Below are 40,919 nucleotides of genomic sequence, written 5' to 3' on the forward strand. Positions count from 1 at the left end.
GCCGGAAGCGGCGCCGTCCCTCCTCCGTGAGCCGGACGAGCGAGGCGCGCCCGTCGGCGGGGTCGGGGTCGCGGGCGACGAGTCCGAGGTCCTCCAGGACGCGCAGCTGACGGCTCATGGTCGCCTTGCCGACGCCGAAGTAGCCGGCGAGTTCGGTGGCCCGCTGGGGGCCGGCGTCGTCGAGCCGGACGAAGAGCCCGTACGCCGAGGACTCCAGCTCCGGGTGGACCTCGCGGGCCATCTCGCCGGACTGGGCCCGGGCTCGGCGCAGAAAGACCGCCAACTCCCTTTCCAGGGCGAGGAATTCCTGGTCCACACCACTCCCCCCGGTCGCCCCGCCGGTCGGTTCGGCGTCACTCCCCGTACCGCTTCCGTGCACGTCAGCACCCCTCGCGCGCTTTCCGGTCGCTGAAAGTTTCTTTCGGCCGCGGCCATCGCCGCAGCTCTCTCAGTATTTCGCAGGCGTAGACCAACGGCGGCACCCGGGCCCTCTTCCGCCGGGCGGGTCTACGTGCGTAGCGTCATTGGTGACATGTCCACACCAGGACTGTCCGACTCGCTCCCCCACCGAGCCTTTCGGAGGCACGCAATGCCCGTGCACAGATCCGGAAAGACCCTCGCCGGCGCCGCGCTCGCGGCCCTGGCCCTGCTCCTGCCCCTCACCCTCGCCGGCCCGGCCGGCGCCGCCGACTCCGGCGCCGAGGCCGTCCCGCCGCGCGGCTCCGCGCACATGGGCATGGGCGTCCTCGCACACGACGGCTCGGCCGGTACACCGGGTTCACCCCGTGCCGTCCAGACCGAGGGCGTGGACGTCTCCAGCCACCAGGGGAACGTGGCCTGGTCGACGCTGTGGAACAGCGGGGTGAAGTGGGCCTACGTCAAGGCGACGGAAGGCACCTACTACAAGAACCCCTACTTCGCGCAGCAGTACAACGGCTCCTACAACGTGGGCATGATCCGCGGCGCGTACCACTTCGCGACCCCGGACACGACGACGGGCGCGGCCCAGGCCGACTACTTCGTGAACAACGGCGGCGGCTGGTCGAAGGACGGCAGGACACTGCCGGGCGCGCTGGACATCGAGTGGAACCCGTACGGGGCGACCTGCTACGGCAAGTCGCAGTCGGCGATGGTCGCGTGGATCCGCGACTTCCTCAACCGCTACAAGGCGCGGACGGGCCGCGACGCGGTGATCTACACGGCGACGAGCTGGTGGACCCAGTGCACCGGCAACTACGCGGGCTTCGGCTCGACCAACCCGCTCTGGGTCGCGCGGTACGCGTCGGCGGTCGGCGAACTCCCGGCGGGCTGGCCGTACTACACGATGTGGCAGTACACCTCGACCGGCCCGACGGTCGGCGACCACAACCGCTTCAACGGGGACCTCTCGCGGGTGCAGGCGCTGGCCAACGGCTGACGGAGCCTCCCCAGGGACACGGCGGTCTTCCGGGCGCTCGGCGGCGCGCCCGGAGGACCGCTTCCGTCTTTCTGCCCCCACCCCCTTGCCCATTGGTATGGACCAATGCGAACCTCGGACGGGCGCGCACGGCCCTCCCCAACTCCCGTGCGCGATCCGCTCATTGCTCGTCCCGTCCTCCCCCACGCACGAGAGAGAGCCCCGCATGCCGCCGATCCGCCGCACCGCCGCCGCAGCCGCCACCCTGTCCGCCGCCGCCCTGATCCCGCTGACCCCGTCCACCGCCGCCGCGCACGGCGCGGTGTTCAACCCGGTGAGCCGGGTGGCGGCCTGTTACGCGGAGGGCCCGGAGACGCCGAAGTCGCAGGTGTGCAAGGACCTGGTCGCCGACTCCGGCACCCAGCCGCTGTACGACTGGAACGAGGTCAATATCGCCAACGCCGACGGGCAGCACCAGGTGGTGATCCCGGACGGCAAGCTCTGCTCGGCCAACCGCGCGAAGTACCGGGCGCTCGACTGGGCCCGGACGGACTGGCCGTCGACGGCCGTCGCCGCCGGCTCCTTCGACTTCAAGGTCCGGGTGACCGCACCGCACCAGGGCACGATGACGGTCTACATCACCAAGCAGGGCTTCGACCCGACCCAGCCGCTGAAGTGGTCGGACCTGGACGCGACCCCGGTGGCGACCTACGCCACCACCCGGACCGCGACGGACGGCCACTACAACTTCACCGGCAACCTGCCCGCCCGTACCGGCCGCCACATCGTCTACAAGGTCTGGCAGCGCAGCGACAGCCCGGAGGCGTTCTACAGCTGCTCGGACGTCACCTTCGGCGGTGCGGCGACGGCGGCGTCGGCCCCCAGCGAGGCGAAGATCGCCGCGGGCGCCGACCGCTCCACCGTGAGCCACGCGGGCCACGGCGGCGACGAGCACGCCCCGGCGCTCTCCTCCGACACCGCCGGCACCGCCCCGTCCAGCCCGCTGCCCCTGGCCCTCGGCGGCGCGGCGGCCCTCACGGCCTTCGGCGCGGGCAGCCTGCTCCTGACGCGCCGCCGGAACGGGTAGGGCCTACGAGCACCGCTAGGCCCTGATCCGCCGGACAGGCCCTAGACGCTGCGCCCCGTGGTCGAGCCGAAGCCCAGCCAGGTGTGGCGGTTGCCCCACCAGCACCAGCCGACCTTCGGGGCGTCGCGTCGCGCGCGCCCGTCGCGCCCGGTGCCGTTGCTGATCCAGATGGCGGGGGTACGGGCGTCCAGGGTGCCGTTCGCCTTGCGGAGCCGGGAGCCGATCGTCATGAAGCAGCGGTTGCGCTCCAGGGCGGCCGGCTCCTGGAGCACCCAGTGGATGCCCTCGCTGAGCAGCAGCGGGGTGCGGTCCTCCTTGGTGAGCGCGGGCAGCGCCTCCTCCGGGCTCCAGTTGGACATGTGGTCGCCGCGGTCGACTCCGGCGACCAGGTAGAGCGGCGCGTCGGGCACGTCCACGCCGGAGGGCGCGAAGTCGTCGACGTCGGGCATGTCGACCACGACGAAGCCCTCCTTGCCCTCCCTGCGCAGCAGCGGCGCGAGCGCGGAGGCGGGCGCCCGGTCGGGGTGGACGGCGAGCAGCACGTCGGTGCGCTCGCCCCCGGCCTCCCGCGCGAAGGCGCGCAGTTCGTCGGCGGTCAGCCCGGCCCGCTCGTGCACACCGAGCGCGACGAGACGCTCGGCCTGGGCGTCGAGGGAAGGCAGCAGGGGCATGTCGGGTCCTCCGTGGGTGAGGGTCTACTGGTCCGCGGGGTGGGGCACGAAGCGGCTGAGGCGGCGCACGGTCGGCTGCTCCCCGCGCCCGCAGAACGTGTCCACCCGCAGCGAGGACTCGTCGAGTCGCGGCTCCGACGACCGCAGCCGGTGCAGGTGGGCGCGGAACTCCGCCTCGTCCTCGGTCTCGAGGACCACGTCCCAGCCGCCCGCTTCGGGCGCGAACCGCTCGGCGGTGCGCCGCGCCTCGTCCCGCCGTACGCGAGCCGACTTCCGCTTCGCCAACGTCCCCCCTGCGTTCGTGATCATGATACGGACGTGGCTCCCGCCGTGCGGCCCCTTTTCAGGGTCGTGCCACGCGCGGGAACGGGGCGCCCCCACGAAAAAGGGACGCCCCGCTCCACACCGGCACCTACCGGTTCACGCCGCCGCGCTCACCGTCACCGCCGCCGGCGCGAGCGCGATCTCCAGGACCTGGCGGACGTCCGTCACCGGGTGGACCTCCAGCTTCTCCAGGATCTCGGCCGGGACGTCGTCCAGGTCGGCCTCGTTCCGCTTCGGGATCACGACGGTCGTGATGCCCGCCCGGTGCGCCGCGAGCAGCTTCTGCTTCAGGCCGCCGATCGGCAGGACCCGCCCGGTCAGCGAGACCTCACCGGTCATCGCCACGTCCGTCCGGACCAGCCTGCCGGAGAGCAGCGAGGCGAGCGCCGTCGTCATCGTGATGCCCGCGCTCGGACCGTCCTTCGGGACCGCGCCCGCCGGGAAGTGGATGTGCACGCCCCGGTCCTTCAGACCGGTCACGGGCAGCTCCAGCTCCGCGCCGTGCGACCGCAGGAAGGAGAGCGCGATCTGCGCGGACTCCTTCATCACGTCGCCCAGCTGGCCGGTCAGGGTCAGCCCCGCCGCGCCCGTCTCCGGGTCGGCGAGCGACGCCTCCACGAAGAGGACGTCACCGCCCGCGCCCGTGACGGCCAGTCCGGTCGCCACGCCGGGGACGGACGTCCGGCGCTCGGCCGGGTCCTGCGCGGACTCCGGGATGTGGTGCGGCCGCCCGATCAGCCCGCGCAGATCGTCCACGCCGACCGTGAACGGCAGCTCCCGGTCGCCCAGTTCGTGCTGGGCCGCGACCTTCCGCAGCAGCCGCGCGATGGACCGCTCCAGGTTCCGTACGCCCGCCTCCCGGGTGTACTCCCCCGCGAGCTTCCGCAGCGACGCGTCCTCCAGGACCACCTCGCCGGGCTCCAGGCCCGCGCGCTCCAGCTGCCTCGGCAGCAGGTGGTCGCGGGCGATGACGACCTTCTCGTCCTCCGTGTACCCGTCGAGCCTGACCAGCTCCATCCGGTCGAGCAGCGCCTCCGGGATGGCCTCCAGGACGTTCGCCGTCGCCAGGAACACCACGTCGGAGAGGTCGAGTTCGACCTCCAGGTAGTGGTCGCGGAAGGTGTGGTTCTGCGCCGGGTCGAGGACCTCCAGGAGCGCGGCAGCCGGGTCGCCCCGGTAGTCGGAGCCGACCTTGTCGATCTCGTCGAGCAGGACCACCGGGTTCATCGACCCGGCCTCCTTGATCGCGCGTACGATCCGGCCCGGCAGCGCGCCGACGTACGTACGCCGGTGGCCGCGGATCTCCGCCTCGTCCCGCACGCCGCCGAGCGCGACCCGGACGAACTTCCGCCCCATCGCGTGCGCGACGGACTCGCCCAGCGAGGTCTTGCCGACTCCGGGCGGACCGACCAGGGCCAGGACCGCGCCGCCGCGCCGGCCGCCGACCACGCCGAGCCCGCGCTCGGCGCGCCGCTTGCGCACGGCCAGGAACTCGGTGATCCGCTCCTTCACGTCCTCCAGGCCCGCGTGCTCGGCGTCGAGGACGGCCTTGGCGCCCTGGATGTCGTACTGGGTCGCGTCGTCATCGGTTCGCTCGTTCCACGGCAGTTCGAGGACGGTGTCGAGCCAGGTGCGGATCCAGGAGCCCTCAGGGGACTGGTCGCTGGACCGCTCCAGCTTCTCGACCTCCTTGAGGGCCGCCTCGCGCACGTTCTCGGGCAGGTCGGCGGCCTCGACGCGGGCCCGGTAGTCGTCGGACTCGTCGCCGTCCGTCTCGCCGTTGAGGTCGCGCAGCTCCTTGCGTACGGCGTCCAGCTGGCGCCGCAGCAGGAACTCGCGCTGCTGCTTGTCGACGCCCTCCTGGACGTCCTTCGCGATGGACTCGGCCACGTCCTGCTCGGCGAGGTGCTCACGGAGCTGGGCGGTGGCGAGCTTGAGGCGGGCGACCGGGTCGGCCGTCTCCAGGAGTTCGACCTTCTGCTCGACGGTGAGGAAGGGCGAGTAGCCGGAGTTGTCGGCGAGCGCGGAGACGCCGTCGATCTGCTGGACGCGGTCCACGACCTGCCAGGCGCCACGCTTGCGCAGCCAGCTGGTGGCGAGCGCCTTGTACTCCTTGACCAGTTCGGTCACGGAGCCGGGCAGCGGGTCGGGAACGGTCTCCTCGACGACGCTGCCCTCGACCCAGAGGGCGGCGCCGGGGCCGGTCGTACCCGCGCCGATCTTCACGCGGCCGAGGGCCCGGATGAGGGCACCCGGGTCGCCGTCGGACAGCCGGCCGACCTGCTCGACGGTGCCGAGCACACCGGTCGCCGCGTACGTGCCGTCGACCCGGGGCACCAGGAGCACCTTGGGCTTCCCGGTGCCGCTCCCGGGGCGGGCAGCGGCCTGGGCGGCCTCGACCGCGGCGCGTACGTCGTTGTCGGACAGGTCCAGCGGCACCACCATTCCGGGCAGCACGACCTCGTCGTCGAGCGGCAGCACAGGCAGAGTGAGCGGTGAGGACGTCGAAACCATGATCTCCCCTTCGGCAGTCAAGTTGAGCTATGTGGACTCAATGCGCACGGGCTGTCGGATGTTCCCCGGGGACTGTTCGCTCTGAGCGATCACTCTGGCGCGGGGCGGAGCGACGGACTTGTAATACCTCCATGGATACTGCGGCTATTACTTCAGCCTGGGTGGCGGGCTGGACCGTCTCGCGGGGCACCGCCCCCGCCGTCGTCGAGCCCTGGGGCTGGCGGATCGACGTCGGCCTGCCGACGCATGTCTGCCGGCACGTCCTGCCGGCACCGGACGCCGTCTCCGTGGGCAAGCTCTGCGCCGAGATCGACGTGCCGGGCGCGTGGCTGAAGATCATGGCCGGACCGGAGGAGTCGGCCCAGTGGATCACCCCGGGCTGGACCGTCCCGGACGACCCCGGCTACATGATGAGCAAGACCCTGGACCCGGGCGCCCGCCCGCCGGCGCCGGAGGGGTACGCGCGGACGACGGAGACCAGGGACGGGGTGATCCGGGTCCGGATCGTCGCCCCGGACGGCACGCTCGCCGCGCGCGGCCAGATGGCGCCGACCGGGGTGACGGCGGTCGCCGACCAGATCGAGACCCACCCCGACCACCGCCGCAGGGGCCTCGGCGCCAACGTGATGCGCACGCTGGAGGCCGCGGCCGCCCAGACCGGCGCGACCACGGGCGTCCTCTCGGCCACCCGCGACGGCCTGGCGCTCTACGACAGCCTGGACTGGCGCTACGAGTGCCCGCTGACGGGGATCGTGCGGGAGGCGTAGGCCGGGGGGACAGGTCACCGGGCGCGTTGTGCGCCCCCACGTGCGCCGGTGCTCCCCCTACGAGCGGGGAAAAGATGCACGGAATGGCAACCTCCGTACCCCTTGCCCACGTTCAGAGGTCGTGACGACGAGCTTTCCCGGGTGCGAGCAGTGCCCCGAAGACGGAGCCGGCCCGGGAGCGGCCCCCGGAGCCGACTCTCCGACCGACGCCCAGACGGGCGGGGGTCCGGGCCCGACGGGCGAGGGTCCGGGCCCGACGGTCGGGCGACCAGGCCCGACGGTCGGGCGACCGGATCCGGCCGGCTTCCCGGTTCCGGCAGACGACCCGGGCCGAGTCGGTGGCCCAGGTCCGGCCGGAGGTCCGGGCCCCGTCGGCGGCCCGGGCCCGCTCCCCGGTCCGGGCGCCGCCGGCACGGACGACACGGGCGACCCGGGTGACCCGGGCGACGTGCACCTCGTGCGTGCGGTCGCCGGGGGCGACAAGGACGCGTTGTCCCGGCTCTTCGCCCGGCACGCGGGCCCGCTCTTCGCCCATCTCCTCAACCGCGGCTTTCCCGCCCAGACCGTCGAGGACGCCGTTCAGGAGACCTTCCTGACGGTGTGGAAGAGCGCGTCCGGCTTCCACGAGGGCAGCGTCCCCGCCTGGCTGCGGCGGATAGCCCACTGCCGCGCCGTCGACCTCGAACGGGCCGCCGGACGGCAGCGCGCCCTCGCCGACCGCGCCCGCGAGCACACCCCCGCCTCGGCCGGCACGGCTCCCTCCGCCGAGGACTGCCTGCTCGCCTCCTCGCCCCGCTACGCGGCGATAGCCTTCGCGCTCGCCGGGCTGCCCGCCCCGCAGCGCGAGGTCATCGAACTGCGCTACCTCCAGCACTACAGCGTCCGCGAGACCGCCGAGCGCCTCGCCGTCCCCGAGGGCACGGTCAAGGCCCGCGCCGCCCGGGGCTGCGCCCGGCTGCGCGAGTGGATCGTGGCCCAGCACGAGGCCGAGTCCTCGCCCGCCGAAGGAGGTGCCGGTGACCGCGACCGGGTCCCCCGCCCCCGCCCGTGACCCCCGCCCGGCGCCCCCCACGCCCGCCGGCACCGCATCGCCCGCCCCCACCTCCGGTACCGAAGGCAGCCCTCGCATGGCCGAGCTCTCTCCCCCCACCACAGCCGCCCCCACCCGGCACCTCCCCCCGCACTGGGTGGACGCGTACGCCCGCGGGGAGCTCTCCCCCGAACTCCTCGGCCACGCGGAGGCGCATCTCGAACGGTGTCGGCCCTGCGTCGACGCCGTCGACCTGGCGGTACGCGGCGGACCGCACGGCCCCCGCCTCGCCGCCCTGCACACAGCCCTGGTCAACCGGATCGGGTGAGGGCATGCTCGGGACCATGGTGCGCAGGAGAACGGTGCGGGTCACGTCGTCGGCGCTGGTGCTCGTGCTGGTGCCGGTGCTCACGGTGGCCGGCTGCGGTGACCAGGACACCCCGGCGAAGCCGGTCGTGACCCAGGAATCGGTGGCGCCCACCAGCGTGCCCACCACCGCGGCCGCCCCCACGACCGTCCCCGCCCCACCGGTCCCCACCGGCACGGACGGCACCGTGCGGAACGACCACGAGCCGGGCCCCCGCGAGGTCCTCGTCGAGGTGAACGTCAACGGCGGCCTGGCCGGTGTCCGCAACCAGCTGATCGTCCACTACGACGGCACCTACACCACCCGGTCCGGCACGCAGTCCCCGCGCTCCGGCCGCATGACCGCCGCCGAAGTGGCCGAGCTGCGCGCGGCCTTGGAGGACCCGGCGTACGCGAAGGTGCCGACGCGCCCGACGGGACAGCCCGTGGCCGACGGCTTCCAGTACGTCTTCACGCACCGCTACCGCGTCGTGGTCGCCGGCGAGGGCGAACGCCCGCCCGCCCTCCAGCGCGTCTTCGAGGCCCTCCCCGACGGCGGCCCGCCGACCGGCCCCTGAGTTCAGGCGGTCGGCAGACCCTCGCCCGTCGCCGACAGGTCCCTCAACTGGCGGTCCAGGAAGGCCCGTACCCGCGCGGGCATGTCCATCGCCCCCGGGTCGAGGGCCCATTGGAGCTGGAGGCCGTCCATGACGGCGAGCTGCTCCTGGCCGGCAGCCCGGCAGTCGACGCCCTCGCGCAGTTCCCCGCGCCGTACCGCCGCCTCCATCAGCCCGACGATGTGGCTCAGGACGCGCTCGTACCGCTCCTTGAAGTAGTCGTGCGCGGGGTGGCCCACGTTGCCAGACTCCCCCGCCAGGACGTTGAACATCCGCACGATGCCGGGGCGCCGGGTGTTCTCCTCGACGAGGGTGACGACGGTCTCCAGATACGCGGCGTACGAGTCCGGCTCGTGGGCGAAGAGGCGCTCGACGTCGTGCCGCTCGCTCTGCGCGAGGACCGAGAGCAGGAGGTCCTCCTTGCCGCGGAAGTGGTGCAGCAGCCCGCCCTGGGTGATGCCGCAGTCGTTGGCGATCCGGGCGAGCGAGGAGGCGTGGAAGCCCCACCGCCCGAAGTGTTCGACGGCGGTGTCGAGGATCTTCCGGCGGCGCTCGTCCCCCACCGCATAGCTGCCCCTGCCTGCGCTTTTGCGAGGCGTTCGACCCTTGTTCTCCGGCATGGCGCCCAGCTTAGGCGGTGCCCGAAATGAGGCTTTCGTCCTGTGATTCAGGACACAGGAAGAAAACCTAGCACCTACTCGGTTTTCGCACTTAGCCTGAGGCCGCCAAGGCCGACGAAGCGGTGCGTGCTCGGCGCCCTCGCCGTCCAGTTCATCCGCTCGGTCACGTAGGAGACCCGCCATGCCCACGCACCCGGACCCGCTCCCGTACCAGGACGCCACCCGCCCCGTCGACGAGCGCGTCGAGGACCTGCTCGCCCGGATGACCCTGGAGGAGAAGGCCGGCCAGCTCTTCCACTCCATGCTGATGATGAACGCGGACGGCACGCCGGTGACCGAGACCGACGGCTCGATGCTGCCGTACACCGCCCCGGAGCTGATCGAGGGCCGCCACCTCACCCACTTCAACCTGCTCGGCACCTACGGCGCCCGCGAGATGGCCCGCTGGCACAACGCGGTCCAGGAGATGGCCGCGAGCACGCGGCTGGGCATCCCGGTCTCGCTCTCCACCGACCCGCGCCACGCCTTCACCGACAACGTCGGCGCCTCCTTCAACGCCGGCGCCTTCTCCGCCTGGCCCGAGGCACTGGGGCTCGCCGCGATCGCCGACCCGGAGCTGGTCTTCCGTTTCGCCGACACCGTTCGCCGCGAGTACCTCTCCGTCGGCTTCCGTACGGCCCTCCACCCGCAGATCGACCTCGCCACCGAGCCGCGCTGGGCCCGGCAGTCCGGCACCTTCGGCTCGGACGCCAAGCTGACCGGTGAGCTGGTCCAGGCGTACGTCCGCGGCCTCCAGGGCGAGGAGCTCGGCCCGGACTCGGTGGCGGCCATGGTCAAGCACTTCCCCGGCGGCGGCCCGCAGAAGGACGGCGAGGACCCGCACTTCCCGCACGGCAAGGAGCAGATCTACCCGGGCGGCATGCGGGAGCACCACCTGGAGCCCTTCAAGGCCGCCATCGCCGCCGGCTGCTCGCAGATGATGCCCTACTACGGCCAGCCGATCGGCACCGACTGGGAGGCGGTCGGCTTCGGCTTCAACAAGGGCGTGGTGACCGGACTGCTCCGGGAGGAGCTCGGCTTCCAGGGGATCGTCTGCACCGACTGGGGGCTGCTGACGGACTCGGTGATCTTCGGCGAGCCGCACGAGGCGCGCGCGTGGGGCGTGGAGCATCTGAGCGTCGCCGAGCGGACGGCGAAGTCGCTGGACGCGGGCGCGGACCAGTTCGGCGGCGAGCAGTGCCCCGAGGTGATCGTGGAGCTGGTCGAGTCCGGCCGGATCTCCGAGGAGCGCGTCGACGCCTCCGTACGGCGGCTGCTGCGGGAGAAGTTCGTGCTCGGGCTCTTCGACGAGCGCCGGTACGTCGACCCGGAGGAGGCGGCCGAGACGGTCGGCCGCGCCGACTTCAAGGCGGCGGGCGCGGCGGCCCAGCGCCGCTCGCTGACCGTCCTCACCGACGGCCCGCTGCCGCTGACCGGCCGTCCGAGGCTGTACGTCGAGAACGTCGACCCGGCCGTGGCGGCGGCGTACGGGAACGTCGTGGCGGATCCGGCCGGGGCGGACCTGGCGGTCCTGCGGCTGCGCACCCCGTACGAGGAGCGGCCCAACCGCTTCGAGGCCTTCTTCCACTCCGGCTCGCTCGCCTTCCCCGAGCCCGAGCTGTCCCGGATCCTGGCGCTGCTCGCGGCGGTCCCGACGGTCGTCTGCGTCAACCTGGAGCGGCCGGCCGTCCTGCCGGAGATCGCCGAGCACGCGGCGGCGCTGATCGCGGACTACGGGGCGAGCGACGAGGCACTGCTGGACGTGGCCTTCGGCCGGGCGAAGGCGGAGGGGAAGCTTCCGTTCGAGCTGCCCCGCTCGATGGCGGCGGTGGAGGCGGCCCGCCCGGACGTCCCGAACGACACGGTGGATCCGGTCTTCCCGCACGGCCACGGGCTGACCGTCTGAGACCGGCGCCAGGGGATTGGATCCGATGTATTGGATCTTGGATCCAATACATCGGATCCACCATCCAATCCTGCGCCGCGCCCCCCGAATCCCGTTTGTCCCGGCCCTCCCCGCCCCGCGAGGATGGCCGGGACAGCCGTCCACCGAGACCGGGAGTGTGCGCGTACATGTCCAGCCCCGTCACCCTCGACCGCCGCCAGGGCCCGTTCGGAGAGGTCGTGCTCCGCCGCCGGGACGAGCACTTCGAGATCATCGCCAACGGCACGTTCCTGATGGACACCTCCGACGGGCGTTCGGAGCGGCTGCTCGTCGACGCGGCGTACCTCGCGCTCGACCCGCCGCCCGGCGGCCCGCTCCCCTCGGTCCTCATCGGCGGCCTCGGCGTCGGCTTCTCCCTCGCCCACGCGGCCGCGGATCCCCGCTGGGGCCGGATCGCGGTGGTCGAGCGCGAGCAGGCGATCATCGACTGGCACCGCACAGGACCGCTCTCCGCGATCTCGGGCCCGGCGCTCGCGGATCCACGGAACGTGATCCTGCACACGGACCTCGTCGCGTACGTCCACGACTCCTCGGACACGTACGACGCGCTCTGCCTCGACATCGACAACGGACCCGACTGGACCGTCACCGAGGACAACCAAAACCTTTACTCCGCCGAGGGGTTGGCGGCCTGCGCGAGGCGTCTGAACCCCGGCGGGATCCTGGCCGTCTGGTCGGCCCGACCGTCCGCCGATTTCGAAGCGTCCTTGCGGAATGCCGGATTCAGCGGGGTACGGACGGAAGAGATCCAGGTTGCCCGGGGCGTCCCTGACGTGGTGCACCTCGGCGTCCGGCCTGGATAGCCGGGACGCCGCCCGTGCCTCTAGGCTGCTGGCCGACACCAGCGATGCGAGGCGGGGCAATGGAGCAGACACACACCACTCACCACGGTGCGGCGGCCACTCCGGGTGCGCAGCGGCGGGTGCTGGTCGTCGAGGACGACACGACGATCGTGGATGCGATCGCCGCCCGGCTGCGCGCGGAGGGATTCCTCGTCCAGACCGCCACGGACGGACCGGCCGCGGTCGACGCGGCCGAGGCCTGGCAGCCCGACCTGATGGTCCTCGACGTGATGCTGCCCGGTTTCGACGGCCTGGAGGTCTGCCGCCGCGTCCAGGCGCAGCGCCCGGTGCCGGTCCTGATGCTGACCGCGCGGGACGACGAGACGGACATGCTGGTCGGGCTCGGCGTCGGCGCCGACGACTACATGACCAAGCCGTTCTCCATGCGTGAGCTGGCCGCCCGCGTGCACGTCCTGCTGCGCCGGGTGGAGCGGGCCGCGCTGGCGGCCGTCACCCCGCGGAGCGGGATCCTGCGCCTGGGCGAGCTGGAGATCGACCACGCGCAGCGGCGGGTCCGGGTCCGCAACGACGACGTGCACCTGACGCCGACCGAGTTCGACCTGCTGGTCTGCCTGGCGAACACCCCGCGCGCGGTGCTCTCCCGCGAGCAGCTGCTCGCCGAGGTCTGGGACTGGGCGGACGCCTCCGGTACGCGGACGGTGGACAGCCACATCAAGGCCCTGCGCCGGAAGATCGGGGCGGAGCGGATCCGTACGGTCCATGGCGTCGGGTACGCGCTGGAGACGCCGGCGTCATGAGCCGCCGGGGGCAGCGCCCCGAGCGCCCGAGAAGGCGCCGGATCGTGATCTCGATCAAGACCAAGCTGGGCACGCTGGTCGTCGGGGCGGTCCTGCTGACCTCGGGGCTCGCGCTGGTGGCGATCCGGACCTCCACGGAGTTCCGCTACATCACGATCTTCGCGATGATCGCGACGCTCTTGATCACCCAATTCGTGGCGCAGTCCCTGACGGCGCCGCTCGACGAGATGAACACGGTGGCCGGATCGATCTCGCGCGGGGACTTCAGCCGACGGGTGCGCGGCGCGGACCGCCGCGACGAGCTGGGCGACCTGGCCTCGACGATCAATCGCATGGCGGACGACCTGGAGTCCGTCGACCGGCACCGCAAGGAGCTGGTCGCCAACGTCTCGCACGAGCTGCGCACGCCCATCGCGGCGCTCCGCGCGGTCCTGGAGAACGTCGTCGACGGGGTCTCGGAGGCCGACCCGGAGACCATGCGGACGGCCCTGAAGCAGACCGAGCGGCTCGGCCGGCTGGTGGAGACCCTGCTCGACCTGTCACGTCTTGACAACGGTGTCGTCACGCTCAAGGCACGCCGCTTCGAGGTCTGGCCGTACTTGTCGGGTGTGCTCCGGGAGGCCAATCTCGCCGCGTCCCAGCGCGGCCTGTCCTCCACGTCCGGCCTGCACAACCGTACGGACGTCCATCTGCACCTCGACGTCTCGCCGCCCGAGCTGACCGCCCACGCGGACGCGGAGCGGCTGCACCAGGTGATGGCGAACCTGATCGACAACGCGGTGAAGCACTCGCCGCCGCACGGCCGGGTGACCGTACGGGCGCGGCGCGGGGACTGGCCGGACTCGCTGGCCCTGGAGGTCGAGGACGAAGGCCCGGGCATCCCCGAGGCGCTGCGGCACACGGTCTTCGAGCGGTTCAACCGTGGACAGGTGCCGGCTCAGTCCGGTCCCGGCAGCGACGGCGGTACGGGACTGGGGCTCGCGATCGCCCGCTGGGCGGTGGATCTGCACGGCGGCGAGATCGGCGTGGCCGAATCGTCACGTGGCTGCCGAATCCAGGTCACTCTTCCGGGCAGCGTTCCGGCGCGAGGTTGACGTAGGGTCGAACGGGAAGCACGTCTTCTGCGTGGTCTTTTACAGGACACGATCAGGACGTGGTCAGGGATGCATGCTCCAGGGGCCGCACCCCGGCTGTCTCGTACCCGCGAGAGGGCAGAACCACGCTTGTTTCCCGCCAATCCCTGCCCTGAAACGCCGCGTCAAGTGTGACTTGCGCGACGTTGGTAGTGCCCGGCCTGCACCTCTCGGCCAGGGAGGCGTAGCCTTTATTTCCGCTGTCCATCACCTTGTGAAGCGGAAGAGGGCGGTTACCGCCGTGTCGTCTCAGTCCCCCAGTACCCCGAGTACCTCCACCGGCCAGGACGGGCAGGGTCAGAACCCTGCTGCCGCCTTCGGCGCCAATGAGTGGCTCGTCGACGAGATCTACCAGCAGTACCTCCAGGACCCGAATTCAGTCGATCGTGCCTGGTGGGACTTCTTCGCCGACTACAAGCCCGGTGCCACGGAGACCCCGGCCTCCGCGCCGCAGGTGAGCCCCGCACAGGCCGCACCTGCCGCGCCCGCCGCCACTCCGGCCCCGGCCCCGGCCCCGGTCAAGGCCGCCCCCGCCGCCGCCCCGGCCCCGGTCAAGGCCGCCCCCGCCGCCGCCCCGGCTCCGGTCCAGGCCGCCCCCGCCGCCGCCCCGGCTCCGGTCAAGGCCGCTCCCGCCGCCGCCAAGGCCCCCGCCGCTCCCGCGGCCGAGGCGCCCGCCGGCCCCGAGCTGGTCACGCTGCGCGGCCCCGCCGCCGCCGTCGCGAAGAACATGAACGCCTCGCTGGAGGTGCCGACGGCCACGTCCGTCCGCGCCGTCCCGGTGAAGCTGCTCTTCGACAACCGGATCGTGATCAACAACCACCTGAAGCGCGCCCGGGGCGGGAAGATCTCCTTCACGCACCTCATCGGCTACGCGATGGTGCAGGCGATCAAGGCCATGCCGTCGATGAACTACTCCTTCGCGGAGAAGGACGGCAAGCCGACCCTGGTCAAGCCGGACCACGTGAACTTCGGCCTCGCGATCGACCTGGTGAAGCCGAACGGCGACCGCCAGCTCGTCGTCGCGGGCATCAAGAAGGCCGAGACGCTGAACTTCTTCGAGTTCTGGCAGGCCTACGAGGACATCGTCAAGCGTGCCCGCGTCGGCAAGCTGACGATGGAGGACTTCACCGGCGTCACGGTCTCCCTGACCAACCCCGGCGGCCTCGGCACGGTCCACTCGGTCCCCCGCCTGATGCCCGGACAGTCGGTCATCATGGGCGTCGGCTCGATGGACTACCCGGCCGAGTTCCAGGGCACCTCCCAGGACACCCTGAACAAGCTGGGCATCTCCAAGGTCATGACGCTGACCTCGACGTACGACCACCGCGTCATCCAGGGCGCCGCCTCCGGCGAGTTCCTGCGCGTCGTCGCGAACTACCTCCTCGGCGAGGAGGGCTTCTACGACGACATCTTCAAGGCCCTGCGCATCCCCTACGAGCCGGTCCGCTGGCTCAAGGACATCGACGCCTCGCACGACGACGACGTCACCAAGGCCGCGCGCGTCTTCGAGCTGATCCACTCCTACCGGGTCCGCGGCCACGTCATGGCCGACACCGACCCGCTGGAGTACCGCCAGCGCAAGCACCCCGACCTGGACATCACCGAGCACGGACTGACGCTCTGGGACCTGGAGCGCGAGTTCGCGGTCGGTGGGTTCGCGGGCAAGTCGATGATGAAGCTCCGCGACATCCTCGGCGTGCTGCGCGACTCGTACTGCCGCACCACCGGCGTCGAGTTCATGCACATCCAGGACCCGAAGCAGCGCAAGTGGATCCAGGACCGCGTCGAGCGCTCGCACTCCAAGCCGGAGCGCGAGGAGCAGCTGCGGATCCTGCGCCGCCTGAACGCGGCGGAGGCCTTCGAGACCTTCCTGCAGACCAAGTACGTCGGTCAGAAGCGGTTCTCCCTGGAGGGCGGCGAGTCCGTCATCCCGCTGCTCGACGCGGTCATCGACTCCGCCGCCGAGTCCCGCCTGGACGAGGTCGTCATCGGCATGGCCCACCGCGGCCGGCTGAACGTCCTGGCGAACATCGTGGGCAAGTCGTACGCGCAGATCTTCCGCGAGTTCGAGGGCAACCTCGACCCGAAGTCGATGCACGGCTCCGGCGACGTGAAGTACCACCTGGGCGCCGAGGGCACCTTCACCGGCCTGGACGGCGAGCAGATCAAGGTCTCGCTCACCGCCAACCCCTCGCACCTGGAGGCGGTCGACCCGGTCCTCGAGGGTGTCGTCCGCGCCAAGCAGGACGTCATCAACAAGGGCGGCACGGACTTCACCGTCCTGCCCGTCGCCCTGCACGGCGACGCGGCCTTCGCGGGCCAGGGTGTCGTCGCCGAGACGCTGAACATGTCGCAGCTGCGCGGCTACCGCACCGGCGGCACGGTCCACATCGTCATCAACAACCAGGTCGGCTTCACGGCGGCTCCCGAGTCGTCGCGCTCCTCCATGTACGCCACGGACGTGGCCCGCATGATCGAGGCGCCGATCTTCCACGTGAACGGCGACGACCCGGAGGCCGTGGTCCGCGTCGCGCGGCTCGCCTTCGAGTTCCGCCAGACGTTCAACAAGGACGTCGTGATCGACCTCATCTGCTACCGCCGCCGCGGTCACAACGAGGGCGACAACCCGCAGTTCACCAACCCGCAGATGTACAACCTGATCGACAAGAAGCGTTCGGTGCGCAAGCTGTACACCGAGTCTCTGATCGGTCGCGGCGACATCACCCTGGAAGAGGCCGAGCAGGCGCTCCAGGACTTCCAGGGCCAGCTGGAGAAGGTCTTCGCGGAGGTCCGCGAGGCCACCTCCGCCCCGGCCCCGACGCACATCCCGGACGCCCAGCCGGAGTTCCCCGTCGCCGTCACCACCGCGGTCTCCCAGGAGGTCGTGAAGCGGATCGCCGAGTCGCAGGTGAACATCCCGGAGCGGATCACGGTCCACCCGCGTCTGATGCCGCAGATGCAGCGCCGTGCGGCCTCCATCGACGACGGCACGATCGACTGGGGCTTCGGCGAGACCCTCGCCATCGGCTCGCTGCTGATGGAGGGCACCCCGGTCCGGCTGTCCGGCCAGGACTCCCGCCGCGGCACCTTCGGTCAGCGCCACGCGGTCCTGGTGGACCAGGAGACCGGCGAGGACTACACCCCGCTGCTCTACCTGAACCCCGACGACCAGGCCCACTACAACGTCTACGACTCGCTGCTCAGCGAGTACGCGGCGATGGGCTTCGAGTACGGCTACTCGCTGGCCCGCCCGGACGCCCTGGTCATCTGGGAGGCCCAGTTCGGTGACTTCGTCAACGGCGCGCAGACCGTCGTCGACGAGTTCATCTCCTCGGCCGAGCAGAAGTGGGGCCAGACCTCCGGCGTCACGCTGCTCCTGCCGCACGGCTACGAGGGCCAGGGCCCGGACCACTCGTCCGCGCGCCCGGAGCGCTTCCTGCAGATGTGCGCGCAGGACAACATGACGGTCGCGATGCCGACCCTGCCGTCGAACTACTTCCACCTGCTGCGCTGGCAGGTCCACAACCCGCACCACAAGCCGCTGATCGTCTTCACCCCGAAGTCGATGCTGCGTCTGAAGGCGGCGGCGTCGAAGGCGGAGGAGTTCACCACCGGCGGCTTCCGCCCGGTGATCGGCGACGAGACGGTCAACCCGGCCGACGTCCGCAAGGTCGTCTTCTGCGCCGGCAAGGTCTACTACGACCTGGAGGCCGAGCGTCAGAAGCGCGGCGTCACGGACACCGCGATCATCCGTCTGGAGCGCCTGTACCCGCTGCCGGGTGCCGAGCTGCAGGCCGAGATCGCCAAGTACCCGAACGCCGAGAAGTACCTGTGGGCCCAGGAGGAGCCGGCGAACCAGGGTGCCTGGCCGTTCATCGCGCTCAACCTGATCGACCACCTGGACCTGGCGGTCGGCGCCGACATCCCGCACGGCGAGCGCCTGCGCCGGATCTCGCGCCCGCACTCCTCGTCCCCGGCGGTCGGCTCGGCCAAGCGCCACCAGGCCGAGCAGCAGCAGCTGGTCAACGAGGTCTTCGACGCCTGACCCGCTGTACGGACACGCTCAGAGGCCCGGCTCCCCGAGAGGGGGGCCGGGCCTCCGGCGTTCCGTGGGACTATCCGAGGTTGGCCTCGAAGTCCCAGTAGGGGCGGTTGCGCTGGCGTGCGGAGAGGGTGTGCGGGTGCTGGGCGCCCAGGGTCCGGGTGAGGGTCAGCAGGGCGTCCTCCTCCAGCTTCCCGGCCTCCTCGACCTCGCGCAGACCACGCAGGTCGGTGGCGAGGGCGACCTGGCTGGAGAGGGTGAGGGGGTGTTCGTTGCCGAGCACGTGCCGGGCCCGGCGGAGGGTGTCGCGGCTGAGCTCGGCGGCGTCGGCCACCCGACCGTTGAAGTTGCGGGCGGCGGCGGTGTTGAGCGCGCAGCCGAGGACCCAGGGGTGGTCGGATCCCACCGAGGAGGTGAGCCCGGCGAGCGCGGCCTCCAGGATGGCCAGCGCGTTGGCCCGTTCGCCGGAGGCCTGCATGACGAGCGCGGTGTTCGCGAGGACTCCCGTGGCGACGGCGTGGGCGGGGCCCAGGAGCGACCGGTAGCCGGCTTCGGCCTCGGTGACCAGTTCCCTCGCCTGGTCGAGGTCGCCGTGCTCGCGCAGGTAGTTGGCGTAGTTGTTGATGGCGGCGAGGGTGATGTAGTGCCCGCGCCCGTGCACCTGCTCCAGTTGTTCGAGCAGGGCGGCCATGGTGGCTCCGAGGTCCTGCTGGAAGCCGCCCTCCCGGCGTCGGCACAGGGCCAGCTGGGTGCGGGCGAACAGGGTCTGCAGGTGCTGGGGGCCGAGGACCTGGACGTGCACCCGGACGTTGGCCTCCTGGCGGGCGAGCGCCTCGCGGTACTGGCCAAGCAGCCGGAGGTCGTGGGCGAGGGCGTTGCTGGTGCTGAGCGTGTGGGCGTGGCGGCTGCCCAGGACGCGCTCGCAGCGGACCAGCGACTCTGCGTCGAGTTCCTGGGCCTCCCGGTACCTGCCGAGCGACCGGAGCACGACGCCGAGGTTGTGGCGGGCGACCAGGGTGGAGAACTCGGTCTCGCCGAGGAGTCGTTGCGCTTCGCCGAGCACCTGACGCTGGAGCTGCTCCGCCTCCTGGTACTGGCCGAGGAATCTCAGGTCGCTGGCGATGGCGCTGCCGGAGAGGAGTGAGCCGTGCTCGTTCCTGGGCTCGGAGGCGTTCAGCCGCTCGCGCTGGGCGAGGTCGAGGTCGTAGGCCTCGCGGAAGCGACCGAACGAGCGCAGGACGTTTCCCTGCTGTGTGGTCAGGTCCAGCATGGGCTGGTCCAGCGGGTCCATGAAGGTGGACCAGGCGTCCCGGATCTGTTCGGCGAGCTGGGCACCGGCGCGGAACTCGCCGCTGCGGTAGCAGTAGCGGAGGCAGTTGAGGACGGCGGTCTGCACGCGCGGGTTGCGGCTGGAGAGCGCGCCGGACGGGGTGATGTGCGGCAGGAGTTCGGCGTACCGGGGCCAGTGCCGGCTGTCCAGCGGGTTGCCGGGGTCGGCCTCGGCGAGGAGGGTGCGGACGGCCTTGCGGTGGGCCTCGCGGTGTTCGCCGTCGGTGAGCCGGGCGACGATGTCGTGGACGAGCCGGTGCATGTGCACGGACTCCTGGTGCGGGGCCATCTCGGCGTTGTTGGCGGCCGGGCCGCGGGTCTCGCGGGTGAGCACCGAGTAGTTGACGAGGGTGTCCAGTGCGCGGGTCCAGGCGGGCAGATCGGTCGCCATCCAGCGCAGGTCCTCGGGCAGGTCGGCCTGGGGGTAGGCGCGGACGAGTCCGAGGGGGATGCGGCCGGGGGCGAAGGACGCGCACAGGCTGAGCACGTCGATGGCCTGCGGCTGGGAGCGTCGGAGCCGGTTGATCAGTATCGACCAGGAGGTGAGCGAGGCGTTGGGGTATCCGTCGCCGAGCGCGGCGTCCTCGACCGTGGAGAGCCGTCCGTCGCGCACCATGCGCAGGTACTCGGGGACCTCCATGCCGGACTCGCCGAGCCAGGCCGCGGCCTGGACGAGCGGCAGGGGTACGTCGCCGAACTCGGCGGCGACCTCGTCGGCCTGAGGCGCGGTGATGTGGGAGGCGCGGCGCATCAGATAGGCGGTGGACTCGGCGCGGTCGAAGCTGGGGATCTCCAGGACGTCGGTGTAGTCGCCCCAGCCGCGGTTGCGGGAGGTGATCAGCACGTGTCCCGGCCCTTGGGGCAGCATGACCTGGGCGCCGTCGGTGTCGTCCCAGCCGTCGAAGATGACGAGCCAGCGGGAGTGCGGGTCGCCGCGGCGCAGGGCCTCCCGTACGGCGCGGATCCGCTCGCCGGGGTCGTTGCCGGTGGGCAGGCGCAGTTCGGCGGCGAGTTCGCCGAAGCGGTCGCGCTGGATGTTCCGGTCGTCGGAGTTGACCCACCAGATGACGTCGTAGTCGGGGCTGAAGCGGTGGGCGTACTCGGCGGCGATCTGGGTCTTGCCGATGCCCGACATGCCGAGCAGGGTGCAGGCCGCGTTGCCGCGCTCGGCGTCCATCAGCCGTTCCTGGAGTTCGGCGAGGAGGTCGTCCCGTCCGGTGAATCTCGGGTTGCGGCGCGGGATCTCGCCCCAGATCTCGGGTGGGGTGTCGGGGTAGCGCACGGAGACGCCGGGCGGGACGCGGCGACCGCCGGAGCGACGGGGCCCGATGCCGAGACGGCTGAGGAGACGGGCTTCCGCCTCCTCCTCGCCGACGCCCCAGAGGCTGACGGGTTCGAGGACGGCGGTGGCCGGAAGCAGCGGCCGGTTGGTGAGGTTGACGGCGGCGAAGCGGTCGGCCCGGGAGGCGACGAAGCCGCGCAGGACGTCGTTCCACTCGCCGGCGGGCCGGGGCCCGAGCTGGAAGAACCAGTCGTTGAGCACCAGCAGGACCTGGCCGCGGGCGAGCAGCAGGTCGCTGAGGGAGTCCTCCAAGGGAACCTCGCGCGGCGGGTCCCAGCGCTGCAGCGTCGCACGGACCCCGTGCGCTTCGAGGCGCTGGTTGATCCAGGTCGCCCACGGCCGGTGGTAGCCGGGGAAGACCACCAGGACGTGCTCGGGGGCGACCCCGCCGCCGTCGTCCGCCGCGCTGCCGCCCGACCGCTGTTCCGCCATCTGTACGTCTCCCGTCCCGCTCACGCGCAACGCAGTGTCATGTGCCCTGGGCACAGTGTTACCCAGCTGCCCGGGGGGCGGCGCCGAGGCTCGCGTGATGCCGCCTCATTTGCTGGGCGAACTCCCGCCCCTCACTGGTCAGTTCATCGGATTCAAGCAGGATCGCCAGCGCCTCGCCCACCTGATCGTGGATATGGTCGAACTGTTGCCCGGCACTCGACCGCCAGGGCCGGGGCACCGCATGCGCGGTCGCGGCGCGCCGCCACAGATCGGTCAGCGCCAGATGGGCATAGGCGCCCTGGAGCACTCCGCTGATGGGCCGGGCGTCGGGGCGCCAGCCGACCCGGTGCACGGCGGCCCTGCCCTGCCGGTACAGCGGGACGAGTTCGTGCAGGGTGGCGAGCTTGCTGTGATGGAGTTCGTGGACGAGCGTCTCGGCCATGTCCTGCGCACCGGCCGGTACGGAGGTCAGGACGGCGCCCGGAGCCGAACGCAGCGTGGCCCCCAGCGATCGGTGACCGTGCGGCGCCAGGGGAACGACGGCCCGCAGCGCGCGCCGTACCTCGGCGGCCCGGCCGGGGTCGGTACGCGCGAGCAGGGCGTGCCCGGCACGCCAGCGTGCGAGCCAGACGTCGGGGTCGGTTTCGCCGCGTGCGGCGGCGGTACGGGGTGGGACGCCCACTCCGCCGGGCGGTACCCGATAGGGGTCGACGTCGTCGAGGCGGGCGCCCGAGTCGGGGAGCGTGGCCAGGCCCTGCCAGTCCTGGCCCCGTCCGACGAGGGTGCCGCTGCGCCGATCGGTGAGCAGGAGGACGGTGGGCGCCGTGGCCGTGGAGTCCTCGGAGTGGATCCGTGCGACGCGTGAGGCGGCCTTGATCCGGACGCGCCCCGACCGCGCCGCCTGCCGGCCGACGCCGGGCAGCGACAGGAAGCCGTCGGGCGCTTCGACGGCGAGGTCGAGTGGCCGGTCGGCGCGGAGGGCGGCGGTGACGGCGAGGCTCTCCAGCCGGCCGAGGTGGCCGTCGAGGGCCGACCCCGCGGGCGCGACGAGAGTGGCGGCCAGCCACGCGCCCGTCATGGGGTAGTCGAGCACCTCACGGACGACGGCGGGATGGCTGCCCTCGACCCGCTCCAGCAGGTGCCAGGACTGCGCGAAGCGACGGAACACTGCGGCGTCGATCGCCTCGCGGTCCCGCTGGACGCGGACCAGGAGGGCCTTGAGAAGCAGCAGGCGTCGTGCGTGCAGGGCGGAGCGCAGCAGGGCCCCGTCGGCCTGGGCGGGGCGGGTGCGGGCCAGTTCCGCGATGGCCCCGGCAGGCAGCGGCGCGAAGTTCATTTCCGCCTCCTTCGGCGGCCCCCCGGCCATCGCGGGGATCCGGCCGGAAACAGACGGTCGTCGTGGTGCGGCTCAGGCGGCCTTGTCTCCCGCACCCTCGCACCACGCGTCGGCGAGTTCCGGAGTGCGCAGCAGCACCCGCTCGACGGCGGCGGCGAGTTCGGGATCGTCCATGCCACGCAGGGTCTGCAGGTCCACAGCGGCGAGATCGGGCAGGTGCGCGGACCGGCCGTTGTCGCGCTCGACACCGGTCGCCCACTCCTTGTGCTCCGACACCCTCGGCTCCTCCCCACCGACGCCTGTCCCCCACGGTCGTAGCGGCGGAGCGGTTCTTCCCGACGCCAGGAAGACGGAAACCCGTTCGACTCAACTGCGCCCATGTGCGCCCCCGTTATTCAGCCGTTCTCCGTATCGGCCCTCAGGCCCTCGCCTACCCGTCCGTCTCGTTCCACTCCCACCACGGAGGTGCGATCCGGCGGCGGTCCGCCGTGGAGAGCGCGGGCCTGTACGGGTTCTGTTCCACGCTCACTTCGGCCAGCAGCGACCTGGTCCGTTCGACGTCGTTCCAATCCACCTCCACCAGGGCGGACACGAGTCGGCGCCACTGCTCGGCCGCCGCGCTCAGGGCCGCGCGGGCGCGTCCGTTCCTGCCCATCAGGAACAGCACGGCCCCCTGGGCGTGCAGGGCACGAGCGCCGGTGATCGTGCCCGGGGTGTCGCCGTGGGCCGAGCGGGCGTCCTCCGCGGCCCGTTCGTATGCCGTGAGCGCGTCGCCCAGGACGCCGTCCCGGGCCGTTTCGCTCAACTCCAGTCTCACCCGTCCCAGTTGCAGCCACACCTCCGCGCGCAGTCCGATGTCCCGCGTCGTGCGCGCCGCCTGTTCCAGGAGGTGGCGGCTCTCGAAGAGGTCGGGGAGGAATCCGGCGCGGTGGAAGCGCAGGGCCAGCACGCTGCCGATGAGGATGCCGGCCCGGGAGCGCTCCGGGGCGTCGGCCGGGAGGCTGGTCAGGGCCTCCCGCAGCACGCCTTCGGCGCGGTCCACGGCGGCCTGCCCCGGGGTGGTCGCGGCGCGGCGCATCAGGGACTCGCCCCAGGCCATGAGGGTCCGGCCACGCTGTCCGCTGTCGGCGGGGGCGAGCAGGCTTGCCTCCTCGTACGCGCTGTCGGCGGCCGGCCCGTCGCCGGCCGTGTCGTACAGCCGGGCGCGCGCCGTCGCCCAGCGCAGCCGCAGGGCGACGCGGTCGTCGAGCAGCTCCCCCACCCGGTCCAGGACGGGCAGGACCTCGGCCGGGGCGGCCCCGGACAGGTGCAGGGCGTCGGCGAGGTCGAGGAGCGCCGCCACGCTCTCCCGGAGGGAGAGCGCCGTGGTGAGCTCGGTCGCCGCCGCCGCGCCGTCCCCGCGCGCGAGGAGCAGCCGCCCCCGGCGCAGGTGCAGCGTGTGGTGGTGGACCTCGGGCCAGTCGGGCACGTCGCCGAAGAGCGCGTCCAGGGCGTCGTCGAGGTGGCGCGGATCGGCTGTGTGCCGCCACAACCCGTGGTGCGCGACGGCCTGTTCGAGCCGTGCCTCGGCCCACTCCGCGCCGCCCGGCTCGGCCAGGTCGCCGGCCCGCTCCAGCTCGGTCAGGGCGCGGGTGAGCAGCTCCCGGCGGCGTTCGGTGCCCTGGACGGCGGCGGTGCCGGACTCCGCGTACAGCACGCGCCCGAGCAGGATCCCGGCCTCGACGGGGTGGTCCGGCAGCGCGGCCTCGGCCTGCCGACGGGCCCGGACGAGCAGCGAGGAGTCGGACTGGCCGAGCCACTGGTCGAAGAGGCGCCGGGCGGCGGCCAGCGGATCGGGGGTGATCAGGTCGGGGTGGTAGAAGCGGAGCACGCGCGCGGGGATACGGGCGAAAAGTTCGGGCTCCGTGCCGACCGGGCCGGTGGGCTCGTCGGTCCCCTCGACCGTGCCCGTCGCCGCCGCCGCGTCCTCGGCCGTGCCGTGGCCCGCGAGCCGGGCGGCCGCGAGCGCGGGGAAGTTGCGCATGCCCTGGCCGAAGTTGCGCTCCACGTACTCGGAACAGTGCTTGAGCACGAGCGCGGCGGCGCCCCGGTCCAGGGAGCCGAGGAGATGGTGCTGGACGCGCGGCGGATAGCTGAAGCAGGGGTACGGAGAAGGGCCGGGCAGTTGCCGCAGGAGCCCGCTGAGCAGGACCTCGGCCAGCTCCATGGGGCCGGTGTCGGGCAGCATCGCCCGCTGGACGAGCTGCATCACGGGAAGGGCGAGCGGGGCTGCCGCGAGGTGGACGGCAAGCCGCAGCGCGCCGGGTGAGGCGCCCGCGGTGAACGCCCGCAGCAACTCCGCGTCGCTGCGCGGGGACCGGGGCCGGGCGGGTGGGGCGGTGGCCGAGGCGGCAGCCGTGGCTGCGGTCGCGGCTGCGGGAGCCGTGGGGGCCGCGGTCGGGCCGGATGCCGTCGCCGTGCGGAGCGGCTCCGGGGCGATCAGGGCCGCCCAGCCGCGCACCCCGCCCGAGCCGTGGCCCGCGTGCAGCCGCGCCCAGGAGGCGAACGCCTCGGGGGTGGGCGTGAGGACGGGCACCGCCCGCGTGTCGGGGGCGGGCGGCTCCCATGGCTCCTCGTCGGGCTGGAAACCGGTGTGTCCGCCGGGGGACGACGGGCGGAGCAACAGGCCCGGCTCCACGGACAACGCGGTCCGGGGCCAGAGCCGTGGCGGCAGCGGCTGGACGAGGGCGAGCGGGGACTGCCGGGGCCACTCGTGGATCAGCCGCTGGGCCGCGCCGCGCTGCCAGAGCGGGCCGACGCAGTCGCTGACGATCAGGGTGAGGCGGCGGCCGGTCGGGTCGTGCAGCTGGTCGCCGGGGCGCAGCCGGGGCCGGCCGTCGGCCCCGGAGGTGGTGGTGACCAGCGGGGCGCCCTCGCCCGTGTCGTACAGCCGGTGCACCTGGACGTCGCGGAAGGCGCCGGACTGCTGGCAGGCCTGGCGGAGTTCCTCGACCATGCGGGTCCAGACGACCATGGCGGGGCCGGTGTCCATGAGCAGCTGGATGTCGGGGCGGCGGCCCGCCGCCGGGCGCATGACGGGCATGAGCATGCCCGCCGCCGCGCTGCGTTCGGCGGTCGCCTCCTCGTCCAGGAGGCCTTCGCCCGGCCTGAGCGGGAAGTGGGCGTAGTGACGCAGCGGGCGCAGCGCCTTCTGCAGACCGAGCAGGCCGGGCAGCGCGTTGGCGCCGGGCGCGCGAACGGGCAGGGCCCTGCCTCCCCCTGCGGTCCGGGCGACGGTGCCGGTGGTCCCGCCGATGAACGGCCGGATGTCGACAGTGTCGGTGGCGCGGGCGGGCCGGTGCGGGTCGCCGTCGGGTCCTGCGCCGTCGCCGGGCGGTCGGCCGGGTTCGGTTCCGGTTCCGGGGTCTGCGCTCGTCCCCGTACTCGTACTCGTACGGGAGGGGGCATCGTCCCCCGCGCCGATGGCTGGATCTCGTCCCTCCCCCGAGACCTCGGCGCCGTCCGGGTCCTCCTGGCGCTCCGCCGCCCGGTCGTGCCCGGGGTCGTCCGACGGGTCCGGGGCAGGCGCCGGGAGCCACTGGGCGAGCCAGACGGCGTCCGCGACCTCCTCGGCCGTCGGCTCCTGACCACCGGCCCGCAGTCTGCGGGTGAGCTCTTCCAGATGCATCCGGTGCATCCGGCCATCACCTCGGCTGATCGAGCGGCTGCATGAGCATGTCCGCGATGCGTTCCCGGGTCACCCGCTCGGTGCGCGGGGCGTGCTGGGTCAGATAGATCGCGTTCAGGAGCTGGTCGGTGGCGATGACCTCGCCGGGTTCACGGTTCAGGAAGCGGCTGACCAGGCCCTCTTCGCCGGCCGCCGCGTCGGGGCCGAGGTGCGCCTCGATCATGGCGCCGAGCTGCTCCTCGCCCGGCGGCTCCAGCTCCAGACGGATGCAGCGGCGCAACAGAGCGGCGGGGAAGTCCCGTTCGCCGTTGGAGGTGAGCACGATGAACGGGAACGTCGAGCAGCGGATCCGCCCGCCCTGGACGGGGACCTTCCGGCCGTCGTCCGTGAGGACCTGGACCACGGGCTCCCGGTCGGCGAGTCGCTCCAGCTCCGGGATGGCGAACTCGCCCTCCTCCAGGGCGTTCAGCAGGTCGTTCGGCAGGTCCAGGTCGCTCTTGTCGAGCTCGTCGATGAGCAGGACGCGGGGCTGCTCGGAGGGGAGCAGGGCGGTGCCGAGCGGTCCGAGCCGGATGTACGAGCCGATGCCCGCCGGTGTCGCGGCGGGCACCGTCGACCCGGCCTGGGCGCGCTCCAGCTGGACGTCCTGGAGGCGGCCGATGGCGTCGTAGCGGTAGAGCCCGTCCTGGAGGGTCGACCGGGAGACGATCGGCCACCGAAGGACCCGGCCGAGGCCCAGTTCGTGGGCGACGGCGTGGGCCAGCGTGGACTTCCCGGTGCCGGGGTTGCCGGTCACGAGGAGCGGCCTGCGCAGGTAGAGCGCCGCGTTGACGGCGTCGGTCTCGGCGGGCCGGGGGTGGTGGTTCTGGACCAGGCGGCGGCGTACGCCGAGGCGCCGGTCGGAGCCGGCCAGGGTGTCGTCCGCTCCGCCCGACGAGAAGTCCCGCCACGGCGGAGGGGCGGGCAACCGCCTTATCTCGTCGTGCGGGTGGCCGGCACCACGGTAGATCCGCCAATCGTTCACGATGAACTCCTCCTGGCTGCTGCGGTGTCGTGGCCCGGCCCTTCGAACGTACCGCCCGACCCCGCCCCTCTGCGATGCACGAACCGGACCTTTTGTCCGCGTGGCCGGGGGGTCACCAGTCCTCCTCGCCGAGGAACGACGGTCCCTGGAGCGGGTCTTCGTGCGGCGGGCGGTCCGGGGGATCGACGAGAACGGCGAGGTTCTCGGCCCAGGCGTGCTCGGAACGGACGAGGGCGGGCGGACCGCCGCCCACGGGCGAGCCGAGGGCCGGATCAGCGTCCAGGGCCGTGTCCGGATTCAGGCCGGGGGCCGGTTCGGGGGCCGAATCCGGGCCCGGTCCCGGGTCCAGGTCCAGGTCCATGTCCAGATACAGGTCCTCGTCCGCGGCGACCCGTTTGCGCAGGGAGATGACCGGTCCGTGCAGGCCATCAGGCCTGCCCGCCTCGGCGAGCAGCCGGCCGGCCCGCTCGTGAAACTCGGCGCAGGACGCGCGGTCGTGTTCATGGGCACCGTGGCGCCACAGGGCGATGGGATGGCCGGCGGCGAGCGCGGCTTCCATGGCCTTGAGCCCGTCACCGCTGCCCACCGGGCCGCAGTACACCGGAACCGAACCGTCCGCGGCCTCCGAGAGCCGCACCCAGGCCTGCCGGCGCGACTCCCGGCGGATCCGGTGCGCCGCCTGGACGTCACGCTGCGCACCGAGCGCGTCGGCGCGCAGCGGTACCGCCCGGAGAGGTCCGAGGCCCGCCGTCCGCCACCGTCTGCGCCACTCGGGCGCCGGCGGCCGCCCGGCGCGGGCGCGGTCCCTGATGACGACGATCCGGCGCTGCCCGAGCGGCAGCGACCGTTCGTCGAAGAGCTCGTCGTCGGGCGAGAGGCGCCACGTGTCCAGGGGCAGGTCGAAGAGCTCGCGCGGTAACAGCGCCTCGACGGCGGCCAGATGCTCGCCCCGGTCGCCCCGGGCCAGCGCCTCCGCGATCGGCTCCCGCAGGATGTCCGGGAGCAGTTCGCGCTCGACGCCCTCGTCGTTCCCGTACAGCGGGGTGATGGTGTGCCCGTCGAAGAGCAGCTTCACCCGCCAGGGGAACTTCCGGCCGTAGGGCGGGGGGTCGATCTCGACCAGGACGTCGGCGCGCGCCCCGGCCTCCCTGGCCGCCCTGGCTCCGGTGGGGCGGCCGTTCGCCAGGACGGCGGCGATGGCCCTGCGGGTCAGGAGCGGCATCTCGGTCGCGGCGTCGGTGACCCAGTCGGCCAGCTCCGTGACGGAGGCGCTCTCCCCGTGGCGCTCCCTGACGTGCCGGGCGACCTTCGCCGCGTACACGAGCACGGCGTTCGGGCCGATGTCGGTGGTGAACTCCTGGTTCGGTTCGTGGAGTTCGTGGAGGAGTCCGACGCCCTCGCGCCAGGTCCGCGGGGCGACTTCGAGGACCGGGCGCAGGTCGTGGCCGACGGTCAGCCGCCGGGCCTCGTCGACGAGGTGCAGCACGTCCCCGGGTCCGGTGGGCGGGTGCAGTTCGGCGAGCCGGCCGTACAGATGGATACGGCGTCCGGGGTCGAGGCCCGGGGCACCGGGTGGGCGGCGCAGGAGCTGCGCCCTGGTCCAGTCGCCGTCCTCGTTGTCGAGCGAGCGGAAGCGGGCGAGGTGGTACCGGTCGTGGTCCCGCATGACCTCGGAGAGCACCTCGCCGCCGCGCTCGCGGTGGAGCCGGCTCAGGGAGGTGATGGGGACGGCGGCGCCCTCGTCCGCGCCGCGGCCCTTGTTGAGGCCGATGACGACCGCGCGGTTCAGGTCGACGACGGGGCCGCCGGAGAGCCCCTCCACGGGCTGGGTGCCGCTCAGCAGGAGGGCCTCGCCGTCGACGCCGTGGACCCGGCCCACGGCGTCGCGGATCGCGAGCCGGCCGGTCACCCGGGACCAGCCGTACAGCGCGACCGGGATGGGGTCGGCGATCACGGGCGGGCGCTCACTGAGCCGTACGCAGCTCGCCTCCTGGACGTCGGGGACGCGGACGAGCGCGAGGTCCGGGAAGTCCCAGCGGTCCAGCTCCTGTTCCGGCTCGGCGGGGCGCGGGCTGGCGAGGACGACTTCGCCGGTCGTCACTCCGCGGTCCCAGACGATGCCGACGGCCCGCTCGCCTTTCCACACCGCGCTCCCCCCTTTGGCCACGACGTGGGCGCAGGTCAGCACCCAGCCGGGGGCGATGAAGAAGCCGGTGCCCCAGTACCGGTCGCTGTGCTCGTCATACCCGTCACCGGGAGCCGCGATGCGTACGAGCGCGGGGCGCACGAGCGACATGAAGGCGCTCATACGGCGCCGTCGACCGCAGGGCGGCCCGGTGCCCCCGCATCGGGCGCCGGCGCGGGACCGGGCACGGAGCCCGGCACGGGCACGGAGCCCGGCACGGGCGCGGAGCCCTGCTCGGGCGAGGAGCTCTGCTCGGGGACGGAGCCCGGTTCGGCGGCGACCTGATCGGCGGCGGGCGCCGGGCCCGGTTCGGTCCAGGTGAGGGAGACCGCGATCGAGGCCGTGCCGCCGCCCTCCGCGAGGACGCTGATCACCTTCCCCGCCTGCGCGCTGAGTTCGATGCCGAAGCTGACGGAGACCTCGACCGGTGCCTGCGGGTCGAGCCCGCCGCGCAGCGAGCCGACGACGCCGCGCACCACGTCCGTGAGTCCCTCCGTCATGGAGAGGACCCGGTCGCCGATGCCGGTGTCCGTGAAGCCTCCGCCCCGGCGCAGTTCCTCGGGCTCGCTCACGCGGGCCCAGACGGGCGTGCCGTCGTCCAGTCGAATCCGAGCGATCCCGTGCGTCACAGCGGCCCCCCGCTCCCCGAAACGATGATGAAGAAGGCTAGACCCTGCCGCTGACAAGCGCGATAGGGCCGCGCGGAGCACGGCCTATCCTGATCGCATGTACTTCACCGACCGTGGCATCGAGGAACTGGAGAAGCGGCGCGGCGAGGAGGAGGTCACCTTCGAGTGGCTCGCCGAGCAGCTGCGTACGTTCGTCGATCTCAACCCCGACTTCGAGGTGCCCGTCGAGCGCCTCGCCACCTGGCTGGCCCGCCTCGACGACGAGGACGAGGACGACGAGTAGGACGGCAGGTCCCCAACCCCCTCCGGGGGGTCACTGACCGCGCAGCCGGTCGTACACGAGCCCCAGCGCGCCGTGCGCGACGAGCAGCGCCCCGGCCGCCGTCCAGCCTCCGCTGCGGCGGCCGATGCCCCAGGCGAGCAGGGGCAGCCCCGCCCCCAGTTGGACGGCGCCGAGCAGCCGGGCGCGGGGGCCGCGCAGATACGGGCCGAAGGGGCCGCCCTCCACCGCGTCGAGTTCGGCCCGCACGGCGTCGCGCCAGCCGGACCATTCGAGCTGTTCCGCCCCCTGCGCCAGGGCGACCGAGCGGAGCCGGTCGGCGCTCTCGCCGGGGGTGAGCCCGGTGGGCAGGGCGAGGCCCACGCGCGCGAGGACGGCGGTCAGACCGACGAGCCGGGCGTGCGCGTCGGCGTCGGTGTCGGGCCGGGTGAGCGGTTCGAGGGCCTGGACGTCGAGGACGGGGTCGAGGGCGAGCCGGGCCGCGAAGGTGCGCATGGCCTCGTCCTCGCCGACCGGGGTGCCGTCCGCGAGCCAGGTGTAGCCGACGGTACGGCGGAACCCGGCGGCGAGCGTGAAGCCCGCCCGGTCCGCGTCCCACCAGAGCGCGAGGACCGGCCAGGTGGCGGCCGAGACGGCCAGCGCGGTGGCCCAGCCGGTGACGACCCGCTCGACGGGCTCGCCGCCGTGGAGCCAGGGCTTCCCCTCCGGGACGACGACGCTCCATTCGGTACCGGCCGGGGCGAGGAGCAGTTGTTCGCGCAGCAGCTGGGCCGGTGGGCGGACCGCCGCGGGCTCGGCACGGCAGAGCAGCAGCGCCCCGGCGGGGCGCGATCCGGATGTCGCGTTCATGAGGCCTTACGCTAGGCCAATTTGTCCGGGTAAGAGAGTGAATGCCCGCTCGCGCCCCCACCGAACGGGGGTTGACTTCCCCGCACCGCGATATATCGTGTCTATCGAGAGACGCGATATGTTGCGTCACCGAACGGGAGGTCAGCACGATGACAGAGTGGTCCGTGTCCGAGCCGACGAAACTCACGCTGACCGAGCCCGTCACCTGCCTCCGGGTCCGCGTCGTCAACGGCACGGTGAACGTGGTGGGCACCGACGAGAGCGCCGCCCGCCTGGAGATCGCCGAGATCAAGGGCCCGCCGCTCGTCGTGACGCAGGAGGGATCGACCCTGACCGTCACCTACGACGACCTGCACTGGCAGGGCTTCCTCAAGTGGTTCGACCCCAAGGGGCTCCGCCGCCGGGCCGTGGTCTCCGTGGCCGTCCCGGCCGGCACGGACGTCGAGGTGGGCGTGGTCGGCGCCGGTGCGGTGATCTCCGGCATCAAGGGGCGTACGGACGTCCAGGGCGTCACCGGCGACACCACCCTCGTCGGGCTCTCCGGACCGGTCCGCGCGGAGAGCGTCTCCGGCTCCTTCGAGGCCCACACCGTCACCGGCGCGCTGCGGGTCAACACGGTGACCGGCGACCTGACCGTCATCGACGGCTCGGGCGCCTCCGTGAAGGCCGACACGGTCAGCGGGGACATGGTGATCGACCTGGACGCGGGCGAGCCGGCGGGACCGCCCGCCGACATCCGCCTGACCAGCGTCTCCGGGGAGATCGCGCTCAGGATCCCGCACCCCTCGGACGCCGAGGTCGAGGCCAGCACCACGAGCGGCTCCGTCTCCAACGCCTTCGAGGACCTCCGGGTGAGCGGACAGTGGGGCACGAAGAGCATCACCGGCACCCTCGGCGACGGCCGCGGCAAGCTCAAAGCCACGACGGTCTCCGGCTCGATCGCGCTGCTGCGCCGCCCGGAGACGACGGGCCCCGACACCGACGGTCCCGACGGCTCCGACGACCTCGGCGCCTCCCCCTCGCCCGCCGCCACCTCCGCCGCCACGCCCTCCTCCTCGCCCTCCGGAAAGGTGCTGTGACATGCCGCCCGTCTTCGCCCACGGCCGCCTGCGTCTCTACCTGCTCAAGCTCCTCGACGAGGCCCCCCGCCACGGCTACGAGGTGATCCGCCTCCTGGAGGAGCGGTTCCAGGGCCTGTACGCACCCTCGGCGGGCACGGTCTACCCCCGGCTCGCCAAGCTGGAGGCCGAGGGTCTGGTCACGCACGCCACCGAGGGCGGCCGCAAGGTGTACTCGATCACCGACGCGGGCCGCGCCGAGCTGGCCGGCCGCGTCGGCGAACTGGACGACCTGGAGCGCGAGATCCGCGAGTCGGTCTCCGAGCTCGCCGCCGAGATCCGTGACGACGTGCGCGGGGCGGCGGGCAAGCTGCGCAGCGAGATGCGCGCGGCGGCCGGCGAGACCCGGCAGAAGGGCTCCTCGTTCGCCGAGGCCAAGGAGGAGCTGCGCCGCGCGAAGCAGGAGTGGCGGGAGCAGACCCGCCAGGCCCGCGAGGAGGCCCAGTCGGCGCGCCGGCAGGCCAGGGAGTTCCAGCGGATCGCCCAGCAGGTCCAGGACCAGGTCCAGGACCATTTCGCGCGCGGCGACTGGCCGAAGGGCGTCTGGGAGGGCATCTCCGACATCACCGCCCAACTGGGCGGCCTGGTCACCGGCACGACGCACCCCAGGGCCAACGGCCGCCAGGACGCTGCCGGGAAGGCGCCCCAGCAGGAGAGCGCCACCCCCGAAGCGGCCGTCTCGGACTGGGCCCGGACGGTCGAGTCGACCGGCGACCCGGCCCGTGACCTGGACCGGCTCCTGGACCGGTTCCGCGACGACATCCGTGACGCCGCGCGGGACCACGGGGTGACGGCGGCCCAGCTCGCCGAGACCCGCCGCCACCTGTCGACGGCGGCGGACCGCGTCACGTCCCTCCTCCGCCCGGACCGCGAGGACGCCTAGGGCGTGTCCCGCGCCTCCCGGGTGACGGTCACCGTCACCCGGGCGCCCGGGGCCGCGAGGACCAGGGCGGAGCCGCCTGCCCCACCCGTGCGGAGCACGATCGCCTTCCCCCGGGCCGTCACCTGCCAGGCGCCCGGGGGGAGGGAGAGTTCGGTGACCCGCGAGCCCCGGCGGGACGCGACGTACTCCAGCCGGTAGACGCCCGCCCCGGAGTCGTACGCGGCGGAGTCGACCGTGCCCGCGACGGCCTCCGCGTAGGGCTCGGCGGTCAACTCCTTGTTCGTACGGAAGGCCCCGGCGCCGTCCACCGCGCAGTACCCGCCGCCGTAGCACCACACATAGCCGGCCCACCCGCTGCCGTACCGCCCCAGGGAGGCCATCGCCTCCCGGTAGAAGCGGTTCATGTTCGGCAGGGAGTTGTTGAGCGGCCCCCACTCCCCCACGACGACCGGGACCTTGTACGTCGCGGGGTACTCCGTCACGGCCCGCTCGTACGTCTCGATCCAGCCGGCCGCCGGATCGTAGTCGGCGCCCGCCTCCATGGCGGTGTTGTAGAAGTGCGGGGCGTAGACGATCTTCGGATCGTCGATCCGGCCGAGGCCCGTGGGCACGCCCTCGCCGACGATCGGGGTCGGCTCGACGAAGACCCAGGTGTCCCGGTCCACCGAACGGACCGCGTCCGCGAGCCGGTTGTACATCGGGGTCAGCTGCTCGCGCTCGATCCGCCGGGCAGCCGTCGGCAGGTCCTCGCCCTCGCGCAGCTCGCCCATGGGCTCGTTGATCAGGTCGTAGCCGAGAACGGCCGGGTGGTCCTCGAAACGGTCGGCGAGCACGCGCCACATCGCGGCCTGGGCGCGCCGCAGGTCCTCGTCCTCGTAGAGATGGGTGAAGGCCCGCTGCACGGCCGGCTCGAAGTACTCGGCGAACCAGTCGTCCGGGTGCGGGGTGAACGGCAGCCCGTCCGTCCTCGTCGCCCAGGCGGGCACGCCCCGGTGGCCGAAGGCGGGTCCGAAGACGTCCTGGTGGGCGTCGATGAGGACATGGACGTCATGCTTCTCCGCCCAGTCGAGGATCCGTTCGATCTTCCGCAGATAGCCCTGGCTGTACTGGCCGGGCCGCGGCTCCAGGTCGTCCCAGAAGACGAGCAGCCGGGCGAAGTTGAAGCCCTGGGCGCGCATGTCGCGGAAGTGCCGCTCGGTGATGGCGGTCAGCGCCTGCTCGCCGCGGTTCGCCTTGTCCTCGACGTTCCACCCGCGCAGGGTGAGGGCGCGGCCGCGGTCGTCGGTGAGGACGGGTATGCCGCCGGCGAGGTGCACGCTCGGGGCTCCGGTCGGCGTTCCGGCCGCGCTTCCGACGGCTGCTCCGGCCGCCGCTCCGGTCGGGGCGAGGAGCGCGGCGACAACGGCGGCCGCGGCAAGGATCGTTCGTGACAAGGAAACCTCCGGCACGAGGCGCTCGGCGTGAGCGCGGTGCCGGAGATCCCATCAGCAGATCTGACGATCCATCAAGAGTTGGTCAGGACGATCTTTCCGAAGAGGTCGCCCGCGGCCATCTTCGCGAAGCCCTCGCGCGCCCGGTCCAGCGGCAGCACCTCGTCGATCACCGGCCGGACGCCCGTGGTGGCGCAGAACGACAGCAGGTCCTCCAGCTCGTCCTTCGTGCCCATCGTCGAGCCGACGACCTTGAGCTCCAGGAAGAAGATCCGGGTGAGCTCGGCGTGCGAGGGACGGTCGCCGCTCGTGGCACCGGAGATCACCAGGGTGCCGCCGGGGCGCAGCGACTTGACCGAGTGCGACCAGGTGGCCGCGCCGACGGTCTCGATGACGGCGTCCACCCGCTTCGGCAGCCGCGCGCCGGGCTCGTACGCCTCGACGGCGCCCAGCTCGACGGCCCGCTTCCGCTTGGCCTCGTCCCGGCTGGTGGCGAAGACCCGCAGACCGGCGGCCGCGCCCAGGGCGATCGCGGCGGTGGCGACGCCACCGCCCGCGCCCTGGACCAGGACGGAGTCGCCGGGGCGCACGCCCGCGTTGGTGAAGAGCATGCGGTACGCGGTGAGCCAGGCGGTCGGGAGGCAGGCGGCCTCCTCGAAGGAGAGCTCCTTGGGCTTGGGGAGCACGTTCCAGGTGGGCACGGTGACGCGCTCGGCGAAGGTGCCCTGGTACCGCTCGGTGAGGATCGAGCGGGGCTCGTCGGGGCCGACCCCGTGGCCGGACTGGCCGATGACCGAGTGGAGGACGACCTCGTTCCCGTTCTCGTCGATGCCCGCGGCGTCGCAGCCGAGGATCATCGGCAGCCGCTCCTCGGGCAGCCCGACCCCGCGCAGCGACCAGAGGTCGTGGTGGTTGAGCGAGGCGGCCTTGACGGTGACGGTGGTCCACCCGGGACGCACCTCGGGCTCGGGCCGTTCGCCCAGCTCAAGGCCGTTCAGCGGCTGGTCGCGGTCGATTCGGGCGGCGTAGGCAGCGAACATGGCCCGAGACTAGGGGCCGACGGGGAGGGCGGGGAACCGCGCCACGGTGTGACGCATGTCCCTCACGGCGCCCGCCCCGGGCGCCACATCGCGGTCGTCACGACGGGGCCGACCCGGACATCACCGAGGACGGTGAACCCGAAGTGCCGGTAGAGCCCGACGTTGACGGGATCGGCGGTGGTCAGGAACACGCCGCCGCCCGCGCCACCTGTCCCCTCCTCGCCGTCCACGGCGTCCACGGCGTCCAGCACGTGGTCGAGGATCCGCCGCCCGACGCCGCGGCCGGCGGCCCGCCGCACCACCCCGACGAACTCCAGGGTCCAGGCCCCTTCGGGCACCATCTCCTCCGTACGGCTCAGGTAGCGCAGGGTCCGGCCGAGGGCGCGCGGTCCGCACCGGGCGAGGGTGTGCGCGGCCCAGCCGGCCCGGGCCGCCGCGCCGGGCGCGGCGCGCGGCGGGGTGAGCACGGCGGCGGCGAGGGGCGTTCCCGCGCCGTCGGTCAGGAGGTGTCTGCGGGCTCCGGGCAGCGTCGCGTGGGTGCGCAGGGTGGTCGCGAACCAGGAGTGTCTGACCCGCTCGGAGCCACCGGTGATCCATGCGGTGGCCGGCTCCCGGTCGAACGCGGCGGCGAGGACCCGCGCGCACTCCTCCGGTCGCGGCCGGTCGTCGATCTCAGCCATCGCCGCCTCCTCGGTCATCTCGGCCTCCTCGGTCATCGCCGCCTCCTCGCGCGTCGCCGCCTCCTCGCGCGTCGCCGCCTCCTCGCGGGGCCTCGGCGAGGGGTGCCTCCGGGACCAAGTGGCAGACGAGCAGCTTGAGATGGAAGAGCGGCCCGAACCAGGCGAGGGCCGCGGGCACGGTCAGCCAGAAGAGGCCAACGAGGACGGCCGCCGCGTAGACGGCCATCGCGACCGGTCGCCGTACCGGCAGCGGGGCGTACTCGACGAGGAGGGCGCCGATGACCAGCAGGGCGGTGTTCCCCAGGATCCAGGCGGGGTCGCCGCCGAGGATCACGAGCCCGAACACGACGAGGTGGAGCACGTGGGCGGCGACGAACGACAGCCGGGCACGGCGTGCACCGGGGCTCTGCCGGTGGTACCAGCGCTTGGCCGAGTTGGTGGCGTTGGTGACGATGCCGCCGAGGAGGTCGAGTCCGACGAGCGCCAGGACGACGAGTTGCGCCCAGCTCCAGCCGCGGGCGAGGTCGGTCGCCCCGACGCCGAGGGCGAGCAGCGCGGCGCACACGCCCACCCCGCCGAGTTCGACGAGGGACTCGGCGCGGGTCTTGCCGGGCCCCATGAAGCGCTCAAGGCCTCCGGCCGCGCCGGGCGGTGTCGCCGGTATGCGCCAGTCGACGACGACTCCGGGATACGGGGTCGGTGCCACGGCCTCCTCGGCGGGCTCCCGCACCTCTCCGGTGGCGGTCATGGCCCCTCCCCGCCCCAGAGGCCGGCGAGGAGCGTCCACACCTGCTCGTCCTCGACCTCGTGGTCCCCCGCGCGCAGCTTCTCCAGGGCCCAGCCGTCGGCCGCGCGCAGGACGGCTTCGGTGGCGGCGACCAGGAGGGAGTGGTCGACGGTGGTGCGGACGACGCCAAGACGCCGGCCGTCGCGGACGAGCGCGTCGAACCAGGCCGTCCACGGGCCGCCGCCGGACACCCGTACCGCGCGTTCGGCGAGCGCCAGGTCGTCGGGGTGGGCGGCGAGGTGTACGCCGAGCGCACCCGTACCGGCCCGCAGCCGCGCCCAGAAGTCGGCGGGGCCGACCGCGGGCTCCCAGGGGCCGAGGACGCGCAGCAACCGTTCCCGTACGTCCTCCAGAACAGCGGCGAGCAGGTCGTCGCGGCCGTCGAAGTACTGGTAGGCGGCGGTCTTCGAGAAGCCGGCCGCCTCGATGATCTTGTTGTACGAGGCGGTCTCGGGCCCGTGCGCGGCGAACTGCTCGCGCGCGACGGTCAGGATCGCCTCCCGACGTTCGGCGGGAAGACGGTGGAACCGGGGCAGAGGACTCATGCACTCAAGGCACACCATCGGCGTGTACCACCAGTACACCCGCCCGGTTCACCACACACGAAAGGGCCCCGAACGCTTCGGATGGACGAAGCGTTCGGGGCCCTCTGCTGAACCGGAGCCGGTTCGGAGCCGGAGTCGGCGCCGAATCCGGAGCCGAACCCGGAGCCGAATCGGCGAGCGTGGAGCCGCGTCAGCGGCGGGCCACGCCCTCGGCGCGGGCGGCGGCGGCGACGGCGTTCGCGACGGCCGGGGCCACGCGCTCGTCGAACGGCGACGGGATCACGCAGTCGGCGGCGAGCTGGTCACCGACCACGTCCGCGATGGCGTTCGCCGCGGCGATCTTCATGCCCTCGGTGATCCGGGAGGCCCGGACCTGGAGGGCGCCCGCGAAGATGCCGGGGAAGGCGAGCACGTTGTTGATCTGGTTCGGGTAGTCCGAGCGGCCGGTCGCCACGACGGCCGCGTACTTGTGCGCGACGTCGGGGTGGACCTCGGGGTTCGGGTTGGCCATGGCGAACACGAACGCGTTCGGCGCCATGGACGCGACCGCGGCCTCCGGGACCGTACCGCCGGAGACGCCGATGAAGACGTCCGCGCCGGCCAGGGCGTCCTCCAGGGAGCCGGTGAGGCCCGCCTTGTTGGTGATCTCCGCGAGCTCGCGCTTGACCGGGTTCAGGTCGTCCCGGTCACGGCTGACGATGCCCTTGCGGTCCGTGACGGCCACGTCACCGAGCCCCGCCTCGAGGAGGAACTTGGCGATGGCCACACCGGCCGCACCGGCGCCGGAGATGACCGCGCGCAGGTCGCCGAGGCCCCGGTCGGTCAGCTTCGCCGCGTTGCGGAGCGCGGCGAGGGTGACGACGGCGGTGCCGTGCTGGTCGTCGTGGAAGACGGGGATGTCCAGGCGCTCCTGGAGCTTGCGCTCGATCTCGAAGCACCGGGGCGCCGAGATGTCCTCCAGGTTCACCCCTCCGAAGGAGGGGGCGAGCCGGACGACGGTCTCCACGATCTCGTCGGCGTCGGTGGTCGCGAGCGCGATCGGCACCGCGTCCACGCCGCCGAACTGCTTGAAGAGGATGGCCTTCCCCTCCATGACCGGAAGCGAGGCCTCCGGGCCGATGTCGCCGAGTCCGAGCACCGCCGTACCGTCGGTCACGACCGCGACGACCTGGGACTTCCAGGTGTAGTCGTGGACCAGCTCCGGCTGCTCGGCAATCGCGGTGCACACCTTGGCGACGCCGGGCGTGTACGCGAGGGACAGGTCGTCCTTGTCGCGCAGCGGCACCGTGGCCGAAATGGCCATCTTGCCGCCGCGGTGCAGCGCGAAGGCAGGATCGAAGGGCTCCTGAGCCCCATCCGTGCCACTGTCGCTGCGAGGATTGACGATCTCCGCTGCCATTGGGTTGACCCCTTAAGTCTTCTTCATTTGAGGGTGGCCACTCCTTGTTGAGGAGGGGTGGGCGGGTCCCGCGGTCGCCGTGTCTGGCAACCGCGCGGGCGCGCCGCACAACGCGCCCTGAGCCCCGGATGAGGGGTGTAAGGATCCTTCTTACCGGACGTACATCACCGTAGACGAGTCCATTGCGGAGCGGTGACGCGGCTCATACGGCCGTAACGGCACCTTGCGCAGAGCAGGCGCGTCGCCCCATTTCCGGACACGGACTCGTGTAGACCGGATCGTGGCCTTCGTGTCGTCCAGATGGCGAGATCAACCGGAGATTTTCCGGCTTCGGGGAGCATTCCCCGGAAGAGGTTCGGCCCGTGTCCACGGGGTCTCTGAGGTTCGGGGGTCACCCGTTACCCGATTTTGACATGCGTGGCCGTCTGTTTGTCGCCGTCCGAATGGCAAGATGCGCGTAATCACACGAGGTCGCGACACCCGAAGGTGCGTGCGCGCGGCCTATGGCAACTCCCTCACACGCCGGAGGAACCCGACCATGACCGCACGCTCCACGCGCTGTACGACCGCCGCCAAGACCCGCACGTCCCGTCTTGCCGCGGTCGCCGCCATCGCGGTCGCCGGCTCCATGCTGCTGACCGCCTGCGGCGACCAGACCGAGGGCGGGTCCACCGCCGAGGGCACGAAGACCGGCCCCGCGTCCACCGCGCCGCTGTTCTCCAAGCTGCCCGCCGACATCCAGAAGTCCGGTGTCATCAAGGTCGGCACGGACGCCACCTACGCCCCGATGGAGTTCAAGGAGGGCGAGAAGATCGTCGGTGTCGACCCCGACATCGCCGCCGCCCTCGGCAAGCAGCTCGGCGTGGAGTTCCAGTTCACCAGCGGTACGTTCGACACGCTGCTCACCGCGCTGCCGACCGGTCGTACGGACATCGTGATGTCCTCGATGACCGACACCAAGGCCCGCCAGGAGGGTCTGGACGACAAGGGCCAGAAGACCGGTTCCGGTGTCGACTTCGTCGACTACTTCACCGCCTCCACCGGCATCCTGGTGAAGAAGGGCAACCCGGAGAACATCAAGTCCCTCGACGACCTGTGCGGCAAGAAGCTCGCCGTCCAACGGGGCACGACGTACGAGCAGGCCGCCAAGGACCTGGCCGAGAAGTGCAAGAAGGACGGCAAGCCCGCCCTCACCTTCGAGTCGTTCCCGACCGACGCCGAGGCCCAGACCCGCGTCAAGGCGGGCGGCGCCGTCGCCGACCTGAACGACTCCCCGGTCGCCGCGTACATCGCGAAGACCGCGGGTGGCGGCAACGACTTCGAGGCCATCGCCAACAAGACGGACGCCGGCTTCTTCGGCATGGCCGTCGACAAGAAGGACACCCAGCTCCGCGACGCCCTGGCGGCGGCGCTCGACGCGATCATCAAGGACGGCACCTACAAGGCCGCCCTGGACAAGTGGGGTGCCGGCGACGGCGCGATCCCCGCGGCCAAGATCAACGGCGGCTCCTGACCCCTCCGTGCCACTGAAGTACGTTCCACTGAAGGGCAGTCGTTGTGACTGACAAGTTCGACAAGGTTCCCGACGGGGCGGCTCCCGCCCCGTCGGGCCTGCCGCCGGAGGCCATCAAGGCCATCCCGGTCCGCCACTACGGACGCTGGATCGCCGGCTTCGTCGTGGTCGCGCTCCTGGTCCTGCTCGGTGTCGCCTTCTCCCAGGGCAACGTCCGCTGGGCCACCGTCCCCGAGAAGCTGTTCGACCCCAGCATCCTCTCCGGCCTCGGCAACACGATCCTCATCTCCGTCGCCTCCATGGCCCTCGGCCTGGTCCTCG

34 protein-coding genes and 1 pseudogene (1 of these 35 running past the window's edge) are annotated in these 40,919 nt (G+C 72.6%); 16 read left to right on the forward strand and 19 right to left on the reverse strand.

The window, feature by feature from the left end:
- Positions 1-379, reverse strand: the 5' portion of a protein-coding gene (locus tag ACF09C_RS17845) for a MarR family winged helix-turn-helix transcriptional regulator (RefSeq protein WP_392092359.1). It extends 116 nt beyond the left edge of the window; only the first 379 of its 495 coding nucleotides appear in the window; its start codon is at positions 377-379; its stop codon lies off the left edge, out of view.
- Positions 380-589: 210 nt separating this feature from the next.
- Here ACF09C_RS17845 and ACF09C_RS17850 point away from each other — a divergent pair, with 210 nt between their 5' ends.
- Complete coding sequence (locus tag ACF09C_RS17850; protein WP_392092360.1) at positions 590-1,417, forward strand: lysozyme; 828 nt, start codon at positions 590-592, stop codon at positions 1,415-1,417.
- Positions 1,418-1,622: 205 nt separating this feature from the next.
- Positions 1,623-2,483: a lytic polysaccharide monooxygenase gene (locus ACF09C_RS17855; RefSeq protein ID WP_392092361.1), complete on the forward strand. Its 861-nt coding sequence runs from the start codon at positions 1,623-1,625 to the stop codon at positions 2,481-2,483.
- 41 nt (positions 2,484-2,524) lie between these two features.
- Here ACF09C_RS17855 and ACF09C_RS17860 read toward each other — a convergent pair whose 3' ends face one another.
- The 3 genes from ACF09C_RS17860 to lon all read right to left on the reverse strand — a co-directional run bounded on the left by ACF09C_RS17860 (position 2,525) and on the right by lon (position 5,992).
- Positions 2,525-3,154 (reverse strand): DUF5701 family protein, encoded by a 630-nt coding sequence (locus ACF09C_RS17860; RefSeq protein ID WP_392092362.1) that lies wholly within the window; start codon positions 3,152-3,154, stop codon positions 2,525-2,527.
- Between the two features lie 24 nt (positions 3,155-3,178).
- Positions 3,179-3,463, reverse strand: coding sequence for a hypothetical protein (locus ACF09C_RS17865; RefSeq protein WP_392092363.1), 285 nt, complete (start codon positions 3,461-3,463; stop codon positions 3,179-3,181).
- A gap of 111 nt (positions 3,464-3,574) precedes the next feature.
- The gene (lon, locus tag ACF09C_RS17870; RefSeq protein ID WP_392092364.1) at positions 3,575-5,992 is read right to left on the reverse strand and encodes an endopeptidase La; all 2,418 of its coding nucleotides are present in this window, start codon (positions 5,990-5,992) and stop codon (positions 3,575-3,577) included.
- 131 nt (positions 5,993-6,123) lie between these two features.
- Here lon and ACF09C_RS17875 point away from each other — a divergent pair, with 131 nt between their 5' ends.
- The 4 genes from ACF09C_RS17875 to ACF09C_RS17890 all read left to right on the forward strand — a co-directional run bounded on the left by ACF09C_RS17875 (position 6,124) and on the right by ACF09C_RS17890 (position 8,712).
- Positions 6,124-6,759 carry a GNAT family N-acetyltransferase gene (locus tag ACF09C_RS17875; protein WP_392092365.1) on the forward strand — a complete coding sequence of 212 codons (636 nt, stop codon included), beginning with the start codon at positions 6,124-6,126 and terminating at the stop codon, positions 6,757-6,759.
- Positions 6,760-7,207: 448 nt separating this feature from the next.
- Complete coding sequence (locus ACF09C_RS17880) at positions 7,208-7,810, forward strand: RNA polymerase sigma factor (RefSeq protein WP_392092366.1); 603 nt, start codon at positions 7,208-7,210, stop codon at positions 7,808-7,810.
- A gap of 76 nt (positions 7,811-7,886) precedes the next feature.
- Entirely contained in the window at positions 7,887-8,117 is a 231-nt protein-coding gene (locus ACF09C_RS17885) for a zf-HC2 domain-containing protein (protein ID WP_392092367.1), read from the forward strand.
- 16 nt (positions 8,118-8,133) lie between these two features.
- On the forward strand, positions 8,134-8,712 hold the full coding sequence (locus ACF09C_RS17890) for a hypothetical protein (protein WP_392092368.1): 579 nt from the start codon (positions 8,134-8,136) through the stop codon (positions 8,710-8,712).
- A 2-nt stretch (positions 8,713-8,714) separates the two neighbouring features.
- Here the strand turns inward: ACF09C_RS17890 and ACF09C_RS17895 are convergent, their stop codons facing one another.
- The gene (locus ACF09C_RS17895) at positions 8,715-9,314 is read right to left on the reverse strand and encodes a TetR/AcrR family transcriptional regulator (protein ID WP_392092369.1); all 600 of its coding nucleotides are present in this window, start codon (positions 9,312-9,314) and stop codon (positions 8,715-8,717) included.
- A gap of 238 nt (positions 9,315-9,552) precedes the next feature.
- Between ACF09C_RS17895 and ACF09C_RS17900 the strand changes: the two genes are divergently transcribed.
- The 5 genes from ACF09C_RS17900 to ACF09C_RS17920 all read left to right on the forward strand — a co-directional run bounded on the left by ACF09C_RS17900 (position 9,553) and on the right by ACF09C_RS17920 (position 18,133).
- Complete coding sequence (locus ACF09C_RS17900) at positions 9,553-11,316, forward strand: glycoside hydrolase family 3 protein (protein WP_392092370.1); 1,764 nt, start codon at positions 9,553-9,555, stop codon at positions 11,314-11,316.
- Positions 11,317-11,483: 167 nt separating this feature from the next.
- A complete protein-coding gene (locus ACF09C_RS17905) occupies positions 11,484-12,158 on the forward strand; it encodes a spermidine synthase (protein ID WP_392092371.1) in 675 nt (224 codons plus the stop codon).
- A gap of 59 nt (positions 12,159-12,217) precedes the next feature.
- Positions 12,218-12,955, forward strand: coding sequence for a response regulator transcription factor (locus ACF09C_RS17910; RefSeq protein ID WP_362422256.1), 738 nt, complete (start codon positions 12,218-12,220; stop codon positions 12,953-12,955).
- On the forward strand, positions 12,952-14,049 hold the full coding sequence (locus tag ACF09C_RS17915; RefSeq protein WP_392092372.1) for an ATP-binding protein: 1,098 nt from the start codon (positions 12,952-12,954) through the stop codon (positions 14,047-14,049). The genes ACF09C_RS17910 and ACF09C_RS17915 overlap by 4 nt, the downstream gene beginning before the upstream one ends.
- A 280-nt stretch (positions 14,050-14,329) precedes the next feature.
- A complete protein-coding gene (locus ACF09C_RS17920) occupies positions 14,330-18,133 on the forward strand; it encodes a multifunctional oxoglutarate decarboxylase/oxoglutarate dehydrogenase thiamine pyrophosphate-binding subunit/dihydrolipoyllysine-residue succinyltransferase subunit (protein WP_392092373.1) in 3,804 nt (1,267 codons plus the stop codon).
- A gap of 70 nt (positions 18,134-18,203) precedes the next feature.
- On the opposite strand, the gene fxsT is transcribed toward ACF09C_RS17920, so the two are convergent.
- The 7 genes from fxsT to ACF09C_RS17955 form a co-directional block, all read right to left on the reverse strand.
- The gene (fxsT, locus tag ACF09C_RS17925) at positions 18,204-21,233 is read right to left on the reverse strand and encodes an FxSxx-COOH system tetratricopeptide repeat protein (RefSeq protein ID WP_392092374.1); all 3,030 of its coding nucleotides are present in this window, start codon (positions 21,231-21,233) and stop codon (positions 18,204-18,206) included.
- Between the two features lie 58 nt (positions 21,234-21,291).
- A complete protein-coding gene (locus ACF09C_RS17930; RefSeq protein ID WP_392092375.1) occupies positions 21,292-22,569 on the reverse strand; it encodes an aKG-HExxH-type peptide beta-hydroxylase in 1,278 nt (425 codons plus the stop codon).
- Positions 22,570-22,641: 72 nt separating this feature from the next.
- Entirely contained in the window at positions 22,642-22,845 is a 204-nt protein-coding gene (locus tag ACF09C_RS17935) for a hypothetical protein (protein ID WP_362422241.1), read from the reverse strand.
- A 154-nt stretch (positions 22,846-22,999) separates the two neighbouring features.
- Positions 23,000-26,245 (reverse strand): SAV_2336 N-terminal domain-related protein, encoded by a 3,246-nt coding sequence (locus tag ACF09C_RS17940; protein WP_392092376.1) that lies wholly within the window; start codon positions 26,243-26,245, stop codon positions 23,000-23,002.
- Positions 26,246-26,252: 7 nt separating this feature from the next.
- Positions 26,253-27,260, reverse strand: a complete 1,008-nt coding sequence (locus tag ACF09C_RS17945) for an AAA family ATPase (protein ID WP_392092377.1) — start codon at positions 27,258-27,260, stop codon at positions 26,253-26,255.
- Positions 27,261-27,372: 112 nt separating this feature from the next.
- On the reverse strand, positions 27,373-29,556 hold the full coding sequence (locus ACF09C_RS17950) for a trypsin-like peptidase domain-containing protein (RefSeq protein WP_392092378.1): 2,184 nt from the start codon (positions 29,554-29,556) through the stop codon (positions 27,373-27,375).
- Positions 29,557-29,564: 8 nt separating this feature from the next.
- A complete protein-coding gene (locus ACF09C_RS17955) occupies positions 29,565-30,017 on the reverse strand; it encodes a CU044_2847 family protein (RefSeq protein WP_392092379.1) in 453 nt (150 codons plus the stop codon).
- Between the two features lie 154 nt (positions 30,018-30,171).
- On the opposite strand from ACF09C_RS17955, the gene ACF09C_RS17960 reads away from it, so the two are divergent.
- Positions 30,172-30,357, forward strand: coding sequence for a DUF6104 family protein (locus tag ACF09C_RS17960; RefSeq protein ID WP_007266501.1), 186 nt, complete (start codon positions 30,172-30,174; stop codon positions 30,355-30,357).
- A gap of 30 nt (positions 30,358-30,387) precedes the next feature.
- On the opposite strand, the gene ACF09C_RS17965 is transcribed toward ACF09C_RS17960, so the two are convergent.
- Entirely contained in the window at positions 30,388-31,203 is an 816-nt protein-coding gene (locus ACF09C_RS17965) for a hypothetical protein (protein ID WP_392092380.1), read from the reverse strand.
- A 149-nt stretch (positions 31,204-31,352) separates the two neighbouring features.
- On the opposite strand from ACF09C_RS17965, the gene ACF09C_RS17970 reads away from it, so the two are divergent.
- A complete protein-coding gene (locus ACF09C_RS17970; RefSeq protein ID WP_392092381.1) occupies positions 31,353-32,282 on the forward strand; it encodes a DUF4097 domain-containing protein in 930 nt (309 codons plus the stop codon).
- 1 nt (position 32,283) lies between these two features.
- The gene (locus ACF09C_RS17975) at positions 32,284-33,204 is read left to right on the forward strand and encodes a helix-turn-helix transcriptional regulator (RefSeq protein WP_392092382.1); all 921 of its coding nucleotides are present in this window, start codon (positions 32,284-32,286) and stop codon (positions 33,202-33,204) included.
- Here ACF09C_RS17975 and ACF09C_RS17980 read toward each other — a convergent pair.
- The 6 genes from ACF09C_RS17980 to ACF09C_RS18005 form a co-directional block, all read right to left on the reverse strand.
- A complete protein-coding gene (locus ACF09C_RS17980; RefSeq protein ID WP_392092414.1) occupies positions 33,201-34,520 on the reverse strand; it encodes a cellulase family glycosylhydrolase in 1,320 nt (439 codons plus the stop codon). The genes ACF09C_RS17975 and ACF09C_RS17980 overlap by 4 nt on opposite strands.
- A 188-nt stretch (positions 34,521-34,708) precedes the next feature.
- Complete coding sequence (locus ACF09C_RS17985) at positions 34,709-35,674, reverse strand: zinc-binding dehydrogenase (RefSeq protein WP_392092383.1); 966 nt, start codon at positions 35,672-35,674, stop codon at positions 34,709-34,711.
- 62 nt (positions 35,675-35,736) lie between these two features.
- Entirely contained in the window at positions 35,737-36,390 is a 654-nt protein-coding gene (locus ACF09C_RS17990; RefSeq protein WP_392092384.1) for a hypothetical protein, read from the reverse strand.
- A complete protein-coding gene (locus tag ACF09C_RS17995; RefSeq protein WP_392092385.1) occupies positions 36,347-37,102 on the reverse strand; it encodes a hypothetical protein in 756 nt (251 codons plus the stop codon). Before ACF09C_RS17995 ends, ACF09C_RS17990 begins: the two co-directional genes overlap by 44 nt.
- Positions 37,099-37,686: a TetR/AcrR family transcriptional regulator gene (locus ACF09C_RS18000; protein ID WP_392092386.1), complete on the reverse strand. Its 588-nt coding sequence runs from the start codon at positions 37,684-37,686 to the stop codon at positions 37,099-37,101. Before ACF09C_RS18000 ends, ACF09C_RS17995 begins: the two co-directional genes overlap by 4 nt.
- Before the next feature lie 190 nt (positions 37,687-37,876).
- Positions 37,877-39,085 (reverse strand): NADP-dependent malic enzyme, encoded by a 1,209-nt coding sequence (locus tag ACF09C_RS18005; protein ID WP_392092387.1) that lies wholly within the window; start codon positions 39,083-39,085, stop codon positions 37,877-37,879.
- 538 nt (positions 39,086-39,623) lie between these two features.
- Between ACF09C_RS18005 and ACF09C_RS18010 the strand changes: the two genes are divergently transcribed.
- Positions 39,624-40,598 (forward strand): ABC transporter substrate-binding protein, encoded by a 975-nt coding sequence (locus tag ACF09C_RS18010; protein WP_392092388.1) that lies wholly within the window; start codon positions 39,624-39,626, stop codon positions 40,596-40,598.
- A 44-nt stretch (positions 40,599-40,642) separates the two neighbouring features.
- A pseudogene (locus ACF09C_RS18015) lies at positions 40,643-40,919 on the forward strand (amino acid ABC transporter permease); the annotation flags it as partial.

The sequence above is a fragment of the Streptomyces sp. NPDC014870 genome, from assembly GCF_043081505.1.
Taxonomy (GTDB): Bacteria; Actinomycetota; Actinomycetes; order Streptomycetales; family Streptomycetaceae; genus Streptomyces.

Bases quoted from the DNA above. Each gene is read 5' to 3' on its own strand.
- ACF09C_RS17850 (WP_392092360.1), top strand. From the start codon at position 590: ATGCCCGTGCACAGATCCGGAAAGACCCTCGCCGGCGCCGCGCTCGCG.
- ACF09C_RS17855 (WP_392092361.1), top strand. From the start codon at position 1,623: ATGCCGCCGATCCGCCGCACCGCCGCCGCAGCCGCCACCCTGTCCGCC.
- ACF09C_RS17860 (WP_392092362.1), bottom strand. From the start codon at position 3,154: ATGCCCCTGCTGCCTTCCCTCGACGCCCAGGCCGAGCGTCTCGTCGCG.
- ACF09C_RS17865 (WP_392092363.1), bottom strand. From the start codon at position 3,463: ATGATCACGAACGCAGGGGGGACGTTGGCGAAGCGGAAGTCGGCTCGC.
- lon (WP_392092364.1), bottom strand. From the start codon at position 5,992: ATGGTTTCGACGTCCTCACCGCTCACTCTGCCTGTGCTGCCGCTCGAC.
- ACF09C_RS17875 (WP_392092365.1), top strand. From the start codon at position 6,124: ATGGATACTGCGGCTATTACTTCAGCCTGGGTGGCGGGCTGGACCGTC.
- ACF09C_RS17885 (WP_392092367.1), top strand. From the start codon at position 7,887: ATGGCCGAGCTCTCTCCCCCCACCACAGCCGCCCCCACCCGGCACCTC.
- ACF09C_RS17890 (WP_392092368.1), top strand. From the start codon at position 8,134: ATGGTGCGCAGGAGAACGGTGCGGGTCACGTCGTCGGCGCTGGTGCTC.
- ACF09C_RS17900 (WP_392092370.1), top strand. From the start codon at position 9,553: ATGCCCACGCACCCGGACCCGCTCCCGTACCAGGACGCCACCCGCCCC.
- ACF09C_RS17905 (WP_392092371.1), top strand. From the start codon at position 11,484: ATGTCCAGCCCCGTCACCCTCGACCGCCGCCAGGGCCCGTTCGGAGAG.
- ACF09C_RS17910 (WP_362422256.1), top strand. From the start codon at position 12,218: ATGGAGCAGACACACACCACTCACCACGGTGCGGCGGCCACTCCGGGT.
- ACF09C_RS17915 (WP_392092372.1), top strand. From the start codon at position 12,952: ATGAGCCGCCGGGGGCAGCGCCCCGAGCGCCCGAGAAGGCGCCGGATC.
- fxsT (WP_392092374.1), bottom strand. From the start codon at position 21,233: ATGGCGGAACAGCGGTCGGGCGGCAGCGCGGCGGACGACGGCGGCGGG.
- ACF09C_RS17930 (WP_392092375.1), bottom strand. From the start codon at position 22,569: ATGAACTTCGCGCCGCTGCCTGCCGGGGCCATCGCGGAACTGGCCCGC.
- ACF09C_RS17940 (WP_392092376.1), bottom strand. From the start codon at position 26,245: ATGCACCGGATGCATCTGGAAGAGCTCACCCGCAGACTGCGGGCCGGT.
- ACF09C_RS17950 (WP_392092378.1), bottom strand. From the start codon at position 29,556: ATGTCGCTCGTGCGCCCCGCGCTCGTACGCATCGCGGCTCCCGGTGAC.
- ACF09C_RS17960 (WP_007266501.1), top strand. From the start codon at position 30,172: ATGTACTTCACCGACCGTGGCATCGAGGAACTGGAGAAGCGGCGCGGC.
- ACF09C_RS17965 (WP_392092380.1), bottom strand. From the start codon at position 31,203: ATGAACGCGACATCCGGATCGCGCCCCGCCGGGGCGCTGCTGCTCTGC.
- ACF09C_RS17970 (WP_392092381.1), top strand. From the start codon at position 31,353: ATGACAGAGTGGTCCGTGTCCGAGCCGACGAAACTCACGCTGACCGAG.
- ACF09C_RS17975 (WP_392092382.1), top strand. From the start codon at position 32,284: ATGCCGCCCGTCTTCGCCCACGGCCGCCTGCGTCTCTACCTGCTCAAG.
- ACF09C_RS17985 (WP_392092383.1), bottom strand. From the start codon at position 35,674: ATGTTCGCTGCCTACGCCGCCCGAATCGACCGCGACCAGCCGCTGAAC.
- ACF09C_RS17990 (WP_392092384.1), bottom strand. From the start codon at position 36,390: ATGACCGAGGAGGCCGAGATGACCGAGGAGGCGGCGATGGCTGAGATC.
- ACF09C_RS17995 (WP_392092385.1), bottom strand. From the start codon at position 37,102: ATGACCGCCACCGGAGAGGTGCGGGAGCCCGCCGAGGAGGCCGTGGCA.
- ACF09C_RS18000 (WP_392092386.1), bottom strand. From the start codon at position 37,686: ATGAGTCCTCTGCCCCGGTTCCACCGTCTTCCCGCCGAACGTCGGGAG.
- ACF09C_RS18005 (WP_392092387.1), bottom strand. From the start codon at position 39,085: ATGGCAGCGGAGATCGTCAATCCTCGCAGCGACAGTGGCACGGATGGG.
- ACF09C_RS18010 (WP_392092388.1), top strand. From the start codon at position 39,624: ATGACCGCACGCTCCACGCGCTGTACGACCGCCGCCAAGACCCGCACG.